The sequence below is a fragment of the Helicobacter valdiviensis genome (assembly GCF_003245365.1).
Lineage (GTDB): Bacteria > Campylobacterota > Campylobacteria > Campylobacterales > Helicobacteraceae > Helicobacter_D > Helicobacter_D valdiviensis.
Genome location: NZ_NBIU01000001.1, coordinates 115,343 through 173,013 on the forward strand (window position 1 = coordinate 115,343; position 57,671 = coordinate 173,013).

56 protein-coding genes (2 of these 56 running past the window's edge) are annotated in these 57,671 nt (G+C 31.1%); 35 read left to right on the forward strand and 21 right to left on the reverse strand.

Annotated features, from left to right (window positions below; genetic code table 11):
• The 11 genes from ppsA to B6S12_RS00565 all read left to right on the forward strand — a co-directional run.
• Nucleotides 1-2,090, forward strand: partial view of a pyruvate, water dikinase gene (gene ppsA, locus B6S12_RS00515; RefSeq protein ID WP_111228860.1) — the 3' portion only. Its footprint begins 334 nt before the window's first position; only the last 2,090 of its 2,424 coding nucleotides appear in the window; its start codon lies off the left edge, out of view; its stop codon occupies nucleotides 2,088-2,090.
• Nucleotides 2,091-2,207: 117 nt separating this feature from the next.
• Entirely contained in the window at nucleotides 2,208-2,828 is a 621-nt protein-coding gene (serB, locus tag B6S12_RS00520; protein WP_111228861.1) for a phosphoserine phosphatase SerB, read from the forward strand.
• A 19-nt stretch (nucleotides 2,829-2,847) separates the two neighbouring features.
• A complete protein-coding gene (locus tag B6S12_RS00525; protein WP_111228862.1) occupies nucleotides 2,848-3,849 on the forward strand; it encodes a transaldolase in 1,002 nt (333 codons plus the stop codon).
• 68 nt (nucleotides 3,850-3,917) lie between these two features.
• Nucleotides 3,918-4,454 (forward strand): 50S ribosomal protein L25/general stress protein Ctc, encoded by a 537-nt coding sequence (locus tag B6S12_RS00530; protein WP_111228863.1) that lies wholly within the window; start codon nucleotides 3,918-3,920, stop codon nucleotides 4,452-4,454.
• 9 nt (nucleotides 4,455-4,463) lie between these two features.
• Nucleotides 4,464-5,039 carry an aminoacyl-tRNA hydrolase gene (pth, locus tag B6S12_RS00535; RefSeq protein WP_111228864.1) on the forward strand — a complete coding sequence of 192 codons (576 nt, stop codon included), beginning with the start codon at nucleotides 4,464-4,466 and terminating at the stop codon, nucleotides 5,037-5,039.
• Nucleotides 5,039-6,112: an LptF/LptG family permease gene (locus B6S12_RS00540; RefSeq protein WP_111228865.1), complete on the forward strand. Its 1,074-nt coding sequence runs from the start codon at nucleotides 5,039-5,041 to the stop codon at nucleotides 6,110-6,112. The genes pth and B6S12_RS00540 overlap by 1 nt, the downstream gene beginning before the upstream one ends.
• 42 nt (nucleotides 6,113-6,154) lie before the next feature.
• Nucleotides 6,155-7,687, forward strand: coding sequence for a bifunctional phosphoribosylaminoimidazolecarboxamide formyltransferase/IMP cyclohydrolase (purH, locus tag B6S12_RS00545; protein ID WP_111228866.1), 1,533 nt, complete (start codon nucleotides 6,155-6,157; stop codon nucleotides 7,685-7,687).
• Between the two features lie 16 nt (nucleotides 7,688-7,703).
• On the forward strand, nucleotides 7,704-8,357 hold the full coding sequence (locus B6S12_RS00550; protein ID WP_111228867.1) for an amino acid ABC transporter permease: 654 nt from the start codon (nucleotides 7,704-7,706) through the stop codon (nucleotides 8,355-8,357).
• A complete protein-coding gene (locus tag B6S12_RS00555; protein ID WP_111228868.1) occupies nucleotides 8,358-9,011 on the forward strand; it encodes an amino acid ABC transporter permease in 654 nt (217 codons plus the stop codon).
• Between the two features lie 9 nt (nucleotides 9,012-9,020).
• A complete protein-coding gene (locus tag B6S12_RS00560; protein ID WP_111228869.1) occupies nucleotides 9,021-9,776 on the forward strand; it encodes an amino acid ABC transporter ATP-binding protein in 756 nt (251 codons plus the stop codon).
• A gap of 65 nt (nucleotides 9,777-9,841) precedes the next feature.
• Complete coding sequence (locus B6S12_RS00565) at nucleotides 9,842-10,663, forward strand: cysteine ABC transporter substrate-binding protein (RefSeq protein ID WP_111228870.1); 822 nt, start codon at nucleotides 9,842-9,844, stop codon at nucleotides 10,661-10,663.
• 16 nt (nucleotides 10,664-10,679) lie between these two features.
• Here B6S12_RS00565 and B6S12_RS00570 read toward each other — a convergent pair whose 3' ends face one another.
• Complete coding sequence (locus B6S12_RS00570; protein ID WP_111228871.1) at nucleotides 10,680-11,744, reverse strand: tyrosine-type recombinase/integrase; 1,065 nt, start codon at nucleotides 11,742-11,744, stop codon at nucleotides 10,680-10,682.
• A 204-nt stretch (nucleotides 11,745-11,948) separates the two neighbouring features.
• Between B6S12_RS00570 and B6S12_RS00575 the strand changes: the two genes are divergently transcribed.
• Entirely contained in the window at nucleotides 11,949-12,155 is a 207-nt protein-coding gene (locus tag B6S12_RS00575) for a hypothetical protein (RefSeq protein WP_111228872.1), read from the forward strand.
• On the opposite strand, the gene B6S12_RS11790 is transcribed toward B6S12_RS00575, so the two are convergent.
• The 7 genes from B6S12_RS11790 to lolA form a co-directional block, all read right to left on the reverse strand.
• Nucleotides 12,124-12,303 carry a plasmid mobilization protein gene (locus B6S12_RS11790; protein ID WP_111228925.1) on the reverse strand — a complete coding sequence of 60 codons (180 nt, stop codon included), beginning with the start codon at nucleotides 12,301-12,303 and terminating at the stop codon, nucleotides 12,124-12,126. The genes B6S12_RS00575 and B6S12_RS11790 overlap by 32 nt on opposite strands.
• 55 nt (nucleotides 12,304-12,358) lie before the next feature.
• Nucleotides 12,359-12,544, reverse strand: coding sequence for a hypothetical protein (locus tag B6S12_RS00585; RefSeq protein ID WP_111228873.1), 186 nt, complete (start codon nucleotides 12,542-12,544; stop codon nucleotides 12,359-12,361).
• 64 nt (nucleotides 12,545-12,608) lie between these two features.
• Nucleotides 12,609-13,796, reverse strand: a complete 1,188-nt coding sequence (locus B6S12_RS00590) for a sensor histidine kinase (protein ID WP_245892442.1) — start codon at nucleotides 13,794-13,796, stop codon at nucleotides 12,609-12,611.
• Between the two features lie 77 nt (nucleotides 13,797-13,873).
• Nucleotides 13,874-14,545 (reverse strand): homeostatic response regulator transcription factor HsrA, encoded by a 672-nt coding sequence (gene hsrA, locus B6S12_RS00595; RefSeq protein ID WP_111228874.1) that lies wholly within the window; start codon nucleotides 14,543-14,545, stop codon nucleotides 13,874-13,876.
• A 155-nt stretch (nucleotides 14,546-14,700) separates the two neighbouring features.
• Nucleotides 14,701-16,062: a class II 3-deoxy-7-phosphoheptulonate synthase gene (locus B6S12_RS00600; RefSeq protein WP_111228875.1), complete on the reverse strand. Its 1,362-nt coding sequence runs from the start codon at nucleotides 16,060-16,062 to the stop codon at nucleotides 14,701-14,703.
• A 92-nt stretch (nucleotides 16,063-16,154) separates the two neighbouring features.
• Entirely contained in the window at nucleotides 16,155-17,438 is a 1,284-nt protein-coding gene (locus B6S12_RS00605; protein WP_111228876.1) for a citrate synthase, read from the reverse strand.
• 163 nt (nucleotides 17,439-17,601) lie between these two features.
• On the reverse strand, nucleotides 17,602-18,144 hold the full coding sequence (gene lolA / locus B6S12_RS00610) for a LolA-like outer membrane lipoprotein chaperone (protein WP_111228877.1): 543 nt from the start codon (nucleotides 18,142-18,144) through the stop codon (nucleotides 17,602-17,604).
• Between the two features lie 104 nt (nucleotides 18,145-18,248).
• Here lolA and secA point away from each other — a divergent pair, with 104 nt between their 5' ends.
• The 3 genes from secA to B6S12_RS00625 are packed head-to-tail and all read left to right on the forward strand — an operon-like array spanning nucleotide 18,249 to nucleotide 22,845.
• The gene (gene secA, locus B6S12_RS00615) at nucleotides 18,249-20,789 is read left to right on the forward strand and encodes a preprotein translocase subunit SecA (protein WP_181450908.1); all 2,541 of its coding nucleotides are present in this window, start codon (nucleotides 18,249-18,251) and stop codon (nucleotides 20,787-20,789) included.
• Nucleotides 20,786-21,994: an ABC transporter permease gene (locus B6S12_RS00620; protein ID WP_111228878.1), complete on the forward strand. Its 1,209-nt coding sequence runs from the start codon at nucleotides 20,786-20,788 to the stop codon at nucleotides 21,992-21,994. Before secA ends, B6S12_RS00620 begins: the two co-directional genes overlap by 4 nt.
• The gene (locus B6S12_RS00625; RefSeq protein WP_245892444.1) at nucleotides 21,994-22,845 is read left to right on the forward strand and encodes a radical SAM/SPASM domain-containing protein; all 852 of its coding nucleotides are present in this window, start codon (nucleotides 21,994-21,996) and stop codon (nucleotides 22,843-22,845) included. The genes B6S12_RS00620 and B6S12_RS00625 overlap by 1 nt, the downstream gene beginning before the upstream one ends.
• Nucleotides 22,846-22,869: 24 nt before the next feature.
• Here the strand turns inward: B6S12_RS00625 and B6S12_RS00630 are convergent, their stop codons facing one another.
• Nucleotides 22,870-23,076, reverse strand: coding sequence for a hypothetical protein (locus tag B6S12_RS00630; RefSeq protein WP_111228880.1), 207 nt, complete (start codon nucleotides 23,074-23,076; stop codon nucleotides 22,870-22,872).
• Nucleotides 23,077-23,222: 146 nt separating this feature from the next.
• Here B6S12_RS00630 and B6S12_RS00635 point away from each other — a divergent pair, with 146 nt between their 5' ends.
• From B6S12_RS00635 to ybeY, 3 genes are read left to right on the forward strand one after another with little or no spacing between them, the layout of a single operon-like run.
• Complete coding sequence (locus tag B6S12_RS00635) at nucleotides 23,223-25,754, forward strand: translocation/assembly module TamB domain-containing protein (protein WP_111228881.1); 2,532 nt, start codon at nucleotides 23,223-23,225, stop codon at nucleotides 25,752-25,754.
• A 9-nt stretch (nucleotides 25,755-25,763) separates the two neighbouring features.
• Nucleotides 25,764-26,522 carry an exodeoxyribonuclease III gene (locus tag B6S12_RS00640; protein WP_111228882.1) on the forward strand — a complete coding sequence of 253 codons (759 nt, stop codon included), beginning with the start codon at nucleotides 25,764-25,766 and terminating at the stop codon, nucleotides 26,520-26,522.
• On the forward strand, nucleotides 26,512-26,964 hold the full coding sequence (gene ybeY, locus B6S12_RS00645; RefSeq protein WP_111228883.1) for an rRNA maturation RNase YbeY: 453 nt from the start codon (nucleotides 26,512-26,514) through the stop codon (nucleotides 26,962-26,964). The genes B6S12_RS00640 and ybeY overlap by 11 nt, the downstream gene beginning before the upstream one ends.
• On the opposite strand, the gene B6S12_RS00650 is transcribed toward ybeY, so the two are convergent.
• From B6S12_RS00650 to B6S12_RS00680, 7 genes are all read right to left on the reverse strand, one after another.
• Entirely contained in the window at nucleotides 26,944-28,017 is a 1,074-nt protein-coding gene (locus B6S12_RS00650) for a UDP-N-acetylglucosamine--N-acetylmuramyl-(pentapeptide) pyrophosphoryl-undecaprenol N-acetylglucosamine transferase (protein WP_111228884.1), read from the reverse strand. The two genes, ybeY and B6S12_RS00650, sit on opposite strands and share 21 nt — an antisense overlap.
• A 115-nt stretch (nucleotides 28,018-28,132) precedes the next feature.
• Complete coding sequence (locus B6S12_RS00655; protein WP_111228885.1) at nucleotides 28,133-29,464, reverse strand: Cj0814 family flagellar-dependent secreted protein; 1,332 nt, start codon at nucleotides 29,462-29,464, stop codon at nucleotides 28,133-28,135.
• Nucleotides 29,465-29,552: 88 nt separating this feature from the next.
• A complete protein-coding gene (gene rpoD, locus B6S12_RS00660; protein WP_111228886.1) occupies nucleotides 29,553-31,394 on the reverse strand; it encodes an RNA polymerase sigma factor RpoD in 1,842 nt (613 codons plus the stop codon).
• 92 nt (nucleotides 31,395-31,486) lie between these two features.
• Nucleotides 31,487-32,263, reverse strand: a complete 777-nt coding sequence (locus B6S12_RS00665) for a carbon-nitrogen hydrolase family protein (RefSeq protein WP_111228887.1) — start codon at nucleotides 32,261-32,263, stop codon at nucleotides 31,487-31,489.
• A complete protein-coding gene (gene xseB, locus B6S12_RS00670) occupies nucleotides 32,264-32,473 on the reverse strand; it encodes an exodeoxyribonuclease VII small subunit (RefSeq protein WP_111228888.1) in 210 nt (69 codons plus the stop codon). It lies immediately after the preceding gene.
• Between the two features lie 15 nt (nucleotides 32,474-32,488).
• Entirely contained in the window at nucleotides 32,489-34,843 is a 2,355-nt protein-coding gene (locus tag B6S12_RS00675) for a tetratricopeptide repeat protein (RefSeq protein WP_111228889.1), read from the reverse strand.
• A gap of 63 nt (nucleotides 34,844-34,906) precedes the next feature.
• Nucleotides 34,907-36,034: a metallophosphoesterase gene (locus tag B6S12_RS00680; protein ID WP_111228890.1), complete on the reverse strand. Its 1,128-nt coding sequence runs from the start codon at nucleotides 36,032-36,034 to the stop codon at nucleotides 34,907-34,909.
• A 100-nt stretch (nucleotides 36,035-36,134) separates the two neighbouring features.
• On the opposite strand from B6S12_RS00680, the gene B6S12_RS00685 reads away from it, so the two are divergent.
• The 5 genes from B6S12_RS00685 to B6S12_RS00705 all read left to right on the forward strand — a co-directional run bounded on the left by B6S12_RS00685 (nucleotide 36,135) and on the right by B6S12_RS00705 (nucleotide 40,363).
• Complete coding sequence (locus B6S12_RS00685) at nucleotides 36,135-36,818, forward strand: AzlC family ABC transporter permease (protein ID WP_111228891.1); 684 nt, start codon at nucleotides 36,135-36,137, stop codon at nucleotides 36,816-36,818.
• A complete protein-coding gene (locus B6S12_RS00690) occupies nucleotides 36,811-37,134 on the forward strand; it encodes a branched-chain amino acid transporter permease (protein ID WP_111228892.1) in 324 nt (107 codons plus the stop codon). Before B6S12_RS00685 ends, B6S12_RS00690 begins: the two co-directional genes overlap by 8 nt.
• A gap of 9 nt (nucleotides 37,135-37,143) precedes the next feature.
• Nucleotides 37,144-37,485 (forward strand): arsenate reductase family protein, encoded by a 342-nt coding sequence (locus tag B6S12_RS00695; RefSeq protein WP_111228893.1) that lies wholly within the window; start codon nucleotides 37,144-37,146, stop codon nucleotides 37,483-37,485.
• Nucleotides 37,482-38,837 carry an SH3 domain-containing C40 family peptidase gene (locus B6S12_RS00700; RefSeq protein WP_111228894.1) on the forward strand — a complete coding sequence of 452 codons (1,356 nt, stop codon included), beginning with the start codon at nucleotides 37,482-37,484 and terminating at the stop codon, nucleotides 38,835-38,837. The genes B6S12_RS00695 and B6S12_RS00700 overlap by 4 nt, the downstream gene beginning before the upstream one ends.
• A 173-nt stretch (nucleotides 38,838-39,010) precedes the next feature.
• A complete protein-coding gene (locus tag B6S12_RS00705; RefSeq protein ID WP_111228895.1) occupies nucleotides 39,011-40,363 on the forward strand; it encodes an FAD-dependent oxidoreductase in 1,353 nt (450 codons plus the stop codon).
• A gap of 248 nt (nucleotides 40,364-40,611) precedes the next feature.
• On the opposite strand, the gene B6S12_RS00710 is transcribed toward B6S12_RS00705, so the two are convergent.
• The gene (locus tag B6S12_RS00710) at nucleotides 40,612-41,154 is read right to left on the reverse strand and encodes a helix-turn-helix domain-containing protein (RefSeq protein WP_245892451.1); all 543 of its coding nucleotides are present in this window, start codon (nucleotides 41,152-41,154) and stop codon (nucleotides 40,612-40,614) included.
• Nucleotides 41,155-41,547: 393 nt separating this feature from the next.
• On the opposite strand from B6S12_RS00710, the gene B6S12_RS00715 reads away from it, so the two are divergent.
• From B6S12_RS00715 to B6S12_RS00730, 4 genes are all read left to right on the forward strand, one after another.
• The gene (locus B6S12_RS00715) at nucleotides 41,548-42,126 is read left to right on the forward strand and encodes a LysE family transporter (RefSeq protein WP_111228897.1); all 579 of its coding nucleotides are present in this window, start codon (nucleotides 41,548-41,550) and stop codon (nucleotides 42,124-42,126) included.
• A 255-nt stretch (nucleotides 42,127-42,381) separates the two neighbouring features.
• On the forward strand, nucleotides 42,382-42,870 hold the full coding sequence (locus tag B6S12_RS00720; RefSeq protein ID WP_111228928.1) for an acyl-CoA thioesterase: 489 nt from the start codon (nucleotides 42,382-42,384) through the stop codon (nucleotides 42,868-42,870).
• A gap of 31 nt (nucleotides 42,871-42,901) precedes the next feature.
• A complete protein-coding gene (locus tag B6S12_RS00725) occupies nucleotides 42,902-43,213 on the forward strand; it encodes a hypothetical protein (RefSeq protein WP_111228898.1) in 312 nt (103 codons plus the stop codon).
• Nucleotides 43,214-43,272: 59 nt separating this feature from the next.
• The gene (locus B6S12_RS00730) at nucleotides 43,273-43,746 is read left to right on the forward strand and encodes a tRNA (cytidine(34)-2'-O)-methyltransferase (RefSeq protein ID WP_111228899.1); all 474 of its coding nucleotides are present in this window, start codon (nucleotides 43,273-43,275) and stop codon (nucleotides 43,744-43,746) included.
• On the opposite strand, the gene hypA is transcribed toward B6S12_RS00730, so the two are convergent.
• Complete coding sequence (gene hypA, locus B6S12_RS00735) at nucleotides 43,724-44,068, reverse strand: hydrogenase/urease nickel incorporation protein HypA (RefSeq protein WP_111228900.1); 345 nt, start codon at nucleotides 44,066-44,068, stop codon at nucleotides 43,724-43,726. The genes B6S12_RS00730 and hypA overlap by 23 nt on opposite strands.
• 108 nt (nucleotides 44,069-44,176) lie before the next feature.
• Here hypA and argF point away from each other — a divergent pair, with 108 nt between their 5' ends.
• From argF to B6S12_RS10980, 7 genes are all read left to right on the forward strand, one after another.
• On the forward strand, nucleotides 44,177-45,097 hold the full coding sequence (gene argF, locus B6S12_RS00740) for an ornithine carbamoyltransferase (RefSeq protein ID WP_111228901.1): 921 nt from the start codon (nucleotides 44,177-44,179) through the stop codon (nucleotides 45,095-45,097).
• Nucleotides 45,076-45,510 (forward strand): DUF2603 domain-containing protein, encoded by a 435-nt coding sequence (locus B6S12_RS00745; protein WP_111228902.1) that lies wholly within the window; start codon nucleotides 45,076-45,078, stop codon nucleotides 45,508-45,510. The genes argF and B6S12_RS00745 overlap by 22 nt, the downstream gene beginning before the upstream one ends.
• A gap of 11 nt (nucleotides 45,511-45,521) precedes the next feature.
• A complete protein-coding gene (gene hemN, locus B6S12_RS00750) occupies nucleotides 45,522-46,892 on the forward strand; it encodes an oxygen-independent coproporphyrinogen III oxidase (protein WP_111228903.1) in 1,371 nt (456 codons plus the stop codon).
• Between the two features lie 8 nt (nucleotides 46,893-46,900).
• Nucleotides 46,901-48,187 (forward strand): (Fe-S)-binding protein, encoded by a 1,287-nt coding sequence (locus B6S12_RS00755; protein ID WP_111228904.1) that lies wholly within the window; start codon nucleotides 46,901-46,903, stop codon nucleotides 48,185-48,187.
• Between the two features lie 125 nt (nucleotides 48,188-48,312).
• Complete coding sequence (gene oadA / locus B6S12_RS00760) at nucleotides 48,313-50,097, forward strand: sodium-extruding oxaloacetate decarboxylase subunit alpha (RefSeq protein ID WP_111228905.1); 1,785 nt, start codon at nucleotides 48,313-48,315, stop codon at nucleotides 50,095-50,097.
• Nucleotides 50,098-50,102: 5 nt separating this feature from the next.
• On the forward strand, nucleotides 50,103-51,347 hold the full coding sequence (gene xseA / locus B6S12_RS00765) for an exodeoxyribonuclease VII large subunit (protein WP_111228906.1): 1,245 nt from the start codon (nucleotides 50,103-50,105) through the stop codon (nucleotides 51,345-51,347).
• Between the two features lie 116 nt (nucleotides 51,348-51,463).
• Complete coding sequence (locus B6S12_RS10980) at nucleotides 51,464-51,610, forward strand: hypothetical protein (protein WP_181450909.1); 147 nt, start codon at nucleotides 51,464-51,466, stop codon at nucleotides 51,608-51,610.
• On the opposite strand, the gene B6S12_RS00770 is transcribed toward B6S12_RS10980, so the two are convergent.
• The 3 genes from B6S12_RS00770 to B6S12_RS00785 all read right to left on the reverse strand — a co-directional run bounded on the left by B6S12_RS00770 (nucleotide 51,602) and on the right by B6S12_RS00785 (nucleotide 55,798).
• Nucleotides 51,602-52,570 (reverse strand): hypothetical protein, encoded by a 969-nt coding sequence (locus B6S12_RS00770; protein ID WP_111228907.1) that lies wholly within the window; start codon nucleotides 52,568-52,570, stop codon nucleotides 51,602-51,604. The genes B6S12_RS10980 and B6S12_RS00770 overlap by 9 nt on opposite strands.
• Entirely contained in the window at nucleotides 52,522-54,444 is a 1,923-nt protein-coding gene (locus B6S12_RS00775) for a two-partner secretion domain-containing protein (RefSeq protein WP_111228908.1), read from the reverse strand. Before B6S12_RS00775 ends, B6S12_RS00770 begins: the two co-directional genes overlap by 49 nt.
• Nucleotides 54,445-55,345: 901 nt before the next feature.
• Nucleotides 55,346-55,798, reverse strand: a complete 453-nt coding sequence (locus tag B6S12_RS00785; protein ID WP_111228910.1) for an ankyrin repeat domain-containing protein — start codon at nucleotides 55,796-55,798, stop codon at nucleotides 55,346-55,348.
• A 1,233-nt stretch (nucleotides 55,799-57,031) separates the two neighbouring features.
• Between B6S12_RS00785 and B6S12_RS00790 the strand changes: the two genes are divergently transcribed.
• Nucleotides 57,032-57,671: the 5' end (the start) of a filamentous hemagglutinin N-terminal domain-containing protein gene (locus tag B6S12_RS00790; protein ID WP_111228911.1), read on the forward strand. It continues 1,826 nt past the right edge of the window; 640 of the gene's 2,466 nt are visible here — the first part of the coding sequence; its start codon is at nucleotides 57,032-57,034; its stop codon lies beyond the right edge, outside the window.

The window sequence follows — 57,671 nt, forward strand, 5'->3', positions numbered from 1 at the left end:
AATATGGTATGGAAGAAGCTGATGTAGCTGTTAGAAGTTCGGCGACTGCAGAGGATTTACCTGATGCTTCTTTTGCAGGACAGCAAGATACATATTTAAGCGTTCAAGGACAAACAGAACTTATCCATTATATTAAGTCTTGCCTTGCTTCACTTTTTACTGATAGAGCAGTAAGCTATCGTGCATCACGCGGATTTGATCATTTTAAAGTAGCGCTTTCTGTAGGGGTGCAAAAAATGGTGCGTTCTGATAAAGGAAGCTCTGGAGTAATGTTTAGTATTGATACAGAAACTGGCTTTAAAGATGCGGTATTTATCACTTCATCTTGGGGACTTGGAGAAAATGTAGTAGGTGGAACAGTAAATCCTGATGAATTTTATGTATTCAAACCTGCACTAGAGCTTGGTAAGCGTCCTATTTTAAAAAGACAATTAGGCTATAAAAACATTAAAATGGTTTATGCAGCACCTGGAGCAAAACATCCTACAAAAAATATTCCTACTACTGAAGAAGAATTGAAAAGCTTTTCTTTAAATGATGATGAGATTTTAACGCTAGCAAGATATGCAATGCTTATTGAAAAACACTATTCTAAGGAAGCAGGAGAATATCGTCCTATGGATATGGAATGGGCAAAAGATGGAAATAGTGGAGAAATCTTTATTGTTCAAGCGCGTCCTGAAACTGTCCAAAGTCAAAAAATGAAAAAACAAAATAATACTTTAGAGAAATATTTCTTTAAAAACAAAGAAGAAAAAGAAGTTATTTTAAGCGGTAAAGCAGTAGGCGGAAAAATAGGGATAGGTAAAATTAGAGTAATTGACAATATTAACAATATGGGTGAGCTTAAAAAAGGCGAGATTTTGGTTACTGATAATACAGATCCAGATTGGGAGCCTGCTATGAAAAAAGCCTCTGCTGTAATTACAAACCGTGGTGGTAGAACTTGCCATGCTGCTATCGTAGCGAGGGAAATTGGTGTGCCTGCAATTGTTGGTGCAGTGGGTGCAACCGAAAAACTAGAAACAGGTATGGAAGTAACAGTCTCTTGTGCAGAAGGCGAAGATGGATTTGTTTATCAAGGAATTCACGAATATGAAATAGAGAAAGTAGATTTAGCTTCGCTAGAACAACCTAAAACTAAAATTTATATGAATATTGGAAATCCTGAAAAAGCTTTTGCATTCTCCATGATTCCTAATAATGGAGTAGGGCTTGCTAGAATGGAATTTATTATTAATAATTATATTAAAGCACACCCTTTAGCTTTAATTGAGTTACATAATGGAAATAAAGAATTTGATGGGGTAGAGGGTGTTAGAGAGATTATGGCAGGTTATGCTAATCCAAAAGATTTCTTTATTAAAAAGATTGCAGAAGGCGTTGGAATGATTGCAGCAGCATTTTACCCCAAACCTGTAATTGTCAGAACGAGCGATTTTAAATCTAATGAATATTGCAGAATGGTAGGTGGAAAAGATTATGAACCCCACGAAGAAAATCCTATGATTGGTTATAGGGGGGCTAGTCGCTATTATTCTAAAGAATATCTACAAGCTTTTGAATGGGAATGTCAAGCTTTAGCAATGGCTAGAAATGAAATGGGCTTTAGCAATATGAAAATTATGATTCCATTTTTAAGGACTCCAGAAGAAGGGAGACGCGTATTGGAGATTATGCGCAAAAATGGACTTGTGCAAGGCGAAAATGGACTTGAAGTTTATGTAATGTGTGAATTGCCTGTGAATGTGATTATGGCAGATGAATTCTTGCAACTCTTTGATGGCTTCTCTATTGGTTCTAATGACTTAACACAATTGACTTTAGGGGTAGATAGAGATGGAGAGCTTGTAAGTCATATTTTTGATGAAAGAAATCCAGCATTACTAAAAATGTTTAAACTAGCTATTGAGGCTTGCAAAAAGCAAAATAAATATTGCGGTATTTGCGGACAAGCACCTAGTGATTATCCAGAGATTGCAGAATTTTTAGTAGAGAATGGCATTTCTTCTATTTCTTTAAATCCAGATTCTGTGATTGAAACTTGGGATAGAATTGTTAAGCTTGAAAAAAGACTTAACATTTCTTAAAAAGCAAGAATCTCTCTTGCTTTATTGAAACTTAAATAAAAAATCTAATATTTTTTCTAAATTTCTTTGAATATTGTTAAATATTATAATGCAAATAAATAATTGAAAAGGATAAATTTGAAATTAGCTGTATTTGATTTTGATTCTACATTAATGGATGGAGAAACCATTGATCTCTTAGCACAAGCACATGGAAGTTTTGAAGAAGTAAGAAAGATTACAAAAGATGCTATGAATGGTGATTTAGATTTTTATCATAGTTTAAAAAGACGCGTAGCTACATTAGAGGGAATGCCTTTAAAACTTGTCCTAGAAGTGTGTGAAAACTTAACATATAATCCAGGTGCCAAAGAATTAATCCAAGCTTTAAAAGAAAAAGATTATAAGGTTGTAGTTTTTAGTGGAGGATTTGATGAGGGAGTTTGCGCGGGAAGAAAAGCATTGGGCTATGATATTCATTTTAGCAATACCTTGCACCATAATCATGGCTTCTTAACAGGTTCTGTAGGGGGAGAGATGATGTTTTCATATTCCAAAGGAAGAATGTTGAATAAGATTCAATCTTTATTGGGTATAAGCTATGAAGATACCATTGTAGTGGGAGATGGAGCAAATGATATTTCTATGTTCCAATACGCATACAAAAGAGTGGCTTTTTGTGCAAAGGATGTCTTAAAAAAGGCTGCAAATATTGTGGTTGATGAAAAAGACTTATCAATAATCAAACAATATATTTAATTTATTTTAAGGATTAAAAATGCAAAGTAATTTTTCATTTTCTTTATGGTGTGATTTTATTGAAAGAGAGTTTTTAGAAAAAGATTTTTCTAAAATGGTTGCAGGTGATGTGGTTAAAGGAGCTACAAGTAATCCTATTATTTTCCAGCAAGCCTTAAGTAAAGATAGCTATAAAAAACAAAAAGAAGAGCTTAAAGGAAAAAATAAAAAAGAAATCTATGAAACTTTAGCAAAAAGCGACATTCAAAGAGCTGCTGAAATTTTATTACCTCTTTTTAAAAATAATCCTAATGATGGTTATGTTAGTTTAGAGGTAGATCCTAATTTGTGTGATGATGCTAAAGCTACTATAGAAGAGGGTGAAAGATTGTTTCAAGAAATCAATTATCCCAATGTGATGATAAAAATACCTGCCACAAAAGCAGGCTATGAAGCTATGGAGGCTTTGATAGCTAAGGGGATTTCAGTAAATGCTACTTTGGTTTTTACTAAAGAGCAAACAATTTCTTGTATGGAAGCCTTTAAAAAAGGTTATGAGGTTTTAAAAACACAAAGCAATAGGGCAATTAAAGACTACCCAAGAGCAGTTGTAAGCGTATTTGTATCGCGTTTGGATAGAAAATGCGATACAGTTTTAAAACAAAATAATCTACCTACTGCTACTTTAGGTATCAAAAATGCTCAATACCTTTATCATATTATTAATAATTATGAATTGCCTTGTGTGAGAACACTTTTTGCAAGCACAGGAGTAAAAGGGAATGACTTAGAGCCTAGCTATTATATAAAAGAACTTTACCATACACACTCTATTAATACCGCACCTCTACATACTATTGAAGCCTTTATGCAAGTTAATGATTTGCAAGAGGCTTATTTGCCTAGCGTTGAAAAACTAGAAGAATATTACAAAAACATTCAAGAGGCAGGGATTGATTTAGAAATGGTTTGTAAAGAATTAATAGAGCAGGGCTTAGAAGATTTTAAAATTGCATTTGCAAAAATTTTAGAAAGTCTTTAAAATTAAAGTAGTTTTTAACAAAAAAGGCTATAATTAGCACTTTTATTTTAACTTAGTAAGGAAAAAGAATGTTAAGCGGAATAATTAGAGAGAGTATTTCAAAGGCTGAAGTAAAACAGTTGAGAAAAAATGGTTATCTAATTGCCAACATTTATGGTAAAGGCAAAGAAAATATCCATTGTGCTTTTAAGAGAAATGATTTTATTCGTGAAGTAAAGAATAAAACAGATTTAATTTTTAATGTAGAAGTAGCTTCTAAAGAATATCCAGTAGTTATTCAAGAATATCAAAAAGATCCTATCACAAGCGAAATTATCCATGTGGATTTAATGCTAGCCCAAAAAGGTATTGAAGCAAAATATTCTGTAAAAGTAAGAACAGTAGGTGTGCCTAAGGGTTTAAAAAATAAAGGTGCTTTGATTATTTCTAAAAAGAGAATTAAAGTAAAATCTGCTCCTGAAAATTTACCAAAAGATTACGAAATTAATGTAAGTGATTTGGATGTGGGCGATGTAGTATTGGTGCGCGATTTGCCACAAACTGCAGGTGTAAAAATTGTAGAGCGTGATGATGTTGCTATCGTAGGTGTTGTTAAATCACGCTAATTTTTTAAAATGTTTTTAGTTGTCGGTTTAGGAAATCCAGGTAATAAATACGAAAATAACCGCCACAATATAGGCTTTAAAATCATAGATTCTTTAATGGAAGATTTTAAAGCCATTCATATTTCTAACAAAGACTTTTTAGGTGAGCTTTATAAATCTCATAATCTTCTTTTTTTAAAACCTACTACCTTTATGAATTTGTCAGGAAAATCCGTTTTAGCGGTAAAAAATTTTTATAAAGTGCAAGATATTTTAGTATTGCATGATGAATTGGATTTGCCTTTTGGTAGCATTAAATTTAAATATGGTGGAAGCAGTGGAGGGCATAATGGATTAAAATCTATAGATGCACTGTGTGGAAATTTATATTACCGTTTGCGTTATGGAATTGGCAAACCATTAGAAAAGGAAAAGGTAATTTCTTGGGTGCTAGAAGATTTTACAAAAGAAGAAATAAAACTCCAAAAAGACTTAATTTTACATTGCATAAAAGCAATTAAAGAGATAATAAAGTTACAAAATCCACAAGAATTAGCAAGTAAGATAAGTGCCCATTTTACTTTAAATGCAAAAAAAGAGGGATAATGAAACTATTTACGCGTTATATTGTTTTTTTGTATTTAAAGTATTTTTTTATTTTTTTTGCATCTTTGGAATGCTTTTTTGTGGTAGTAGATTTAGCAAAATATCTTGATAGATTACCAAGTTCTGCTAATTTAATGGTATTGCTTATTTTTTATGATTTTTTGTATGCAAGCAATTTTATTTTACCCCTTGCTTTAATTTTGGCACAAATTGTTCTTTTTTTGGCTCTTGTTAAAAATTCTCAATTTACTGCTTTTTTGGCATTAGGCTATACCAAAATAAAACTTTTCTTGCCTGTTTTTATAAGTGCATTTTTACTAACTTGCGTTTATGTGCTTTTGAATTTTACCTCTTTTGCATACGCAAAAGAAAAGATTGATATGATTGTAGATCAAGGTTTTTTAGGAGATTTTAAAAAAGATCTTTTTGTAAAATACGATCATTCCTATGTATATTTTGGTCGTATTTTTCCTTTTTTAAAGAGTGCTGAAAACATTAAAGTATATGAATTTAATAGTGAAGGCACCCAGTTAGAGCGTATTTTAGAATCGCAAAAGGCAACTTTTAATAATAACGAGTGGATTTTAGAAAATGTTAGCATTAAACAAATAAAAAATATTCTTAAGTTAGGAGAGACACCTCTTAATATAGAAGAACAAGCAGAGTATAAAATCTTAAGCGGTTTTAAACCAAAAATTTTAGATAGCATTTATGAGCAAGAAAATGGTATGTCTATTTTAGATGCGTATGAGGCAATTTTCTTATTAAAAAACCAAGAAATTAACACACAAAAAATGCGTGGAGTTTTGTATTCTTTGGTATTTTTTCCATTTTTTGCACCTTTAATTATGGTAATTTTGGCCTATTTTGTGCCAAACTCTAATCGTTATTGTAATCTTGTGGCAAATGCTTTAGGAATGATTTTAATGGTCTTGGTGGTTTGGGGAATCTTTTTTGGATTTTCAAGACTCTCAATGAGTGGTTTTTTACAGCCTGAAATTAGCATTTTAGGACCTGTAATCTTACTAGGGTTAAGTAGCATTTGGATGTTTTTTAAACTAAGTAAAGTTTGATTTGTTATAATCCAAATTTATTTTAATTGATGAGGAAGTAGAATGACAGCACTTTTAAGTGTGAGCGATAAGAATGGAATAGTTGCTTTTGCTAAAGAATTAATAGAACTTGGATATGAGATTTTATCTACAGGTGGAACACTAAAAACTCTAAAAGAAAATGGCTTAGAAGTTTTAGATGTAAGTAGTTATACACAAAGTCCAGAAATGTTTGATGGCAGGGTAAAAACCTTACACCCAAAAATTCATGGAGGAATTTTACACAGAAGAGAATTGCAAGAAGATGTGAAAGTGGCTAAAGAATTTGGCATTAAAGATATTTCCTTAGTTTGTGTCAATCTTTATCCCTTTAAAGAAACTATAGAAAAAACGGATGATTTTGATGAAATTATTGAAAATATTGATATAGGTGGTCCTTCAATGGTTAGGGCTGCTGCTAAAAACTTCCAATCTGTTTTGATAGTTACAGATACAAATGATTATAAAGAAGTAATAGAGCGTTTAAAAAGAAATGAAAATACGCTAGAGTTCCGTCAAGCAATGATGATAAAAGCCTATGAGCATACTGCAAACTATGATTGTATGATTGCAAATTATATGAATGCAAGATTTAAAGGTGGTTTTGGAAATAAACACTTTATTTATGGAACTTTAGTAGCGCCTACACGCTATGGAGAAAATCCACACCAAAAAGGAGCTTATTATGAGTTTGATAAATTTTATTCTAACGATTTTAAAGCCCTAAAAGGTGAAATCAGTTTTAATAATCTAACCGATATTAACAATGCAGTTAAAATTGCTTCAAGCTTTGGAACTTCTCCTGCAGTTTGTATTGTAAAACATGCAAATCCTTGTGGTTTTGCCATTAAAGAAACGCTTTTGGATTCCTATAAAGAAGCCTTAAAATGCGATAGCGTTTCAGCTTATGGGGGTGTAGTAGCTATAAATGGAGAAGTAAATCAAGAATTAGCAGAAGAGATTAATAAAATTTTTATTGAAGTTTTAATAGCACCAAGCATTACAAAAGAAGCTTTAAGTGTATTTGAAAACAAAAAAAAGATTAAAATTTTTGTATGCGGTGGAGAATATTTAAAATTCCCTAAAGACAAATATGATTTTAAACATATTGAAGGTGGATTTGTATTGCAAGATAGCGATAGTGTAGGGGAGAATGAAGTAAGAGATGCTAAATGTGTTAGTAAGCTAGAAGCCACAAAAGAACAAAAAAGGGATTTAGAGATTGCTTATAAAGTGGCTTCTTTAGTCAAATCAAATTGTGTTGTTTATGTGAAAAATAATGCAATGGTAGCTGTGGGCATGGGGATGACAAGCCGTGTAGATGCTGCAAAGAGCGCGATTAGAAAAGCACAAGAAATGGGACTAGATTTAAAAGGTTGCGTTTTGGCAAGTGAAGCATTTTTTCCTTTTAAAGACAGCATAGAAGAAGCCCATAAAGCAGGTGTGAGTGCTATTATTGAGCCAGGTGGTAGCATTAGAGATGATGAAGTAATTGCATGTGCTAATGAACTTGGAATGTCCTTATATTTTAGCGGAGTAAGGCATTTCTTACACTAGGATTTAGGGGATAATTTTGTTTGATTGGGAATTTATCTTACAATCCATTCCAGCTTTTAGCAAAGCGTTATGGCTAACGCTCCATCTTTCATTTTTTGGAATAGCCTTGGCGATTATTTTTGGCTTTTTTGTGGCATTGGTGCAGTATTACAAGATTAAATATTTAAAAACATTTGTAAATATTTATGTAGAAATTTCAAGAAATACACCCATGCTGATACAACTTTTTTTTATTTATTATGGGCTTTCGCGACTTGGTTTAAAGCTTGAAGCTTATACTTGTGCTATTTGTGCAGTTGTATTTTTGGGAGGAAGCTATATGGCAGAATCTTTTCGTTCTGGATTTGAGGCTGTAAGCAAGATACAAATTGAATCTGCCAAAAGTTTAGGGCTAGAGAATTTGCAAATTTTATTTTTTATTACATTGCCTCAAGCTCTTGTTGTAAGTTTGCCTTATATTGGAGCAAATGTAATCTTTTTGCTTAAAGAAACTTCTGTAGTAACTGCTATTGCATTGCCTGATGTTTTATATGTCACTAAAGACATTATTGGAACTTATAGCAAAACAAATGAAGCTTTTTTATTGCTTATTGCTTGTTATTTAATTGTGCTTTTACCTATTTCTATTCTTTTTTCTGGCCTAGAAAAATATTATAAAAAAAGGCTATAGATGGAGATTTTATTAGATTTTCAAAATATTAGACGCCTTATGCAAGGACTTTTTATTACTTTTGAAATTTCTTTTGTTGCTATATTTTTTTCTTGTATTTTTGGGTTTATTTTAGGGTATTTAATGAATGCAAAAAATCTTTTTGTAAGATTTACTTGTAATTTTTATTTAGAAGCAATTAGAATTATCCCTGTTTTGGCTTGGCTTTTTATTGTGTATTTTGGCCTTTCATCAATTTTTAGTTTTAGTGCTGTTGGAGCTTGTATCTTTGTTTTCAGTCTTTGGGGAATTGCGGAAATGGGAGATTTAGTAAGAGGTGCAATAAGCAGCTTACCCAAACACCAAATTGAAAGTGCAAGAGCATTAGGGTTAGGCGAGGTTAAAATACAAATTTTCATTTTGCTCCCACAAGGCTTAAAAAGATTATTGCCTTCTTTAGTGAATCTTTTTACAAGAATGGTTAAAACTACATCATTGGCTGCTTTAATAGGTGTGAGTGATCTTTTGAAAATAGGGCAACAGATTATTGAAAATAATATCTTAGAAAATCCGTTTGCTAGTTTTTGGGTTTATGGAGGAATATTTTTGGCTTATTTTTTATTATGTTATCCTCTCTCACTGTTTTCAAAAAAATTGGAAGATAGATTGCAATAAGGAGTAAAATTGTCTCATCATATTAGTAATGAAGTTTTATTAGATATTAGACATTTAAAGAAAGACTTTGGAGAACATAAAATCCTAAAAGATGTTTCTTTAAAAGTTAAAAAAGGCGAAGTATGTGCAATTTTGGGACCTAGTGGATGTGGCAAAAGCACATTTTTGCGTTGCATTAATGGATTAGAAGAAATTAGCGGAGGAGAAATTTATTTTAAAGGTGAGTTAATTTGTGGCAATACTAAACCTAATTGGAGTAAATTAAGACAAAAAATTGGTATGGTATTTCAAAATTATGAACTTTTTCCACATTTAAGTGTTATGGAAAATATTTCTTTAGCACCTATAAAAGTGCAAAAAAGATCCAAAGAAGAAGTGTATCAGCAAGCACTAGAGTTGCTAGCAAGAGTGGGACTAGAAGATAAAAAAAACTTTTATCCTAAAAATCTAAGTGGTGGACAAAAACAAAGAGTGGCAATCATAAGGGCTTTATGTATGAATCCTGAAATGATTTTGTTTGATGAAGTTACCGCATCTTTAGATCCTGAAATGGTAAAAGAGGTTTTAGAGGTAATCAAGGAATTAGCAAGCGAAGGAATGACTATGATACTTGTTACCCATGAGATGAAATTTGCACAAAATGTAGCAGATACCATTGTGTTTTTTGATGGTGGAGAAATAGCGGAAATTGCGAAGCCAGAAGAGTTTTTTGCAAAACCAAAAAGCAAAAGAGCGCAAAAATTTTTGAGTGTTTTTGACTTCTAAAACCTAAAAATAAAAGTTTTTCTTGCTAAAATAGGCGGGTAAAATTTTTATTTAAGGTTGATTTAATGAGAAAGTTAATTTTAAGTTTTATCTTAGTGTTATTAGGAATTGTTTTTGTAGGTTGTGGCAATAATAACCAAGAAAACAAAAATAGCCTAGAAAACATTAAACAAAAAGGTGTTGTAACAATTGGAGTTTTTAGCGATAAACCTCCTTTTGGTTTTGTAAATAAAGAAGGTAAAAATGATGGCTTTGATGTGTATATTGCAAAAAGAATTGCCAAAGATTTGTTGGGCGATGAAAGCAAAGTTAAATTTGAGCTAGTAGAGGCCGCTAGTAGAGTAGAGTTTTTAAAAAGCTCTAAAGTAGATATTATTATGGCAAACTTTACTAAAACTAAAGAAAGAGAGCAGGTTGTAGATTTTGCCACTCCTTATATGAAGGTAGCTTTAGGCGTGGTTTCTAAAGATGGGAGCATTCAAGATGTGAAGGATTTAGCAGGCAAGAAATTAATTGTAAATAAAGGAACAACTGCAGATTTTTACTTCAGTAAAAACCACCCAGAAATTGAGCTTTTAAAATATGATCAAAATACAGAAGCATTTTTAGCACTTAAGGATGGCAGAGGTGTAGCTTTAGCACATGATAATCTTTTAGTATATGCTTGGGCAAAAGAAAATGAAGGTTATAGCGTTGGAATTTCCAAGCTTGGTGCAGAAGATGTAATTGCTCCTGCTGTCAAAAAAGGTGATAAAGAGCTACTAGATTGGCTTAACAAAGAGTTACAAACTCTTAATGAAAACGGCTTTATGCAAGAAGCTTATCAAAAAACTTTAGCTCCTATTTATGGGGAAGATAAAGCAAGTTCTGTGTTATTTACAAAATAACTTCATATATGCCCTTTTAGGGCATAATTTCTGTTGTAGCTTTTAATCTTTGTTTATCAAAATGGGTATAAATTCTTGAAGTATCTAAACTCGCATGTCCTAATGCTTCTTGCACTAAAACCAAATCTTGACTTTTTTGATAGAGTAGGGTAGCAAAGGTATGTCTTAGCATATGTGCTCCATTTTTTTCTTTTCTGATACCATTTGTAAGCAATACTTGTTCAACAACACGGCTTACATAAGCTTGTGTGAGTTTGCCTCCTTTATGATTACAAAAAAGAAAATCATTGTCTTTGGTATCTACTCTAGTGTTTAAATATCCGCTTAAATCTGTTTGGATATTTTGAGCCTTAATCATTACAACACGCGGTTTATTTCCTTTTCCACGCACTTGAAGCACATAAAATTCTTTATCCAACATCAAATCTTTTATTTTTAAATTTAGAGCTTCACTCACACGAATACCTGTATAGATGATGGTTTTCAATAAGAGTCGGTTGCGATAAGCCAAGTCTTGCTGCTTAAAAGGAAAGCTGTCAATACCTTCCAAAAATTTCTTTACTTCTTCTTCATTCATATAAGCAGGTAGCTTTTGCCCGCTTTTACCACGCAAACCTCCCCAATTTTTAAGTTCAATTCTAAAAATATGTGAAGTTCCATCATCTTCTTCGTTTTGTTTGTCAATAAAACCAAAAAAATTAATAAGTGCAATACGGTAATTTTTTTTACTAGCATCTTTAAGAGAACTTGTATGGATTGTTAAAAATTCTCTTAGCATTTCCTCATCTACTTCTTTTAAAGAAGCTAAGCCTAGATATGTAAGATATTCATAAAGCTTTAAGAGCGGATTAATATAGGTATTTATTCCTATAAGTCCTGCATTTCTGCATTGTTTGCATACTTCTTGGAGATGATTAATGCTTTCTGTGCCTTTACGCAAGGTTTCTAGGCTTTTAATAATTTCTTTTTTATCATCTACTTGATGGTTTGAGAGACTATTTAATTTATGATAAATAAAACGCTCCAGCCAAAAAAGCAAATTTTTAGGAAAGTCATCTTTAAAATCTATAGGATAACGCATAAAATACCTTTGGTGTTTAATTTATACTAATCTTAAATGAGATTAAGATAATTATTAAAGATTAGATTATATCCAAAAGAAACTTAATTTTAGTATTGAAAACTATAATTTTCAAACTATTAAGGATTTTCAAAGGAGACAGACTAAAGCTTTAAAAATGCCCTATTGATGAATAATTGTTAATAAGTTTCTAACTCTTTTGCAATGGAAACTTTACCCCATAAACAAAAGATCCATTCTTTTACTTATAAAGAGTTAGAAATTCTTACCAAAGAATTTAAAATAGATAACAATCACTTTTTAAAAGCTATGGCACTTAAAATCAAACAAAATGAAAAAGATTTTATAAAATCAAAAAATATTAAAAATAATTTGGCAATTAGTCCTCATTCTGAAAAATCTTTAAAGTAATGTATTGGCTTATAGGCAGTCTTGCTTTTTCTGCTTTCTCTTTAACTTTTTTAAAATCCTCATCGTTTAGATAGATACTAATTACATTATTTCTCTTCTTAGATTCTTCTAAAGACTTACGCCCTCTTGTTCCTTTTTTGTTATTGATAAAATCATTAACTTTTTAAGATTATTTTTAACTTCAAATTTATTCATTAAACACCTTATTTGCAATAGTTTTGTAATTCATTGACAAAGCTAAAATCTTTTTCTTGCTTAGAAGATAGGAAACTTCTAAATTTTTCCAATTTAGAAGCATTTGCAATTTCTGCTTTTAAGTCCTTAAGGCATTTTAGGGCTTTATTAGTATTTTGCTCCCCTGCTCTATAACGATAAATCTTTAATCGCATTAGAGCTTTTAAGAGCTCTTTAGAGAAATTTTATAGAATTTTATTGAAATATTATTGATAAGCTTTATGTAATTTTAAGCATAAAAGTAGCGACTGTGCCTTGAGTATCTTTGCGGTTTTGCAAAGAAATATTTCCGCCAAGAGCATTAGCTGCATTTTTAGCTAAAAACAGTCCAAGCCCTGCTCCACTCTTGTTTCCAGAGCGTCTAAAAGGAGCGTAAATATTATCCAACTCACAATCAAGCCCACATCCCTCATCCAAAACAATAATTTGCAAGAATCCATTTGTGGTTAGCTGACTTTTTAGCTCAATATGTTTGTTTTGCGGTGTAAATTTAAAGGCATTTTGTAAGAAGTTTTGCACAATTTGTGTAAGTAGCGTAGGCTTAATATTGGCAAATAGTTCTTGAGGCTCCAAAAGGATATTAAAAATCTTGTTTTCTTTTTGTGCAAGAATTTTGAAGTTTTCTGCAAGCTCTCTTAAAATCTTCATAATATCTACATCACTTGTTTTTTCAAATTGAGCACTCTCTTGCCTACCTAATTCTAAAATTGTTTTAATAATTGCATTCATTTCATCAATACTTTTAATATTTGTTTTTAAAGATTCTATATATTTTTCTTTATCTCTTTCTTTTAGGAGTGTAACTTCTGATTTTGTCTTCATTACAGCAAGCGGAGTTTTTAACTCATGAGCAATACCAATAAATAATTGTTTTTGGTATGAAAGGTGGTTTTTGATTTTATTTAAAAGCTCGTTGATAGAGGCAATAAGAGGTTGAAACTCTAAAGGGAGATTGTCCTCTTTAATATTTTCCAAATTGCTTTCTTTTAAGGTAGATAGTGATTTTGAAAGCTTTGATATGGGCTTATAAAGAATATTAGAAAAAGCAAGTGCAAAAAGTTTTATTAAAATAAGCCCAAAAAATCCAACTATAATAATACTATGTAGAATTTTATCTAAAAAGGCATTAATTTGTGTAATGTCTTGTGTGATTTTTAGAGCTTGATTATTTTTGTAAAAATAGATAATTTCATAAAACACTCTCTTATCTTTTTTATAAGTTTTTTCGCTGTTTGTAATTTTATTTTGTGTAGAAATAATCTCTATTTTAAGTTTTTCATCTTTTAAAATATCCGGTTTTTGAATATAAAATATTTGCCCTACTTTATAGGAAATACTACTTTGAAGGATGGTGTGAATATTATCATAAATATTATTTTTAATATCTGCATAAAAAGAATTACGCATATAAGCATAAAGTGAAAAAGAGAAAAGAAAAATTAATAAGCTAAAGGAGACGACAATTTGTCGCGTATAGTCTCCCCTTATGCTCCTTTTGGATAACAAAATCTATATCCCCTACGACGAACTGTTTCTATTGTAGCGATACTTAGAGGTTTATCCATTTTTTGACGGATTTGATTAATTGCTACTTCAATAACATTTGGGGTTACTAGTTCTGGCTCTTCCCAAATAGCATCTAATAATTGTTCTTTAGAAACAATCTGATCTCTATGTCTAGCTAAATGCGTTAAAACTTCAAAAGGCTTACCTTTAAGTTCAATTTCTTGACCTTTATAAGTAATTTTTTCTTCATCTGGATTGATGATTAAATCTTCAATCTCAATTAAATTGGTTCCACCAAAGCGGAGTCTAGCTTCAATTCTGGCTAAAAGCACATTAAAATCAAAAGGTTTAGCCATAAAATCATCTGCCCCACCCTTTAGTGCAGCTACTTCACTTTCCACATCATCTCTTGCAGAGATTACAATTACAGCAGTTCTTGGAGATTTATTTTTAATTTGTGTAATAATCTCTAAACCATTGCCATCTGGCAACATCCAATCTACAAGCACTAAATCATAATTTCTAATACTAATGTAGTATTCACCATCCTTAAGATTTTCGGCAATATCAGTTTGATAATTAAACTCATTCAAGCCTTCCGTAATGGTTTTATTTAAACTAATTTCATCTTCGATTATCAAAATTCTCATTGAAAACTTCCTCTTACAGCAAAAATTTATGAAATTGTAACATAATTTTTAGGAAATTTTAAACAAATTTTTATGAAATTTTAAATTTTTATCAAAATAAAGCATAATTAAGCAAAAAATTAGGTAAATTTGTGGCATTTTACCACAAATACACCTTAAATTTTTCTATGTTTTAAAATATCGGCTATCAAAAAGGAAAGTTCTACAGCTTGATTTGCATTTAACCTAGGGTCACATTGTGTATTATAGTTACAACCTAGATTTTCTTCAGTAATAGCCTGCATACCTCCTATACATTCTGTTACATTTTCTCCAGTCATTTCAAGATGCACACCACCCGCATAAGTTCCTTCGCTTCTGTGGATTTCAAAAAAGCTTTTTACTTCGCTTAAAATATTATCAAATGCTCGAGTCTTATAACCACTACTTGCTTTAGTTGTATTTCCATGCATAGGGTCGATACTCCATACAATCTCCCTGCCCTCCCCTTTCACACCTTTTAGCAGTCTAGGCAACTTTTCATTGATGGTATCTGCCCCCATTCTAATAATAAAATTCAAACGCCCTGCTTCATTTTTAGGATTTAGAATGTCGCAAATTTTTAAAACATCTTCTTTTGTGGCATTTGGGCCTATTTTTACCCCAAGAGGATTGTCTACTCCTTTTAAAAATTCCAAATGCGCCCCATCAAGATTTCTAGTTCTCTCACCAATCCATAGCATATGTGCTGAACAATCATACCATTGTCCTGTTAAATGATCTTGTCTAGTAAGTGCTTCTTCATAATTTAATAATAAAGCCTCATGGGATGTGTAAAATTCTGTTTCTCTTAAAATAGGAGTGTTTTTAGAACTAATTCCACAAGCCTCCATAAATTCTAATGCTTGATTAATCTTTTGTGCCATTTCTTGATAACGCACACTAGAACTTCCACTTGCAAAATCAAGATTCCATCTTTGAACTTGATTTAAATTGGCAAGTCCTCCTTGTGCAAAAGCACGGATTAGATTGAGGGTGGCTGCTGATTGATGATAAGCTTCTAAAATCCTTTGCGGATTAGGCTCTCTTGCACTTTCACTAAATTCAATGGAATTAATAATATCTCCACGATAACTTGGCAAACTTACCCCATTAATACTCTCATAATCGCTAGATCTTGGCTTTGCAAATTGTCCTGCAAGTCGCCCTACTTTTACAATAGGACAAGCTCCCGCATAAGTTAAAACCACAGCCATTTGCAAGATTACTTTAAATAAATCTCTAATTTTAATAGCATTAAAATCATTAAAGCTCTCTGCACAGTCCCCCCCTTGAAGTAAAAAAGCCTCCCCTTTGGCTACTTTAGCCAAATGGGTTTTAAGCGATCTTGCTTCACCTGCAAACACAAGAGGCGGAAGCTTACGGAGCTTTGCTTCTACTTGTTCTAATTCTTGTAAGTTTTTGTAAATAGGTTGTTGGAGGGCTGTTTTGTGCCTCCAACTTTTTAATTCCCAATCAATAGATGAAGTGGTCTGCATAGAATATTCCCTTGTATTTAAAGTTTTGGGCTTTATTCTAGCCTAGAATAGATAAAAGGAGACTTACCTATTCCTTATTTTTTACTTATTTTCTATTTTCCTAAATAAACTTGACGCGGACGCGTAATTCTTGCATGTGGATTTTTAATATGTTCCATAACTTGTGCACACCATCCAGGCATTCTACCAATTACAAACATTGGAGTAAAAAGAGGTACTGGAATTTTAAGTGCTGTTAAAATAATACCGCTATAAAAATCTACATTTGGATAAAGATTTCTCTCTTTAAAATAGTCATCATTAAGTGCAACCTCTTCTAATTTCTCTGCAATCTCACTTAATCTTGCATTCATTTTAATGCCTTTTGCATTAAGTTCATCTTTTAAGGCTTTGATAGCTTTTGCCCTTGGATCATAACTTTTATACACGCGATGTCCAAATCCCATTAATCTAAATGGATCATTTTTGTCTTTAGCTTTTGCTACAAACTTATCTACATTTTTAACATCGCCAATTTCATTAAGTTGCACCAAAACCTTTTCATTAGCTCCACCATGAGCTGGCCCCCAAAGTGCATTGATACCTGCTGAAATTGCAGCATAAGGATGCACCCCAGTTGATGCCACATTTCTTACTGTTGTTGTGGAAGCATTTTGTCCATGATCTGCATGGAGAATAAAGATTTTATCTAATGCTTCTACTTCCAAAGGGGTAATTTCTTCTTCTCCTTGTAATGTGTGTTTTAATTTACCTCCTGGATAAGCTCTAAGCATATAAAGAAAATTTTCTACATAAGAGCGACTAATATCAGGATAAATAAAAGGAGCACCAATAGAATTGCGGTAAGAAAAAGCTACTAGAGTGGTAATCTTTGCAATAATTCTTCTTGCCATGGTTTGATAATCATCTTCATCATCCATTTCTTTATGATCAAAGTGGAAAGTAGAAAGTGCAGCAACTGCCGAACTTAGATTTGCCATAGGATGTGCTCCATCTGGGAAGGCACTAAAAATATTAATAAGCCCTTCATGTAAAAATGATCGGTGTCTAAGCTCTAAATCAAATTCATCAGATTCTTGTTTGTTTTTAGGTGCTTCTCCTGTAATGAGTAGTTTTGCTACATCACTAAATTTATATTTGCTTACAATTTCTTCAATAGGTTGCCCTTTATAGAGCAATTTTCCATTTTTCCCATCCACATAACTAATTGTAGATTCGCAACCTGCTGTGGAGCCATATCCAGGATCATAGGAGAAAATATTTGTGCGTTCAAATAATTTACTAAAATCTACTGCTTTTGGACCTCTTGTGCAGTCAATTAAATCAAAATCAAATTTTTCACCTGTTTCATTGTTGATAAGCGTAATAGTTCCCATTGCTTAACTCCTTAAAAATATTCAAGATGTATTGTCTATTTTAGCCTAGTATTTTTAAAGAAGTCAAAAAAAATTTAAATTTTTGAGTAAAATTTAAAATGCTTTGTGGGCTTTTTACTCAATTTGCAGGAGTTTTTTAAAGCGATACTGTTCTAGATTGTTTTTATTGATAAATAATATCAATATTACTAGGAGGGGTAAAATCAAAAATGTTATCATTTTTTAATGCATTAATTTTTATATTTTTTAGCTGTATTTCTACCTTATTGTTTAGCTCATCTTTGTAGCGGATAATATAAGGTAAATCACTTTTTAATTCTATGGAGTAAATTTGATTAGACAAAATTGCTTCATAATGATTTTTATCCACCTGCTTTGCTTCTTTTAATAGAGTGAGCAAATTTAACTCTTCTTTTAGAGTGCTAAAAGTAGCTTGCTCTAGTTTTGGTTCATAGATTATTAAGGTATTGCCTTCAATATATACTTCCTTTATGATGGGATTGTTATATTTCCATAAGGCACTTTTTGGACTTTTTAAAAAAATTTCTCCCTCATAAATGATTTTATGGTTATCTTCTGAAGTTAGAGTTTGGGTAAAATTTGCTTCCAAACTTTGAATTTTATTAGGTTCAAACGCTTTTAAATTGGTTAATAAAAAGCTTGAAAAACAAAAAATTTTAAACATTAAAAACAAAAATTTAAACACAATAACTCCTTACTTTTAGATAAATTACTAAAACTTCTTATTATTTTACCTAAAAATTATGATAAAATGATAAGTTAAAATCCAAAATTTAAGGTTGCATTTCAATGATAGCATCACTAGCAAAAAAAATATTTAGCAACAAAAATGATCGTCTTGTTGCACATTATAAGAAAGAAATTAAAAAAATTAATGCTTTAGAGGAAACTTATAGCAAATTAAGTGATGAGGAGCTAAAAGAAGCTTTTTTAAAACTCAAAGAACAAGTAGCAAATGCTAAAAATATCAGCGAGGAGTTAAACAAGGTTCTTTTTGCTTCTTTTGCAATCACTAGGGAAGCAAGCAAGCGCGTTTTAAATATGCGTCATTTTGATGTTCAGCTTATTGGTGGTATGGTGCTACATGAGGGCAAAATTGCTGAAATGAAAACAGGCGAAGGAAAAACCCTAGTAGCTACACTTCCAGTATGTTTAAATGCTATGAGTCAAAAAAGTGTGCATATTGTAACAGTGAATGATTATCTAGCTAGACGCGATGCAGAAGCCATGCGTCCTTTGTATGAGTTTTTAGGTTATTCTGTAGGTATTATTACAGGGGATAATTATGATGACAATGATAGAATAGAGCAATATTCTAAAGATATTGTTTATGGAACCAATAATGAATTTGGTTTTGATTATCTGCGCGATAATATGAAATATGATTTAAATCAAAAAGTGCAAAAACACCATTATTTTGCAATTGTAGATGAAGTGGATTCTATCTTGATTGATGAGGCTAGAACTCCACTTATTATTTCAGGTCCTGCAAATAAAACGCTAGATAATTATAAAATTGCCAATGAAGTAGCCTTGAAGCTGAAAAAAGAAGAACATTTTAGCATTGATGAAAAAAATCGCAATATCTTAATCAATGAAGCAGGAATTGCTAAAGCCGAGGAACTCTTTAAAATTGATAATCTCTATAGTGTGGAAAATGCTGTTTTAGCACATCATTTAGATCAAGCACTTAAGGCAAATTATTTATTTTTTATAGATAAAGATTATGTTTTAAGAGAAGGTGAAGTTGTTATTGTAGATGAATTTACAGGGAGATTAAGCGAGGGACGACGCTTTAGTGAAGGATTGCACCAAGCACTAGAAGCTAAAGAAGGAGTAAAGATTAAAGAAGAATCTCAAACTCTAGCAGATATTACCTATCAAAATTATTTCCGTCTCTATGAAAAATTAGCTGGAATGACTGGGACAGCGCAAACTGAAGCAAGCGAATTTTTGCAAATTTATAATTTAGAGGTTGTTTCTATCCCTACAAATCTGCCTATTGCAAGAAAAGATTTGAATGATTTAATCTATAAGACAGAAAAGGAAAAATTTAAGGCCTTAGTGGATAAGATTAATGAACTTTATAAAAAAGGACAACCTGTTTTAGTGGGAACTGCTTCTATTGAGAAAAGTGAAAAAATCCATGAGCTTTTAAAAAGCTTTAGAATCCCACATTCTGTTTTAAATGCTAAACAGCATGCACAAGAAGCAGAAATCATTAAAGATGCGGGGAAAAAAGGTGCTGTAACCATTGCTACAAATATGGCAGGACGCGGGGTTGATATTAAAATTGATGATGAAATTAGAGCACTTGGGGGACTTTATATTATAGGAACAGAACGCCATGAATCTCGCAGGATTGATAATCAATTAAGAGGAAGGAGCGGAAGACAAGGTGATCCAGGAGTTAGTCAATTTTATTTAAGTTTAGAAGATCCACTTTTGAGAATTTTTGGAAGCGATAAGATTAAAAATATTATGGACAAGCTTGGATTAGATGAGGGAGAACATATTGAATCAAAGCTTGTTACAAGATCTGTAGAAAATGCACAAAAGAAAGTAGAAAGTATGCATTTTGAAGCAAGAAAGCATCTTTTAGAATATGATGATGTGGCAAATGAACAAAGAAAGGCTATTTATCGCTTAAGAGATGAGCTTTTAGATAGCAATACAGATCTTAGTCACAGAATTAATGAAAACAGAAAAGAATGTATTATGATGTTTTTACAAAAAAGCAATGTATTTTCCATAGAAGATGATTTAGAAGCCTTATGCACTTTAGCAAAAGAAGACTTTAATTTAGAGCTCAACAAAGAAGAGATGAAAAATTCTTACGAAATCAATGGAAATTTTGAAAACTATATAGAAGAAGAGTTAAAAAAATCCTACGAACTTAAAATGTCTAAAATAGATGCGAGTATGAAAAATGAAATTGAGCGTCTTGTATATTTGCAAACTCTAGATAATTTATGGAGAGAGCATTTATATGTGATGGATAATCTAAAAACAGGAATAGGACTTAGGGGTTATAATCAAAAAGATCCATTGGTAGAATATAAGAAAGAAAGTTATAATTTGTTTTTGGAACTAGCAAGTCAGATTAAATATACAGCTATTAAAATGCTCTATAAATTGCAATTAAGAGAAAATGAAGCAGAGCTTGAAGAGGAAACCAAAAACGCTAGAGAAAAACTAGAACAAAATTCCAACAATTCTCTTGCTGTTAAAAAGCCTGCAAGAAATGCACCATGCCCTTGTGGAAGTGGTAAAAAATACAAAGATTGCTGTGGAAAAAGTGGCCCTAAAAAAGGCATACTTGCAAAATGAAAAGCAAGTTAATTCCTTTTTTAGTTAAGCGTTATTTGCGTTTTAATAAATCTCAGCCTTTCATTTCTATTACTGCTATTTTAGCATTTTTGGGGGTTTGTATAGGGGTGATGGTTTTGATTGTTGCTATGGCAATTATGAATGGGTTTGATAAAGAATTTGAACGAAAATTATCAGCTATGAATTATCCTATAACACTTATTCCACGCATTTATGGTGGTGTAAATCAAAGCACACTACAGACCTTAGAAGAAAAATTTCCAAGTTTTTCTTATAGTCCTTTTATCCAAACACAAGCTATTTCAAAATCAGGTAGAGCATTAGAAGGAGCCCTAGTATTTGGGGTGGATTTTAATAGAGAAGCCAAAGTAAATCCTATTTTCAAAGAAGCACTTAAAAATACAACTTTAAGTGATACGAATTTTAAGGTAATTGTAGGCAAAGGATTGCAAGAGGCTTATTTTTTAGACTATGATTCTCCTTTAATGCTTATTTTTACAGAGCTTTCGCCTAATGCACTTGGAGTTTCCCCAATTCTTAAAAGATTTAAAGTGGAAGGTTTTTTTCAATCAGGGCTTATCAATTATGACAAAGGCTATATTTATACCACTCTTGAAGCCTTGAGTGCTATTAAAAATCTACCTAATGGTGCGTATGATGGCATACATATCTATACACCCAATCCTCAAAAAGATATACTCTCTTTAAAAGAAAAATTTGGAGATGCTTATAGAATAATAGGATGGTGGGAACAAAATGGCAACTTTTTTTCTGCATTAGAATTAGAAAAAAGAGCATTATTTATTGTGCTTATGTTAATTATTCTTGTAGCCTCATTAAATATTATTAGTTCGCTTTTAATGAGTGTAATGAATAGACGCAAGGAAATTGCTCTACTTTTAACAATGGGTGCTAGCTCTAAAGAGATACAAAAAACTTTTCTTTATTTGGGAAATTTTATAGGCATTAGTGGAATAATTTGTGGAAGTATTTTGGCTGCAATTATCTTAGTTCTTTTAGCTAATTTTCCTATCATTTCGCTTCCAGCTGATGTATATGGAAGTGACAAATTGCCTTTAGAACTTTCTTTAGCAGATTTGTTTTCAATTTTATTTGGTTCTTTTTTGATTGTTTTTGCCTCTTCGTATTATCCAGCATATAAGGCTACCAAAATCAATCCTTTAGAAGTTTTGCGTAATGAATAATGCAGTTTAAAAAAGTTTTTATAGAGATTACAAATTTTTGTGGGCTAGATTGCACATTTTGCACTCCTTTGAAATCCACTCACACAATGCCTCTATCTCTATTTGAAAAAATCTCAAAAGAAGTCAAAGACTTTACACATTTAATAGCATTACATATCTTGGGCGATCCTTTAAGTATCCCAAATTTAGAAGATTATTTAGAGATTGCAAGGGATAATAAGTTGGCAGTAGATATCACTACAAGTGGTTATTTTTTACATTTGCACAAGGAATTACTTTTACACCATTCTAGCATCCATCAAATCAACTTTTCACTTATGAGTATGCTCTATCAAAGAAAAACTATTGTGTTAGAGGATTATTTTAAAGAATTATTTGATTTTTTAAAAGCACATCAAGAACTTAAAAAAGAATTCTTTGTTAATCTTAGACTTTGGAATTTAAATACTTCTATGATGCCTCCTAAAAAAAATGAAATTTTCTATTGCAAAATAAAAGATTTTTTTCAATTAGATACTATTTATCCAATAAACACAAGATTAGCATATAAAATACATCTTATCCAAAAACCTTTTTTTAGCTGGAGTCCTAGCCAAAATAAAATAGATAAAGGGCATTGCTATGGTGGCTTAAAGCAAATTGGAATTTTAAGCGATGGCAGGGTTGTTCCTTGCTGTTTTGATACACAAGGAAATATTACTCTAGGGGACTTAAAAATTCAAAACCTAAAAGATATTTTTCAAACAACTAAATTTCTAAATCTTATAAAAGGTTTTAAACAAAACAAACGCATAGAAGAATATTGTAAAAGTTGCACTTATCCAGAATATTTAGAAAAATTTGGAATATAACAGCCAAAAAGGCATAAAGCCTTTTTAAGCCATTATATCAAGCCCTCCATTGCTTGGAGCTGGAGTGCTAGGGGCTTTGGGTGCTTGTTGGGGGCTTTGTAGATTGCTACTTGCTCCCTGCATATTAGAAATTAAAGAACTCATAAGTTGCTCATTTGTATCCAATGCTTTTTTTAAAACACTCAAATTCCCACTAACTGCTACACTTGAAGTATTGATTCCTGAAACCATAACAGACTCCTTTCTGTTTTTGTGAGCCAAGGCTCCAATTATTCCCAAAAAGTTTTTCTTTAGGAACATTATATATTATCCAAAAACAAATTTGTTTTTTATAAAGCTTTGTGTAAAATTGAAAGAAAATTAAAAGGAGCTAGAAAGTGAAAAAATTTTTAAAAATTTTACTTGCTATCATTGTTGGTCTTATTGTTATTATTGCATTAATTTTAAGTTGGTTATTTTCAGAAAGTGGTAATGAATTCCTAAAAAACAAAATCACGCAAATTGCCAACGAAAAAGCTCCTATTGGCTTGGAATTTACACATTTTAAATTAAGGTTTAGTACTTATGAGTTTGCCATCACTGATAAACAAAAATCACAAATCGCCTTGCAAGGTAAATATTCACTTTTTACATTAAATACAGATGCCACTCTTAATGCTTTTGTTAAAAATCTAGCGCCTTATGAGCCACTTTTAGGTATTAAACTAAATGGTTCTTTAGCGCTTAATGGAGAAATTAGTAAAAAAGGGAATGTTATAGACACCAAATTGAATATTGGTGCATTTGATAGCGAAATTGATGCTAACATTAGTTTAGAAAATTATGCTCCAAAGCGTTTATTTATCCAAACCAAAGAAGATATCTCTATAGCTTCTTTATTAAAGTTTTTAAGCCAACCTACTTATGCCAATGGAAAGTTAATGGTTTCTGCAAATATGGATATTACAGATATTGCTAAACCTCAAGGAAAATTTCAAGTCGCTTCTAAAGCAATTTCTCCTAATCTTGCCCAGTTAAAAAAAGATTTTAATTTAATTTTACCTAAAGATCCTATTGCATTTTCTCTTAGTGGAGATGCAAAAGAAGGCAAAATTATAAGCACCATTTTGGCTTATTCAAGCTATTTAAATATAAACTCTAAAGATCTTTCTTTTTTATTGCAAGATTTTAGTTCCAATGGTAAAGTTTTTGCAACTTTGCAAAAATTTAGCATAAGTGATTTTACCCCTAAAACTCCCATTAACCTAGCACTTAGTCTAAAATCTTCTTCTTTAAAAGATCAAAAAATTGCTTTGCTTTTAAATATAGTTAAACAGCCTATTAGTGCTTTATTGGAAGCTCCTAATTATACTCCTAAAACTCTTACTTTAAATGCTAAACAATTAAGCCTAAAAGAGCTTTTGGAGTTTGCTACACTTGAATATGACGCACAAGGCGAGATTGATTTAAATACCAAAATAGATAATATTGATCTTAAAGACTTAAGCTATAAAATCAAAGGAAATCTAGAGAGTAAAATCCAAACCCTAGCACTTAATGGACTAAATTTAGCACAAAACAATATCTTTAAAGCAAGTTTCAATGGAGATTCTAAAAAGATTAATTTTGAAGCAAATAGCGATCTTTTTAATTCTGTCACAAAAATTCAAACGGTTTTATATAATTATGCTCCTAAAAATATTGAAATAGATATCAAGAAATTAAATTTGCAAAAATTAGCTGGACTTTTTGAAATGAGTGCAAATGGAGAGTTAGAAGCACAGGCTAACTTGAAAGATTTTGATAAAGGTATAAGTGGAGATTTTAAAATCTATTCTCCCAATATTTTACTTAGCAAAAATACTTTAAACAAGCTTAGTGGAATGGATTTTAAAAAAGACTTGCAGGTAGCACTTAATGGAAATGGAGAAATCAAAAAAGGTCTTGGAGAAATCAAAGCCACATTAGATAGTCAAGATTTTAAACTAAATCTTCCTAATATTAAATTGGATTTATTAAAGCAAAATTATAGTAGTGATTTTGCTTTAAATATTAATGAAGTTGCAAATATTAATCCCCTTTCTTTAAAGTTAAAAGGTGCATTAAATCTTGAGGGTTCATTTGCTTTAAATTCTGGTATCCCATCTTTTAAAATACACAATAAAGACTTTGGGGATAATTTAGAAGCAGAATTAAAAAATGAAAAATTTAATTTAGAAGCAAAAAATATTAGTATGCAAAAAGTAGCTAAATTTAGCGGAATGGATAAACTCATTAAAGATGGTTTAGTAAATGCAAATGCTTCTTTAAGCATTAAAGGTAAAGATATGCAAAGTATTCTTAGCAACTTAAACGGAAATGCAAGACTTAGTGGAAGTAACTTTGAAATTTATAGTATTGATATAGATGGACTTGTAAGTAATTATGAAAATACTAATCAGGTCAATCTTTTAGATATTGGCGCTTTTGTTTTAGCAGGCCCTTTTGGTATTGCAGCCACTAAAGGAAGTGATGTAGGAATGCTAGGATTTAATGCTGTAGTTAGCTCAAAAAGTCTTATTAAGCAAATAGAAGCAAATTTTGATCTTAAAAATGGAGTAGCATTTGCCAAAGATGTTGCGTTTGCTACTGGCAAAACAAGAATAGCAGCAAAGGGAGCAATTAATTTAAAAAATGATAATTTTGATAATTTTGAAATTGGAATTTTAGATGAGAAAAATTGTGCTAAGCTTTCACAAAAAATAAAAGGAACTTTGCAAAATCCTAAAATTGAATTGTCTAAAGCAACAGTGCAAACAGCTATCAATCTTGCTACATCATTATTTGGTAAAATCAAAAAAGGTGCGCAAAAAGTTACCGATCCAATTTTAGGCACACAAAATGCAAAATGTGAGCCTTTTTATAATGGTATTGTAAAACACCCAAGATAAGGAGTAAAATTGAAATTAATCTCATGGAATGTAAATGGACTTAGAGCTTGTATGAATAAAGGTTTTATGAGCTTTTTTAAAGAGGTGGATGCAGATATTTTTTGTATCCAAGAATCCAAAATGCAAAAAGATCAGGCAGATTTTTACTTTGAAGGTTATCATGAATTTTGGAATTCTGCAGAAAAAAAGGGATATTCAGGAGTAGTAATTTTTTCTAAAAATCAACCTTTAAGCGTCACTTATGATATGGGAATAGAACACCATGATAAAGAAGGCAGGATTATTTGTGCAGAATTTAAAGAATTTTATTTAGTAAATGTTTATACACCTAATTCTAAAAGAGAGCTAGAAAGGCTAGAATACAGAATGGAGTGGGAAGATGATTTTAGAAGCTATCTAAAAAATCTTGAAAAAACAAAACCTGTAATTGTATGTGGCGATTTAAATGTGGCACATAAAGAAATTGATTTAAAAAACCCAAAAACAAATAGACGCAATGCAGGTTTTACAGATGAAGAGCGTGAGAAAATGAGTATTTTGCTTGAAAGTGGTTTTGTAGATACTTTTAGACATTTTTATCCTACGCTTGAAGGGGCTTATAGCTGGTGGAGCTATATGGGAAAAGCTAGAGCAAATAACATAGGGTGGCGGATTGATTATTTTTTGTGTTCTGAAATTTTACGCTCAAAATTAATAGATGCCAAAATTTATCCTGAAATCTTAGGAAGCGATCATTGTCCAGTAGGCTTAGAAATCCATGCAGAATAATATTTTATTAGACAATCAAAGCGATTATGAGTTTTTACCAAATTTTAGTCAAAATTTAGAAAATTTCCTAAAAGAAATGGCACAAAATTTAAATATTTCTCTAAAAAAATGTGAATTGATTATTTTAGATAATAAAGCCATGCAAGAGATTAATAAGACCTATCGCAATATAGACAAGCCTACAGATGTGCTTTCTTTTCCACTAGAATGCGAATTTTCTTTACTCTTTGGAAGTATAATTATTAGCATAGATTATGCTAAAGAAGTATCTAACATGCTCCATCATTCTTTAGAAGAAGAAATTTATTTACTTTTTATCCATGGATTTTTACATCTTGTGGGTTATGACCATGAAAAAGATCAAGGAGAGCAAAGAGCAAAAGAAGAAGAATTTATCAAGCTTTTTAATCTCCCCTCTAGCTTAATTACTCGTAATTCTTAAAATTTCTTCTACCATTTTTGCACTTGCTTTTTTATTGCAATGTGCCATCAAAGCAGTGCTTAAACTTTCTAGTTTTTTAGAATCTAAAATTTCTAAAATCCCCCACAACACATCACAAAATAAATCTTTTTCTTCGCATAAAAAGCCAAGCTCTTTATCTTGAATAAATTTTGCATTAAAATACTGGTGATTCTGCGCTGCATAAGGATATGGCACAAATAGAGCTGGCAATCCATTAGCACAAAGCTCCCAAAGTGAGCTAGCCCCTGCCCTAGAAATAGCAAAATCACATTTTTGCATAATTTTTGGCATAAAGAAGCAAAAATCAAACAATCCTACTTCAAAATCCTCTTGTAAGTCTTGCTCTTTTTGGATAATTTTTATTTTTAGATTTAGCTTTTTGTATTCTTCTAAAGTATTTTCAAAATCTCTTTTGCCACATTGATGAAAAATTTTAATCCCCTTTTTATTGATTTCACAAGCAAGAGTAATAGCAAATTGATTAATAGCTCTTGCACCCTGTGATCCACCTATAAATAGTATGTTTTTGAGTTCTTTTCTTGCTCTTTGTGTAACAAAAAATTCATTTTGGGTGGGATATTCCCAAAATGGCTCTAAATAAGAAGAGAAAAACAAAGCTGCCCTATTTTTCAAAAATCCATTTAAACGCCCTATTTTTGCATTTTGCTCATGAATAAAAAGGGGAATTTTGCAAAAGATTGCCCCAAAAGAAGCAGGTGCGGCTGAATACCCTCCCACAGAAATCACGCATTTTATTTTCTCTTCTTTTAAAACTTTAATAGCTTCTTTTAAGGCTAAGGCTTGAAAAAATAAGGATTTTATTTTAGATAAGCCTTTTTTATTAACTACTCCGCTAGTTTGTAAAAAGAATTTTTTAGAAAATCTTGCTTCATTTTCAAAATAAGATAAATCCTGCCCAAAACTAGAACCAATAAAAATACACTCTATATCACGCGAAACTAGCTCCTCCAAAAAAGCTTTTGCAACACTTAAATGTCCTCCAGTTCCTCCTCCAGTAATTACAACTTTCATCACTATCCTTAAAATAATTTGCAAAATTTTATCATATTGTTTTAAGTCTTGAATGGAAACTTATTGATTAATCTTGCAAAATAACAAATAAAGATTTAAAATGACAAATTAGTTCTTAAGTCTTAATATCTATGCTTTTACTTTCAGAACTATTTAACCCTATTTGAGAAAGAATTTTATTAAATTCTCCTATATCTCCCTTAAACTTCATACCAAAAAGAATTTCCAATTCATCGCTTTTGCCAAATTTAGTTTCTAGTAGTTTTCTTAAAAGCTCATTTCTTGTATTATCATCTTTGTAGGTTTCGCTTTTACTTTCTGCTTGTATAGGCTTAAATGGCTTTTCTTTGTCTTCTTCTAAAGTTTCTTTATTATTTGTGCTTTTTGCAGGATTATTATAATCTATCCCTTTTGCTTTTTCTGCCTCTTTTAATTTTTCTACAAACTCATCGTGCCTTTGCTTAAAATCAAGATATTTGGTTTTAAATTTTTCTAGGCTCATATTAGAGTTAATCATTTCTTGATATTCTTTGTCTAAATCCATTGCAAGTCTTGAAAGTTCAGCATTTCCTATATTATCACTTCTTCTAATAAAAAGTTTCATAGATAATCGCTCTTCAAATGGGTTCCACTCATTAGGATTGCTTGAAGATAAAAAAGCACTTTGAACTTTATTGGTATTCATAAAATTTTGAAAAGCTTCACGCTCATCATTGCTAATATTTTTATCGGTTGTAATTTTTCCAAATAATCTCGTATCGCCCTCTAAAAGTAATAAAGTTGCTCCATAAAGCCCTGAATTTAAAAGAGCCATTAAAACTCCACCTTTATCTACGCTACCATCTTTATTGATGTAAGCATTTTTATTTAATCTTACATCACCATTACTATGACTAAAAATATTGTCAATACCGATTTTATCAAAGCCAACATTTGAAAAAGTATTAAAAGTTAAATTAATTCTATCTTGAGTTAAATCTATTTTTTCATACTCATCTTTTGTGAAAGTTTTAGCAACATTAAGATTTTTATCTAAAACAAAAGCATAAGGTATATTTGTTAATTCTTCTTCAGAAAGACTAGCATTTGAAGTTGTCGGCATAATTTGAGAAAGCACTTTATAAGCATTTCCTATTGTTTTTGCAATATCTATTGAAGTGTGAGTTGCATAAAAATATCTATCTCCTGTCTCCCATTCTACAAAGCTTTGCATATCCTTAGCATAAATCTTATAATCTTTTGGAATACCTGCTTTCTCATTAAAATCACTTGTGAAAAATCCATCTTTATCTACTCCATAGCCTAAGACTTTATTTACTGCTTGTGATTTATCGCTTACAAGGTTTGAAGTTTCATTGATAGCATTAGATGATTTTGTATTTGGAGTATTATTGCTAAAAGTATTTGTATAATTGTAGCTCGAATAAGAATTTATAGCATTAATCATCTTTACCACCTTATAAATAAAACTTTATTTATAAGGTAAATCGGCAAAAATGATTTTTATTGAATAAAAATTTATATTATTTTTATTATCAATCTTCAATATAGTTTTTAAGCTTTCTACCTACCTTTGGATGTTTTAGTTTTTTAATAGCACTAGATTCAATTTGTCTTACACGCTCTCTTGTTACATTAAGCTCTTTTCCAATCTCTTCTAAAGTTCTATCTGATTCATCTTCCAAGAGCCCAAAACGCATTCTAATAACTGCTTTTTCCCTTTCATTAAGCTGATCTAACACATCATCAATTTGACTTTTTAAATCCTCTTTTAAAATGTGCTCCATAGGGCCTACAGAAGCCTTATCTTCTACAAAATCTCCAAATTTTCCATCTTCTCCACTTCCAATAGGAGCTTCAAGACTGATAGGCTCTTTTGTGATTTTAATTACATTTTTTACTTTATCTACGGGCAATCCTACTTCTTCAGCAATCTTTTCAATATCAGGCTCTTTACCTTCTTCTTGTAAAAATTTACGCATAATTTTATTAATACGATTAATGGTTTCAATCATATGGATAGGGATTCTAATTGTTCTTGCTTGATCAGCAATTGCCCTTGAGATAGCTTGTCTAATCCACCAAGTTGCATAAGTTGAAAATTTATAACCTTTTTTGTATTCAAACTTATCCACTGCTTTCATAAGTCCTATATTTCCCTCTTGGATTAAATCTAAAAAAGGTAATCCACGGTTCGTATAACGCTTGGCAATACTTACAACAAGTCTTAAATTGGATTTTGCCATTTTGGTTTTTGCTTTATCAGCAATATCTTTACCGCGCTTAATTTGCTCTAAAATCTGCTTGAGCTTTTCAGGCTCTAAATCAAAGCTTTCTTCACTTGCAATTTTAGTTTGGAATAACTTTTTAATCTCCATATAAGTAGAAACCATAGTGGCTTCAGGAACGGCTGCTGTAATATCTGCCTTACTCATTTCTGTAATATTCGCTAAAATCTTTTTATGATTTTCTAATAAAATATCATTAAATAAAGGCAGGCGGTATTCTAAACGCTTAAGCTCTTTATCAAAACCTTCATCGCTTTTTATTGTGTTTTCCATAGCTTTTACAAGTTCATTAATAAGCTTGCTTGTAGGACCTAAATCTAAAAGCTTTTCTTTTAAAAATTGCTTTTTATGTGCTAAAGTTAAAAGATAAAGCATATCTTCACTTTCTTCACCTTTTTCTTGCTCCCAAGTCTTTAACCAATCTTTTTTAGCTTTTTCCAATGCTTTAAAACTTACTAAAACCTTATCTACACGCTTTTGATCTTTTTTGCTAATTGTTTTTTTACTTTCTTCATCCCCCTCTTCTTCATCTAGCTCTTCTTCAACTTCTTCATCTCCCTCTTCTTCATCATCAAAGCTTTTAAAGAGTTCTTTAACGCGTCTTTCACGATTAATAAGAGCTTCTTTATAATCTAGGATAAAATCTATCAAGTAAGGCACAGAGCAAATTGCATCCAAAATGATATTTTCTCCAAGTTCAATATTCTTGCTAAGCTCCACTTCATCTTCACGCGTAAGTAGAGGAATTTGTCCCATTTCACGCAAATACATTCTAACAGGGCTATCACTTCTACTCCATTCTAATAGCTCACGCTCTTTCATAAAATCAAATTCATCTTCTAATTCTTCATCTAAAAGGCGTTTTTTTTCTTCTTTGATTTTTTTTGCTTCTGCTTGATTTAAAAGCTTTGCTACTTGTGAAGCTGACATTAATTGCTTGTTGTATTTTTTTGCAAGTTCGCTAACTTTTTTAGCTTGTGCTGCTGTGGGTAATTTAACTAAAATTTGCGCAATCTTCTCATAAGAAACATAACTTTGTGATTCTAAAAACAATTCTTCAAGCTGTTGGTTTATATTTTTTGCAGACATTAAATAACTCCAAGAGGTTTTTTGCGGTTTTAATAAAGTTCAATAAAACCGCTAATTATACTAAAAATAGATTAATTTAAACTAAATAAAATCTATCTAAATTTCCAACATTCTTTTAATAAATCCAATTGCTTTTTATCAATTTCTGCGATTAATAATTCTTCTCTATCCCCAAGGCAATCCATAACTTCCCCAGCAGGATTTACCAATAAAGAATCTCCATAGAAATTCCAAGTTGTTTTGTTCTCCACATCTTCATATTGCCCTATGCGGTTAGCTCTTAAAATATAACAACTATTTAAAAAAGCGCGCATTTTAATAATACTTCTCCAACGCAAAGAGGAATCAAAAGTAGAAGCACTAGGAAGCAATACACAATCTATTTGATTTTGTTTAAATTTTAGCCAAAATTCATCAAAATGCAATTCATAGCCAAAAAGAACACTAAACTTAAGATTTCCCACTTTAAAAACAGGAGGCATTTTAATATTTTTAGGCAAAGTGTTGTCAAAAAAACCTGCTTCATTCCAATGCTCATAAGGCATTAATCTCTGTGAGCGATAAAAAAGTGCTTTGCCTTTATTGATAATTGCCATACTTTTATAAATTTTATTTCCTACCCCTTCAATCATAGGTGCTACAAGTGTCATAGGAAATTTACAAGAAAGTTCTAAAAGCATAGTATGTTGTGATTTTATCTCATTTAAAAACTTTTTTTTATCTTTGTTTTCAATATTTTTAAAAAAGTCCCCCAAAAGATACTCTCCCAATACTACAACCTTTACCTTTTGATCATAAGCTGCTTTTAAATAAGCATTAAGTTCGCTTTGTGTTTTGTTTTCTCCTAGCTGTAATGCTCCTACTTTCACCTATTCCTCCTCTAGTTGCTTTGTGATTTCTACACATTCTAATTTAGCATTTTCAAGCATTATTTGATTTTCTTTTAATAGCATTTTGCTTTTTTTATAAATCTCTAGGCTTTTTTCTAAAGTTATATTTTCATCCTCTAAATTCTCCAAAAAGCCTTTTAGCTTTTCTATATTGCTTTCAAAGTTCTTAATATCGGCTTTATTTTCCAAAACTTTATCCTTATTTTAATTTGTTTCTCCTAAAAGCTTTAAGGCATCTACACATAGATTTTTCCAAGGAGTTTGTGTTTGTATTTTAGCACATTCTTTATAAGATTTTATTGCTTCATCTTTTTGGTTAAGTTTGTGGGACAAATACCCTTCTAAATATAAAACTTGTGCTTTTTCTCCATCGTTATTGATGTGACTTTGAGCCTCTTTGGCTATCTTTAAGGCTTCATTAAATTTTGCCTCTTTGATATAACTTTCAATAAGGCTAAATTCAGCCCAAGGGGAATATTCATATTTTTGATGCTGTTTTTGTGCTTCAAGAAGCTTGTTAGCATAAATTTGCACTGCAATATCATCTTTTTTGTTATTCATTATTTTTAAAACCCTATAATAGATTTCTATCATCTGCTCTTTGCCTTCTAGCTCCTTTTCTATGCGAGGTAAAAGCTCCATCGCTTCTTCATTTCTATTAAGATTATTAAGAGAATTAAAAAGCACAAAAGCTGCTAAAGGATTAACACCGCTAAAGGCCAAAGCATCACGCGAAGCAAGGGCGGCTTTTTGATAGTTTTGCATAGCATATTCAGCACTACCTAATCTATAAAGCCATTGAGCTTTTTGCTGTGGAATTTTAGTTTTTTGGGATTGGATAAATGCTAGATTTTGCGCACTTTTATATTGCAAAGCTTCCATAAGACAATCAAAAAGCCCTAAATTTTCTTCATGATTTAAAGGAGAGCTTTCATAAATGGTATTGCCATAATAAGCTACCTTTTTACACTCTTTTTCTTTAAGGGAACTTTTTATGAGCTCTGCACTAGAATTAATTAAAGCTGTATTATTCCCTTCTAAAGAATTTTTTAATCCAAATACTTTATCATATTCTTTTAACTCATAGAGAGTTTGTGCTTTTTTCTCTAAAGCAAGCTTAGCTTCGTTTTGGTTTTTATAATGTTCTAAGATATATTCATAATGCTCCAACTTTTTTGTTGTATTGCCCTCATCATAAGCCAAAAGCAATCTATCGTCTAGGGTTTTAATTTCTTTTGCTTCTTCATCTTTTTGAAATTCTTCTAAAAAACGCGTATAGTATTCGTGAGCTTTTTTAAGATTTCCTATTTTGTCATACCACAACCCTACATCTCTTAAAAGATCTTTGTAAAATGGAATTTGATCATTAGCATTCAACAAAAGCAATTCTGCAATTTTAGCTGGAACTTCATAAATGCCACTTTCTTCCCATTGTTTTAAAAGATTGTAAGTTTTTTGCATATTTCTTAAAAAGAATGTAGGATTAGCTTCTAAGATTGTATTTAAATTGCTTTGTGCTTCTTTTGCATTTTTTTCTTTTCTGTAAAATTCAGCCAAAAGCAACGCTGCCTTACTTGCCGTTTCCAAATCATTAGCCTTATTTAAAACCTCATTATAAAGCACAGGAACATTATGCCTCTCCCCTCTTTTATAAAGATTTTCAGCATAGTCTAATTTTGCTAAAAGTGCAAATTTGTCATTTCCATATTCATTAAAAAGGCGATTATAATAGTATTTTGCTTCTTCAAAAAAATTCATTTTAGCATAAGTTTTTGCCATAATTTGCAAAATTTCTGCCACATGAATATCGGTAGGATATGCAGCAAGCCAAGCCTTGGCTAACTCAATAATGTCTTCATAATCTTCCTCATTTTCTCTTCCATCTAAACTATGTATTTTATAATAAATCACATCGCGTTTAAAAATTGTATCTGGATAAAGCCCTAACATTTCATCAATACTTGAGAGTGCTTCATTATAAGCATGTCTTTGAACAAAGGACTGGATACGCAAAAAATGATCTTTATCCAATCCTACATCATTACTCATAGGGTGTAAGCGATAGTCTAAAATTCCTATATTAGGTTTTGAAGTGATTCTAAAATTAAGCGGAAAATTAATCCCTTCATTGTGAGGATTGGTTTTGATAAAAGGTAAAGAATCTGCATAGCCTAAAACTTGCCATTTTCTTGATTTTTCATTTCTTTCTTTTGGTATAAAACCGTCTTTGGCTAAGTTAAATTCTTGATTAAAAAGCTTTATCTTTTTTTTAGGTTTAATGTGTAAATTTAGTTTTTTATCTACTATTTGAGGTTTGATAGTAAAAAAAAGTGTTTCACTCTCTTCAAATCGTGAAAGCAATCCCGTATCAAATTCACAAATAATCTCCTCTACTTCGCTGTAGCGATTTAAAACTTCTTTACATAAAAATGGTTTTTCATCTTTTAGATTTAAAACAGCAAAATTATTGCCTTCTTCTCTACCGCTATTAATATAAAATTCTAAAGCATTAGTAAAACTAGCAAGTCCAAAACAAAGGAGCAATATTTTCTTTTTCATTCCCATCCATACAATAAATTTATTAATAATTATACTTAGTTTGCTTTAAAAATTATATCAATTTTATCCATCTTTTGGCAAAAAATTAAAATGCGTAATTTCAGCTCTTGCTAAAATTCTCATAGGAGGCCCCCAATAACCTGTCCCCCTATTTACATAAATTTGCGTATTTTTAGAATGCTGGTATAATCCTTGCAAATAAGGCTGATCAAGTGTTACTAAAAACCTAAAAGGGAAAATTTGTCCCCCATGTGTATGTCCACTAAGCACCATGCTAATTCCATCTTCTTCTTTGATTTCTTTAATAAATTTTGGTTGGTGTGCTAAAAGAAAAGTGGGTAAATTTTTATCTTGTGTGCTTAAAGCTTCTTTTAAATTAGGCTCCAATGCACCAATCTTTCTTCCAAAGAGATCATAAACACCTACCAAATTAAAAAGTTTTTCTCCATTTTTGTAGATTATTATATTTTCATTCTCTAACACTCTTATTCCAAGGCTTTTTAAAGCTTTAAGTAATTCCCCTATTCCATGGAAATATTCATGGTTACCTGTAATATAATATACCCCAAGGGGTGCTTTAAGTTTTGAGAGCTCCTTTAAAGCTTCGCTAACTTCAGAAATTTTAGTATCAATAATATCTCCTGTTAGGAAAATGATATCTGCTTTTAATGCATTACTTTGCTCTACAATACCTCTTACCACATTTTGTTCTATCAAACCTCCAATGTGTAAATCACTAATCTGCACCGCACTAAAAGGCATTTTAAGCTTCTCAATCTTAGGAGATATTTTTGTAATTTCTGGTTTTAATTTTCCTTCTATAATTCCCCACCCCAAATATCCACTTGCAAAAATACCACTAAAAACATTTAAAACTTGCTTTAAAAAATGTCTTTTTTGATGGCTAAAAACCAACATTAAATTTAAAACTTGATAAACAACACTTACAACAAAAAGAACAAAAGCTACCCCTATAGATAAAGACATAAAAAAGTATAAAACAGGTGACATACTTAAATAATAACGCCCTAAAAAATATCCCAAAATTCCACAATAATTAATAATTAAAAAATACTTTAAGATTTTTAGAGGAATTTTAGGTTTTACCATAGGCTTAAAAAACAAAAAATAAATCCAAAGATGTGCTAATAAAAATACAAATATCGCAATAAAAGGAAATAAATTTTTCATTTTTGTCTTCCACTCTTTTGGTATATAATAAAAAAGTTTGCTCATTTTAGCATATTTTCTGTTATAATTCCTGCTTTTATTGGAATTTCTAAGGATTTAAATGTTCTTTAAAAGCTTTTTGCAAACATTACCAGTGTGTATGGGTTATTTATCTTTAGGGGCTACCTTTGGGATATTATTCGCCACAGATCTTAACTTATCTTGGTTTTATGCACTTTTAATGGCATTGTTTGTTTATGCAGGTGCTGGGCAGTTATTGCTTGTTTCACTCATTGCTTTAAAGGCAGGTTTTATCCAAATTGCTATTGCATCTTTTTTCTTAAATATCCGACATATTTTTTACTCACTTTCCATTTTAGAGACCATAAAATCCTTTGGTTTAAGCAAATATTATATTCTATTTGGATTAACCGATGAAACTTTTGCCATTTTAAAAACTCACAAAGATGCACATAATTTAAACCAAAAAGAATTAGAAAAATCTTACTTCTATATTACAATTTTTAACCATTTTTATTGGGTTATAGGTTGTATGCTGGGAGTATTTATAGGTAAAAATCTTAGTTTTAAACCACAAGGTATAGAATTTACACTTACAGCCCTTTTTAGTGTTTTAACTCTTTCATTGCTCTACCAGCAAAAAAGCAAAATTCCTTTCTATGCAGGAATTTTTATAGGCATTTTTGGGCTTTTATTTTTCCCTAGCAAATATTTTTTAATTCTTTCTCTTTTAGCAGGAATTATCTTTTTACTTTTGGCTAAAAGGTGGATTAAATATGAATAATGAAACTTTTTATGTAATTGCAGCAATTATTGCTGCTTCTTTAGGGACAGCACTTACAAGGTTTTTACCTTTTTTAGTGTTTAAAAAACACTCCTCAAGCTCTTACTTAAAATATCTACAAAATACCATGCCACTTTTAATAATGACGCTCTTAGTCTTTTATTCACTAAGCGAAGTAAAATGGCAAGAAACTTATGGCATTTATGAAATTTTAGGAATTTTATGTGCAAGCTTATGTTTTTTATGGTTTAAAAATGCTGTTTTAAGTATATTTGCAGGAATTATTTTTTATATGATAATCATTAGATTTTTTTAAGGAGTAAAAATGATAAAAATATATGGCATTAAAAATTGTGGTAGCGTAAAAAAGGCATTAGATTTTTTAAATTCCCATGCATTAAAATATGAATTCATTGATTTTAAAAAGACTCCACCTAGTTATGAACTTTTAAACACTTGGCTACAAAACACAAGCATAGAATTGCTTTTTAACAAAAAGGGCACAACTTATAAAAAATTAAATCTAAAAGAACTTTCTTTAGATGATGAAGCTATTAAAGAATATTTAATCAAAGAACCTATGCTTATTAAACGCCCTGTGATTAAGTATCCAAATGGAGTTTTAGTAGGTTTTGATGAAGAAATATACAAAAAGAAACTTTTATGAAAAAAATTTTAAATAAAATTATTTATAGCGGTATTTTAGCTATAGCTTTAGGAGGTTGTGCTTCAAATAATCTAAGCAATCAAGCTCTTATATTACCTCCTCAAGATTTAAAACCTTTTGCTTTAGAGGACTTTACCCTCTCTAAAAAATATTCTAAAGACCTTAAAGAAAATTATTTACAGCATTTCTTTTCTCCATGGAATAAACCTGCTCATCTAAAAAAAGGAGATGTAGATTTTGGCTTAAAACTTGCCTATAAAAATTTAGGTTTTGGGGAAAATCTTTTACCAAACTCTAAAGAATGGATTGATACTTTAAGCAAAGAAGCAAATTTTGAAGCTTTTCCTAGCACAAATAAACCAGCCATCATCACACGCACAACAAATCTAAGAGTATTACCCACCAACAAACCTAAATTTTATAATCCAAAAGTAGCAGGGGAAGGTTTCCCTTTTGATTATTGGCAAAATTCTTCCATTTACAGCGGAACTCCTATAGCAATTTTACACTATTCTAAAAATAAATCATGGGCTTTTGTGCAAAGTGGATTTGTAAGTGGTTGGGTAAATGTATTGGATATTGCAATTTTAGACAACAATCAAGTAAAAACATTGCAAAGTTATAAAGATTTTTTAGTCTTTACAAAAGATTACACACCTCTTTATACTAAACAAGGAGAATTTTTAGATTTTGGACGCATTGGAATGCTTTTACCTCTTATTGGTAGCACAAAAAACTTTTATGAAGCACTTTTTATCACGCGCACCAAAAGAGGTTATGCAAGCTTTAATAAAATCTTACTCTCTACCAATACAGTTTCAAAGTTTCCAATTTTACTTAGCAAAAACTCTTTAAGCAGTTTGGCAAATCCACTTTTAGGGGAAAAATATGGTTGGGGTGGTAGCTTTTTTAATCGTGACTGTTCTATGCTTTTACGCGATATTTTTGGAAATTTTGGCTTTTATCTTTTACGAAATTCACAAAGCCAAATTAAACAAAAAGATTTCAGAGGCGATTCTAATTATTTTGATTTATCCAATCTAAATGAGAAAGAAAAGACAAGTTTTATTATTAATAATGCTATTCCTTTTGCAACTTTTTTAGGAATGAAAGGGCATATTATGCTTTATATAGGACATCAAGAAAATCAAATTTTTGTTCTACACGATATTTGGGGCTTAAAAACGCTACAAAATGAAACAGAAGAAGGAAGACATATTTTAGGAAGAGTGCTTATTACTCCTTTAGATATCGGCAAAGAAATGCATAATATACCCTCTAAAAACCTCCTAATACAAAGGGTTTATGGTATGAAACTTCTTTTTAATAAAAAAGAATTGGAAGCTTTTTAAGAAGAGTTTTGCCATTTAGGTAATGCTATAAAACATAAAATTTTATTTAACCTTAGCAAAGTTAAAGTAACTAATGATGTATAATTTATGCAAATACATTAAAAATTAAGAAAATTATAAAGCTTTTGCTAAGTAAAGTTAGGTAAAAGCTTAAGTTTTAGAGGAGATAAATAATGAAAAATCATTATGATGTTGCAATCATTGGTGCAGGAATTTCTGGGAGTGCTTTATTTTATGCACTCACACACTATACAGATATTAAAAAAGTAGTGTTACTAGAAAAATACCATGCTCCTGCCACTTTAAGCTCTAGCGGCAATAACAATTCACAAACTATCCATTCAGGCGATATTGAAACAAACTATACTTTTGAAAAAGCCAAAAAAGTAGCGCGTGCTGCAAAACTTGTAAGTTCTTATGCCTTTTTTCACAAATTGCAAAATAAAAGTATTTTTGAATACCAAAAAATGGCAATTGGTGTGGGAGATAAAGAAGTAGAATTTATGAAGCAACGCCATGAACAGTTTAAAGAAATTTATCCTGATTTAGAGTTCTTTGATAAAGAAACTTTAAAAGAAATTGAGCCTAATGTCATTAAGCTAGCAGATGGTAGTGATAGACCAGAAAATGTTGTAGGTTCTGGTATGAGAAAGAGTTTTTGTGCGATGAATTTCAATTCAGTTGCAAATCATATGATTGAGCAAAGTAATTTTGGTGAGCACAAGGTAATTTTCAACTATAAAGTCAAAGATATTATAGAACAAGGCGATGGAGCTTATACTATAAGAGCCAATGGTAATTCTCCAATTACAGCTTCTTTTGTGCTTGTGGATGCAGGAGCACATTCGCTTTATTTGGCACAAAGTATGGGCTATGGATTAGAATTGGGCTGTCTTCCAGTGTCAGGAAGCTTTTATTTTATTCCTGGTAGCAAGTTACAAGGCAAGGTTTATACTGTGCAAAATCCTAAGCTTCCATTTGCTGCTATCCATGGAGATCCCGATGTTGTCGCACAAGGCAAAACAAGACTAGGACCTACTGCACTTGCACTTCCTAAGCTAGAACGCTTTAAAAGTGGAACTACGATGGATTTCTTAAAAGTATTTGGATTTGGTTCTGCAACAACAAAAATTATGTGGGATTTATTAAGCGATAGTGAGATTAGAAATTATATTTTTAGAAATTTCCTTTATGAGATACCAAGTATTGGCAAAAAATACTTTTGGGAAGAAGCTAAGAAAATCATTCCTTCTATCCGTTTAGATGAACTCACCTATGCAGAAGGATTTGGTGGGATTAGACCTCAAGTTCTAGATAAAAATAAGAAAAAATTAGAACTTGGAGAAAAGAAAATTAAAAGCAATAAAGGAATTACTTTTAATATGACGCCAAGCCCTGGTGCTACAAGCTGTATGAAAAATGCACTTTTAGATATGCTAGAAATTGTAGATTATTTAAAAGCAAACATTAAATACGAAAAAATCAAAGAAGAGCTTAATGAAGAAAGCCTTGATTGGCTAGAATAAGATAAACTAGACTTTTTTGTCTAGTTACTAATTGCTAAATAAGAAATTCTTATTGAATTTTCTTGAAGTTTATACCATTAATCTATCTTTTATATTTGTTGTTAGGATTTTACAATTTTATCCTATCTAAAACTTAACTTTCTTTATTTTATCTAGCCATTTTTCTTTTAACAATAAAGCTTAAAAATGCTAAAATAAAATAACATTCTTATTTAATACAGCCAAATAATGCCACATATCAAAGTATTTTATGGATTATACAAAATCATATGCAATATAGCACTTTTATCACATATATTCCTATAAGAGTGAAATGTATCTCCCCTAAATCTAATGCTTTCTCCTTTGGCAACACTAAAACATTGCTTATCTGTCATTATTTCAATCATACCTTCAAAAACAGTAATAAACTCTACAGTTCCCCTAAGATGCGGTTCTGACTGCCAATAACTTTTAGGTTCTAATTCTAAGTAATAGATAGCAAATTTACGATTTTCATCATCTGGAAAAATAGAATAATTCTTTACCTTGCCATTATCTTCTAATAATGGTTGCATTGTAGATGTCTTTACAATTTCGCAAGAAACTTTTGGACGCATAGTTAAGGCATCAAAAGGTATTTTCATACCATTTGATAATTTCCACAAGGTTGAAAGTGTTGGATTTCCATCACCACGCTCAACTTGTGCTAACATACTTTTGCTAACTCCACTTAATTTAGCAAGTTCCTCCAAGCTTAAATTTCTCTCTTCTCTAAGTCGCCTGATGTTTTTTGCAACAATTAAATTCATAGTTTCCAAAAATATTCCCTTTTTCATTGACATTATAATGATATATTTGTATTATTTTAATATACAAAATCTATTTTAATACACCAAATATATTATTATATAGTTTTAATTCCACATTGTAAAGAAGAAGAATAAAAGTGACTAAACACCTCATCATAATGCAAATTTTATACTATAAAGATTGGATAAAGATTTTTATTCTTTACATTAAAACACTACTTAAAAGAAGTTTTACATTTTTTAATACACAAAATCACAACAGAATAGTTTTTATAAAACAACCACCCTGATAAAACTTTTTCAAAAATTATCAATCAATATATAACTTGCTACTTGATTTTTATAGTCTAATTAGCAAGCTGTCTTAAATAATATACAATGAGGAGTAATAAAATGTTTCCCATAACCGATTTTTTAATCTACTGCTTTGTTACAGCCTATACACCAGGTGTTAATAATTTATTATCCATGAGTAATGCAATGCGTTTAGGTTTTAAGAAAAGCTTTAAGTTTAATTTAGGAATTACATTAGGTTTTTTAATTGTTATGAGCATATGTGCTTTGTTTAGTTCCATACTATTTACAATGCTTCCTAAAATTAAGTTTTATATGCAAATTTTAGGTGCTATATATATGTTACATCTTGCCCAAAAGATGTGGAAATCAAATTCTGATTTTCAAGTTGAGGAAGAAGCAGCTAGTTTTCTTGCGGGCATGGTTTTGCAGTTTATAAATCCAAAGATTTATATCTATGCAATTACTGCTATGAGTTTATATATTCTTCCTGTATTTCATTCTAATGCATCACTTATTGGCTTTACGCTTCTGCTTACCATAATAGGTGCTTCTGGATCTTTTATGTGGGCATTATTTGGCACTATCTTTTGTAAAATTTTTATTAAGCACACAAAAATAGTTAATTTAATTATGGCTTTATTGTTGGTGTATTGTGCAATTGCTTTATTTTTATAGGAATATTTTTAAATGATAATTTATAACAGTTATGTTTTTAATTTAATTTCACCCTAACACAAAAAGCTCTTTTATGCATTAAGTAATTACTAAATTAAATACAAAAAACATTAATATTTTACATAGTTATAAAATAAATAGATGTGTATTTTTAAACTATATTTTTCAAAAAGGTTAGATTTTTTTGAAACTTTTGCAAAAAATTATAAAAAAGTGGTAATATTAATTAAAATTATATTGATTTTGGAGAAAAAAATGGAAAACTTTGAAACTAAAGAAGATGTTTTTGATATTAAGTCCCTTACAATGTCTATTCTAATGACACCATCCGTTGCCAATTTTAAAGGCAGGGTGCATGGGGGAGATCTCTTAAAACTATTAGATCAAGTAGCATATGCTTGTGCTTCTAGATATTGCGGCAAATATGTAGTAACTCTTTCTGTAGATAGTGTAACCTTTAAATATCCTATTGAAGTTGGCACACTTGTAACCTTTTTGGCTTCTGTAAATTATACAGGAAGTAGCTCTCTTGAGGTAGGCATTAAAGTCATCTCTGAAGATATTCACAAAAGAATTGTAACGCACACTAACAGTGCTTATTTTACAATGGTATGCGTGGATGAAAACGGAAAGTCTGTGAAAGCTCCTCCATTAGAGCCAAAAACAGAAGTAGAAAAAAGAAGATATAATAATGCTCTAAAAAGAAAACAAGCTAGAATTGAACTTTCTAAAAAAAATATTTAATATGCTATAATTTCTCTTTTTGGGAGATTTTATGCAAGAAGTTTTAGATACACAAGCTAGCATTATGAAGTTTCGCCTCTGCAACCTTTGCAAAGAGCAATCCTTGGCGATTGCACTTTTATTAAAAGCATTGCTAAGAGGCGAAAAAGCCTATCCAGATCTTAAAGTTTCACTATCGCCCATTAATATTCCTCAAAATAAAAATACTAAAAAGCTCAAAACAAGCTCTAGCACAAAAGCGACTATTTCGCAAGCTAACACAGATAAACAAGAAGAACAAACAGCTCAAAATGAAACACAATCCATTCCCCAAATTTTTCCAACTTTACAAATAGATTCTTAAAAAATTGATACATTTTTAGCTTGTGTTATGTATAATTCTTTTAAAAAAGAGATAACCCAATGGAATTTCATATTGTATTACACGAGCCAAGAATCCCACAAAATACAGGTAATATAGGTAGGCTTTGTTTTGCTTCTAATAGCACTTTGCATCTTATCCACCCCTTGGGTTTTAATATTACCCAAAAAGAGCTAAAGCGTGCTGGAATGGACTATTGGCAATTTTTAAAAGTATTAGAATGGGATAATTATGAAGCTTTTTTAGATTCCAAACTAGAAGACTTACCCCACTTTTTTCTTACCACAAAAACAGATAAACCCTATTATCAAGCCCCCATGCAAAAAGGAGCCTATTTACATTTTGGACGCGAAGATGCAGGACTAAAAGAAGCAATCTTAAAACAAAATAAAAAAAATTGCTTTACTATTCCTATGTGGAACAATGCTAGAAGTTTAAATCTAGCAACTAGCGTGGGAATTGTCCTTTATGAAGGTATAAGACAAAGAGACTTTATTCCATCTCAAGATGTGTGAGTAACATTTCATTACCCTTGATGATTTGCACTCTTTCTTGATGGCACTTAGGACAATGTGTATAATCCACCTCCTTAGCCTCTAACTCCTCCTTGCAATCTTGACAAAAAAGCGTAACTTTTATTTCTTTTATCTTTAAATGTGCTTCTTTAGCTATACTTCCTATTTTAAATTCTTCAAAAGCTCTACTAAAAAGTTCTTGATTTACACCGCTACGCTCCCCTATTTCCACCTCTATTTCCAATATTTTTGTTGCTTTATGTTCTCTTGCTAAATCCTCAATCTTTTCAAATAAAGAAGCTACAATAGAAAATTCATGCACTTTTATTCCTTATTTATGTAATTTTTTAATGATTACAAGCAATTAAAAAAGTTTTTTGGCTATAATACTAACTTATTTTTGCATTCAAAATTATAAAAAGGGTTCCATATGAGACATCTTTTAAGTTTGGCAGACTTTAGCAAAAAAGAAATTTTAGAAATTTTAGAAATTGCCAAAAATCTAAAGACAGAGTTTAAAAAAGGCTTTTACTCAAAGCCTTTAGAAAATAAAATATTAGGAATGATTTTTGAAAAAAACTCCACAAGAACACGAGTAAGTTTTGAATCTGGAATTTATCAACTAGGAGGCTGTGGAATCTTCCTCTCAAGCAATGATACACAATTAAGTCGCGGAGAACCCATTAAAGACACAGCGCGCGTGCTTTCTTCCATGGTGGATTTAATAATGATGCGAACAAGCGATCATGCAAGATTAGAAGAATTTGCACACTATTCTAAAGTTCCCCTTATCAATGGATTAAGCGATGATTTTCATCCCACACAACTTTTAGCAGATTATCTAACTATGCAAGAATGTGGCAAAGATAAAGATCCTGTTGTGGCTTATATTGGAGATGGTAATAATATGGCACATTCTTGGCTAATGCTTGCTTCTAAAATGGGATTTACTCTAAAAATTGCTTCTCCTAAAGGCTATGAAGTTAAAAATGAAATCTATCAAAAAGCTCTAGAATTTGCTAAAATTTCTGGAGCTAAAATCTCTTTAATGCAAGATCCAAAAGAAGCTATAAAAGATGCAGATGTAGTAACAACAGACACTTGGGCTTCCATGGGGCAAGAAGATGAAAAAAAAGAAAGAATAAAAGCATTTAGTGGATATTGCGTAGATAGCGAACTTCTAGCTCTTAGCAAAAAAGATTCTATTTTCTTGCATTGTTTGCCAGCATATAGAGGGCAAGAAGTTAGCGAAGAAGTCTTAGAAGGCACACAAAGCAAAATTTTCCTTGAAGCTGAAAACCGCCTTCATGCACAAAAAGGAGCTATGGTTTGGCTACATCAAAATCGTTAAAAAACACAAATAAAAACCCTTATGAAAATTTAACTAAGCAATTAAAAATTGCCCAAAAAAACCCAAAAGATGCAAAAGCAGTGCTTAAAAAAACTCTTATAAATCATTTAGAAGATAAGATTTACTGTCTAAACCATGAGGGTGAAGAGTATTATCTACTCCCCAAAAATCTTTTAAACTCTTTTGCAGAAGCAACTAAAGAGCTAGAAAGACAAAAAATGCTTTTTAGCTTAGAGCAAGAAATTTATAAAAATATGCCTATTGATTTTGATGATGTTTGGTGCATTGCACTAAAAGAATTGCAAAATAATTTTAAAAAAAATCCCAAAGAACTCATCAAACGCATCAAAAAACATCATCCCTATTTATTTTTTGACTACCGTTTAAAAAATTTCGCAAACTCCAATTCATAAAAGGCAATCTTATGCAACAACAAATTGATTTTAAAAAATTTGCAACCTATTCTAAAGCAGGCCCCCGCTATACAAGCTATCCTACTGCTATTGAATTTAATACAGATTATGATTATAAAAGCTATCTTCTAGATTTACAAAAAGACACAAATCCTCTTTCTCTTTATTTACATTTGCCTTTTTGCAGAAGTGCTTGCTATTTTTGTGGTTGTAATGTGATTTATACCAGTAAAGCTGAAAATAAAACACGCTATCTTAGTTATCTCAAAAAAGAACTTTCCATTTTAAAAGAACAAATGGATACTAGTAAAGATGTCTATCAACTCCATTTTGGAGGTGGGACACCTACATTTTTTGATGCGGATGAATTAAAAATTATTATTGAACTTTTAAGACAAACTTTCCCAAATTTTTCTGATGAGGCAGAAATTTCTTGTGAAATTGATCCTAGATTTTTTACAAAAGAGCAAATGGAAGCTTTAAAGAGTGGCGGTTTTAACCGATTAAGTTTTGGGATACAGGATTTTAATCCACAAACACAAAAAGCTATCCACCGTTTTCAAGATTTTACTTTAGTGCAAAAAGCTATAGAAATTGCTAGAAATTACGGTATTCATTCTATTAATTTTGATCTTATTTATGGGCTTCCCTACCAAAATTTACAAACTTTTAAGGAAACTTTGCATTTATGTTTAAAATTAAATCCTGATCGCTTTGCAATCTTTAATTATGCACATGTGCCATGGATTAAAAAAACCATGCGTAAAATTGATGAAACAACTCTCCCCCACCCTGAAGAAAAATTAAAAATCTTAGAATACAATATTGAGTTTCTCTCTCAAAATGGCTATAAAATGATAGGTATGGATCATTTTGCAAAGCCTGATGATGAATTATTTAAATCTATTGCCAAAAATGAGCTTAGACGCAATTTTCAAGGCTATAGCACCAAAGGTGGCACACAAACTATAGGAATAGGTATTACCTCCATAGGAGAAGGAAGTAACTATTATGCACAAAATCATAAAGATTTAGCCTCCTATGAAGAAAGCATAGACAAAGGACAGCTACCCTTCTGCAAAGGCATACAATTAAGTTTGGATGATAAAATAAGAAAAACTGTTATTATGAAGCTTATGAGTAATTTTAAGCTTGATTTTAAACAAATTGAAGAAGAGTTTAAAATTGACTTCACAACCTATTTTAAAGAAGCATTAGAAGAATTAGAGCCTTTAAGAGAAGTAGGGCTTTTAGAAAAAACAAATGATGGCTTAGAAGTTAGCCAAACGGGTATGCTCCTTATCCGCAATATCGCTATGCCTTTTGATGCGTATCTTAAAAAATTTAGCAATGATAAAAAAGTTTTTAGCAAAACTATATAGGATGAAAAATGGCACATTATGAAAATTATAGCTACTTAAAAACAAGTGATGCTTGCGTAAAATGCGGAAAATGTCTTCCAGATTGCACAATTTTTGCAATCCATGGAGATGAAGCAACATCTCCTCGTGGCTTTATTGATCTTCTAGGAGCATATGAACGCAAAGAAATTCCACTAGATAAAAATGCAAAAAAAATTTTTGAAACTTGCTTTTTATGCACAACTTGCGTAAGTGTATGCCCTAATTCCTTACCTACTGATACCTTGATTGAAAATATTCGTTTTGAAATTGCACAAAAATATGGCATTGCTTGGTTTAAAAGGCTTTTTTTTATGCTTCTTAAACATCGCTTTTTGATGGATTTTAGCTTAAAGCTTGGTGCATTTTTCTCTCCGCTACTTTTTAAAAAATTACCTGATAAGTCCTCCATTATTCCTAGATTTTCTCTCCCTTTCATTAAAAAAAGAGTTTTTGGTGCAATGAGCTCTAAAAGCTTCCTAAACTCTCATAAAGAAGAGCAAATTTTTAACCCCAATGCCACTCAAAGAGTAGCGATTTTTATTGGTTGCCTTGGAAATTATAACTACACACAAATTGGGACTTCTTTACTTTATATTTTAGAAGCTTTAGGTATCAATGCTTTTATCCCCAAAAAACAAAAATGCTGTGCCGCACCTGCTTATTTTACCGGAGATTTTAAAAGTGTAGATAAACTCATTAAAGAAAATGTAGATTATTTTTTGAGCTTTATAGATAGTGTAGATGCAATTTTAATCCCTGAAGCCACTTGTGCTGCAATGGTTTTAGAAGATTGGGAAAAATTTATGCAAAAAGATGAAATATACCACAAAAAAATACAAAAAATCCTCCCTAAAGTATTTATGGCAACACAATGGCTTCACCACCATACAAATCTAAAAGAAAAATTAGACACTTTAGAAAAAAGCGAACTTAAAGTAACCTATCATGATCCTTGCCATGCTAGAAAAGTTTTAGGTGTTTGGAAAGAACCAAGAGAACTTTTAAAAAACTTTCAATTAGTAGAAATGGAAAATCCAAATGCTTGTTGCGGTTTTGGCGGGGTAACTATGCAAACAGAAAACTTTCATCTAGCCTCCAAAGTAGGAGATAAAAAAGCCAAAATGATTGAAGACACAAAAGCCACATATGTGGCAGCCGAATGCAGTGCTTGCAGAATGCAACTTACCAATTCTTTAGAACAAAATAATGTGCAAACTCTTTTTGCCCATCCACTAGAACTTATTGCTAAGGCTCTAAGGGGTGAGAAAAAATAATTTTTTCTCCTCTTTGATACCAAAAAACCCATAAAAATAAAATTTTATACAAGAAACGCATACTTAAGAGTAAAATTTTAAATAGGGCTGTTATAATAAATCAATAATTATGCAAAGGATAAGGAATGATAAAGATTACTGAAAACAGCTTAAGAGATGGACACCAATCTTTACTTGCTACTAGAATGCGAACTGAAGATATGATAGAAGCAGCAAAAATATTTGAACAAATTGGCTTTCATAGTGTAGAAGTATGGGGAGGTGCTACTTATGATACTTGCCTAAGATACTTAAAAGAAGATCCCTTTGTGCGTCTTGCAACTTTTAAAGAAATTTTTAAAACCACACCCATTCAGATGCTTTTACGCGGACAAAATCTAATAGGGTATAGACATTATGCAGATGATGTTGTAAGAGAATTTATAAGACTTTGCGCACAAAATGGGGTAGATATTTTTAGAATTTTTGATGCACTAAATGATACAAGAAATCTCATAACTTCTATTGAAGAAGTTAAGAAACAAGGCAAACACGCACAAGGTGCTATTTGTTACACCACTTCTCCTGTGCATAGCACAAAAACTTTTGTAGAACTTGCAAAAACACTTGCAAAAATGGGTTGTGATTCTTTAGCAATCAAAGATATGGCAGGACTTATCACGCCTAATGCTACCTATGAGCTTGTAAAAGCTATTAAAGAAGAAGTAAATCTTCCCTTGGCTCTCCACACACACTCTACTGCTGGTTTTGCATTTGGCTCACACTTAAAAGCTATTGAAGCTGGGGTTGATATTTTAGATCTTGCTAATTCTGCATTAGCCGAAGGGACTAGCCACCCTTGCACGCAATCTATGGTAGCTACTCTAAAAGATACAAAATGGGACAGCAAGCTTTCTTTAGAACTTATGGAAAAGGCAGCAGAAATTCTAAAGAAAAATAGAAGAAAATATAAAAAATTTGAATCTGAATACAATAATATTGATACAAGAGTGCTTGTGAGCCAAATACCAGGCGGTATGATTTCTAATATGGCAAACCAACTCAAAGAGCAAAATGCACTTGATAAAATGGATGAGGTGTTAAAAGAAATCCCTAATGTTAGAAAAGATTTTGGCTATCCTCCTTTGGTTACGCCCTCTAGCCAAATTGTAGGAACACAAGCGGTTTTAAACATTCTCTCACAAACCCGCTATAAAACCCTAACAACCGAATCAAAAAATCTCATCAAAGGCTATTATGGTAAAACCCCTGCTCCTATCGCACAAGATTTAATCAAACGCTTAAAAGATGAAGGAGAAGAAATTATTAGTGTGCGTCCTGCCGATAAACTAGAAGATGAACTGCAAATTGCGCAACAAGAAAGCAAAGGTTTTGCAAAAAGTCAAACCGATATTATCTCTTATGCTATGTTTGGGCAAATTGCAAAAACATTCCTAGAAGAACGCAACGAAAATCGCCTCTCCCCAGAACCACTTACAACTTTTGAATCCAATATTAAAATGCCAAAAGAATTTAGCATTAATTTACATGGTGAAAGCTTTAGGATTAAAGTAGAAGGAAGTGGTGCAAAAGATGAGGCGGTAAGACCATTTTTTGTGCGTGTAGATGGTGATTTAAAAGAAGTCTTAGTAGAAAGCTTAGATGAAAACAATACAAGCACTCTTAAAAAATCTGATTCCTTGCCCCAAGCAAGCCTACCAGGACATATCATCTCTCCAATGCCAGGAAATCTCACAAAGCTTTTGGTGCAAGTGGGAGAGAAAATTAAAGAAGGACAAGTTTTAGCCATTGTAGAAGCTATGAAAATGGAAAATCAAGTTTTAGCAACTATAGGAGGCGAGATTAAAGAAATCTATGCCAAAGAAGGACAACAAATTAGTGCAAATTTAGCTATTATGTTTGTGGAGTAAAAGTTTTGCAAATTTTAAGCGTTAGTGAAGTCAATCATCAAATCAAAAGTCTTTTAGAGGCAACTTTCATACAAGTCAATGTAAGTGGGGAGGTAAGCAACTGCACCCACCATTCAAGCGGGCATATTTATTTTACACTAAAAGACAAGGATTCTAGCCTAAAATGTGTGATGTTTAGAGGAAATGCTAGAAATTTAAGATTTAGAATTGAAGAGGGAATGAGCCTTCAAGTAAATGGCACAATTAGCGTTTATGTGCCACGCGGAGAATATCAGTTAAATTGTCTTAGTGCTACTCCTAGTGGAATAGGAGAACTTACTTTAGCTTATGAGCAACTAAAAAAAGAATTTGCAGAACTTGGTTATTTTGACAAAAAACTCCCTATTCCTAAATTTCCCAAAAAAATAGCACTCATCACTTCAGGCACAGGAGCCGTTTTACAAGATATGCTTAAAATTGCTTCAAGGCGTTGGAGACTTACACAATTTGTGCTTTTTGACACTCTAGTTCAAGGAGAAGGCGCCAAAGAAATGATTGTGAAAAATATCCAATATGCAGATACTTTAGGTTTTGATTGCATTATCTTAGCACGCGGTGGAGGAAGCTTAGAGGATTTATGGGCTTTTAATGAAAAAATAGTAGTAGAAGCCATCTTCCAAGCAAAAACCCCCATTGTTTCTGCTATAGGACATGAACCTGATGTAGTTTTAAGTGATTTTGCCTCCTCACTTCGTGCCCCTACCCCTAGTGCTGCTATGGAACTACTTCTTCCTGATGCTAATGAATGGCTTTTAACATTAGATGCTTTAAATTCAAATCTTGAAGCAACTTTCAAAAAGATTTTACACAAAAAGCTAGATAATCTAGCTCAAATAGATCTCCTCTTACAAAAGCTCTCTCCTTTTAGCAAGCTTCAAAGACAAGAAGAAAAGCTTAAGGTTTATAATGAACTACTAAAAAGCAAATTTTCACACAAACTCTCCATCTTTGCAACAAAACTAGAGCCCTATTCTTTTAAATTTACACAAAAAATAGAACAAATTTTAAACAAAAAAAATAATGCACTTTTAGCACTCCTTACACAATTTGAAGCTAAAAATCCAAATTTACAAAAAAAAGGTTATTTAAAAGCTAGTATGCAAGGAAAAGTTTTACAAAATTTAAAAGATGTGGAAATTAATAGCAAACTTATCTTAGAAGATTGTAGTGCAAAAGCAGAAGTGCAAGTTTTAAGTAAAACTTGCTTTTAAGTTCTTTTTTAAAACCATCTTTTATGGCTATTAGTTATTAGCTTATAAAAACCCTCTCCCCTCTGCCATTACGAGCATAACAAAGCAATCTAAAAGCAATTAGGAGTCTCAATCTAATGTCATTGCAAGGCGATGTAATCGCCATGGCAATCCAAAAAGAGCAATCAAAACTTTTAAGGCAACCCTATAGACTAACCACGCAAGTCGTTCCACTGCTCGCAGTGAAGAAGTGGAAAACCAAGTTGGTTTTACTTTTAGTATGAAGTTACCATCTGGACAATACAAGGATTGTTTGTTTTTGGATTTTCAGAGACAAAACAAGCTTTTTCAGTATAGCGGTTTTTTTCCTCATCATACACATCCTTTTCTTCTTGATAAGGATTAATAAAAACAGGTTCTTTATTATTTCTATCCAACAATTCACTTTTTGGCACACCTGCAAATTTTAGGTTATCATCTCCTTCTTTTTCATCAAAACTTTCAAAATGTGTTACCAAACCTATATTAAATCTTATAGAAGCGTTTTCAAAGATTGTATAATTACTATCTATATCAAATGCATCTCCTATCGTTTTTTTGATTAGCTCTAATTGCAAAGTAATCTTATCAAATTGAGAGGATAATTTAGCATATTGTTCTTCAAGCTTTCTTTCAAGATTTTTCATATATGTATCTTGTATAGTTGCATCATAAAGCTTTAAGTTTTTCTTGTATTCTGCATACAATTTATTATAGTTATTAAGCATTGCCACATCAATTTTACCACTTTCTTTAAGGGTTTGAATTCTATCAAGTGCTTGAAAAATAGCTTTTAGATTATTTACATCTTTAAAAAATTCAAGATCATTATTTTCTGCTAATTCAAAACCCTCTAAAAGATCACTGCCACTTTCTATATAACCTAACACAAACCATATAGCTTGCATAATAGAATCTTTGTCCCCATTAAGAATATCAAATCCTAAACTTCCTAAAATATCAGAAATTATATTCTCATCATAGTCTTCTTTTTCTCCTACATCTCCTACCAAATAAGGATTATCTAACTCATCATCTATTGGAAGCAAAATTACTTGGGAATTATCTCTTAAAAAGAAATTATCACCCTCTTGATACACACCTGCTTCTTCCATATTTTTATTGATTAATGCAAACAAGTCTTCTTTTGAATCCATTATAGTATATTTTCTAAATAAGGGTTTATCAGAGATTGCTTTATCCACTTCCCCTCCTCTTTTATAGGCAAGATAGATATTCTCAAAATTAGCTGTAAGCTTTTTTTATAATCACCCACAACCTTTCCAGCTCTATAACTACTCTTTAAGATCACATTATCATTAAAATATAGATAAATATTTTCCAAATTCAAAATAGAATCTTCTGCAACAAGGCCTGCAAATCCACCCGCACTTGCATCTTTTTTATCGCCTTTTGCTTCAATGCTTTGGATATTGTTTAAAACAATATTTTCAATTTTATTGGCATCTGTCCAGCTAGCAAATTCTCCGAAAAATCCACCTGCACTTACTTCGTTTTTATCGCCTTTTGCTAGAATAGGTCCAATATTATTTAAAATAATATTTTGCATTATCAAATTTTCCACATTTAATAAATATCCAACAAAGCCTCCAGTTGCTATATGACTATTTCCAATAGTTTGTATACTCTTTATATTATGCAAAACAATCTTTCTAAATTCTCCATCGCTTATGTAACCAGCAAATCCACCTGAATATACATAATCGTCAGCTTGATTATTAATAGTAATATCTTCTAAAAATAAATTTGTATATTTTCCACCATTAATATTTCCTGCTAAACCTCCTGCATTAGTTTCCCAACTATTCACATTATTATTTTGATTATCCACATTAATATTTTTAAGATTGATAGAGCTAGCCTGTGATTCTTCTATTTGCCCTGCTAAGCCTCCCACATTTACAATATCAGCAACCGCATTATTTGTATTAGCAATATAAATATTACTTAGAGCAATATTGTGAAATTCACTTTCTTTTGCATATCCCACTAATGCACCAACATTAATTCCTTTTATATCCTTAAACACAATATTTTCTAAATTTAGATTTTTAAAAATAGAATTTGTAGCACTTGCAAAAATACCAAAATTCTCTGCTTCTACCCCACTTATTGTGATATTTTGCAAGGCATAGCCTCTACCATCAAAGGTTTTATCAAAATCTTTTGAGATTGCAACAAACCCACCTTGTGCAAAATCAAGATTATTTAGCAATGCAAATTCATTAAAGATATCTAGTGTTGTAGTTGTATTATAAGTATTTGCAAATTTTCCCCATTCTCCCACATTTCCTATGGTTGCAATCTTATAAAAATTCCCGATAAAATCAACCTTGGTATTTAAATAAGCATTGAGGCTTGTTTCAAACTTCCCACTTGTTTTAGCCTCTGCTTCTAAATTTTGTGTATGGATATTAGTAGCAAAAATATCTAATTTTTCGCCTCTAAAGGTTACTTTTTTAGCCTTCCCACTAAGGCTTAAAATTTCACCTTTATTAATTACGCTACTTCCCACCATTAGCACTTCATTTGCATTAATTTTCCCCATATTAATGACATTGCCTTTATTTGCTTGAAAGACGGGCGAAAAACTTGCACCCTCAGTTTTAAATTTTTTCATTAGGCTTTCGGTAATGGAATTACTTGAAGCTACAAATCTGTTTGCATTCACGCTTCCATTTTCAGTTATTAAGACCCCGCTAGGATTTACGATAAAAATATTATTGTTCCCACCTTCTAATTTCCCCGCTAGAATAGATGGGTTTTTAGAATAATCTAGGTTTAAGTAATTATAAGAATTCCCTTTAAAATGCACCTGTGCATCTCTACCTATATTAAATCCGCCACTCCATGCGATTACGCTATTTTTGCCATTACCAGAAATACTCATACAAGCTCCACCCGCTTTGCAAGTTGAGATATTTCCTGTGCTTCCAGATACAAATTTCCCACCATTTGGAAGCGTATTTCCTGCTATAGTAGCCATCACTTGATTTGACATCAAAAAACTCAACACCACACTCACACACAATTTGTGCTTATAGCTATTTTTTGACAATAGTTCCCCTTTTAAAGTTTTAAAAATATTTAAAATTTCAATAAAACACTTAAATTTTATACAACACAATCCCACATTGTATTGAGCACTTTTAAAAACTTTAAAGAAAACTTTTACAATACTTCAAGCATTACAAAACTCTTAAAGCTAAATAGTGCTTAAAATAAAAGTATTACGACGCCAATTAATTCTTAAAAAAATAAAATAAAACTAACTATTTTGTCTGCAAGCCTCCCCATTTAAAAAAATTCATACAATAAGAAAGAGAAATAAGAAGAAGAAAAAAATCAAATAAAAAACAAAAGAAGGAATCTGAAAGTATATTGCATCTGAAGAAATCTACTAAAAGAATTAAAGAGAGGGCTACTAGATAATATTCCCCCCCCCCCCCCGCACAGTTACAAGAGTTTCTTTTGTTAGAAGACTTGCGTAGGGGGAAGGATAAACTTAAACATATCATTAGTCCCCTCCCTTTTTTTATTTTAAATTTAACACTTTTTAGTTCTAAAAATGACTATGCCTCATTGCATATGTATTTAATTGTTACTTAATTGATACCAATTAAATACATAAAAATAGTAACTTTTATTTATTTAAACCAAGTTAAAGCCATAAATATTTTTTAGTTTTAAGGTAAAATAACTTTATAATACATACTTAATAAAAATTTTATTATTCTTACAAATACATAATACAGGACTTCATAAAAATATTTTCTTATAAATAAAATATAAAATTTTATTTTATTATGTTACTTTTCGTGCAAAATATGTGCATTTTACTATAAAAATAATGGTTGATTTAGTAGTTTTTCCCTAGTTTTATTGTAATTTTCTTGTAAAATAATAGGTATTTTTAATAAAATTGAAGTAATTTTGCCTTAAATTATATTTTTAGAGCTTTACCAAAAAAGCCATATTTTTTTAAAAAATCCCAATTTTTTCTTAGAATAATGTTCTATAAGCTTCACAATCTCTTTTCTTCTAAAAAGAACTGCAAAATCATAAGGGCTTAGCCCAGCAGTATTAACCTTATCAGGATTTGCACCTGCTTTTAAGAGCGTTTCTGCAACCTCCACATACCCTTTAAAGCAAACTCCAGCAAGCGGAGTTAGATTTTTATCATTAACTTTATCTACATCTGCTTTATAGGATATTAATAGCTTTACTGCCTCCAAAGAATTATAATAACTTGCTAGCATTATTAAGGTATCACCCTTATGGTTTGCTAGGTTTGGATTCATTCCGTTTTTAAGTAAAATCTCTAATGATTCCACATCATTTTGCCTAGCAAAATCAAAGCTCATCGCACATAATTCTTCTAGTTTTTCTTTATCTTGTGGGCTTAAATCCATAATTATTCCTTATTTTTTTAGCAACTATGCAATGTTTATTTCTATTTTGCACCATTATATCAGATTTCTCTGCAATACATTCTAAGATTAATTTTTTATAAATAACTTCTAAATAGATACATAATTTGTTTATTATAGTTTTTGATACAAAAATAATCTATTACATCTATCTTTCTTACTACTGTGATTTTTCAAATCCTAGTGACAATAAAAAGAGACTGCCACGCAAGTCGTTCCACTGCTTGCAGTGACGCTTTGAAATTCCTATTGTATTATTGTAAGAGATTTCCTCCTCTCCTCTGTCATTGCGAGGAGTGAAACGATGAAGCAATCTAAAAAGAATCACCAAAACCCCTAAGCATTCTCATAGATTGCATAACTCTACTTAATTTTATTATTCTACTTCATAGATAAAAAACTATTAATACCATTTATATTTTTACTAAACAAGAAGAATTTATTTAAACAAGATTAAAGAAAGAAAAGATTTTAAACTTTGCAACCCTTTTATTTTAAAGGGTTTAAAGTCTTAAAATTCCTTTTTAAAAGATAAGAAGTAAAAGCTAAAAAATAATCTTTTAGCCTCCTTACCCGCTTTATCTTCCAAAGACTAATTTTAATAGTTTTAAGCATAAGTTAAGCGGGTTTTCCTTAGAATATTCTTATATGTTTTTCAATGCTTTAGTTATAGTTGTTTTAAGACTATAACTAGAGTAATTAATAGTATCATAAAAATATTTATTTCTACCATTAAGCCTCCTTAAAGCCTTTAAAAGACAATAAAAACTGCTTAAAACATAGTGAAATTTTATCATTTAACTTTTAAGATTACTTTAAAAATAAAATATGATTTATTTTTTATATTTTTGTTTAATTTTATCTTGTTTGTTGTCATTGTAAGGAGCAAGACAACAAAGCAAGCTATTATCATTGCAAGTCTCTCACTGTCATTGCAAGCGTAGCGAAGAATCTATAAAGCAAATCCCTAAAAGAAGCTTTTTAAAGAAGAGATATTTCGCTTCGCTCAATATGACTTTAGACTGCCACGACTTACTTACATAAGTCTTACAGTGACAAAGTGGAAATGCCAATATGACAAGTCAAGGAGTAAAGCCCTAAAGCAAACTAGACAAAAGAATCTAAGGGAGGCTTCCCTTTCCCCATTTTGAAGCCTCCCCTAGATTCTTAAAAACAAGAATCAAAGGCAAAATCTACAAACAAAAAGGAGAAAGAATGAGACAAAATATCAAAAGAACCCTTAGTATCAGTATAGTAGCCTCTATGCTTTTATCTAACCAAGCTTTATTGGCTGCTTCTTTGCCTAGTGGAGGTAAATTTGTAAATGATAAAGGTGGAAGCTTTGGCTCTTGCGGAAACAAATGCTTAAATATTAGTGGAAATGATAAAAACAATGTAATCGCTTGGGGTGGCGGGTTTAATATAGGAGAAGGTCATACAGTTAATTTCAAAGGAGATAGATTAGGTTATTTAAACCTAGACTTTAGCGGAAAGGCTTCACAATTACTAGGAACACTAAATGGTGGGACAAACAATATCTTTTTAGTAAATCCTAGTGGTGTTTTAGTAGGAGCTAATGGTGTGATTAATGCTAATAAATTTGTAGCCTCTACAAATCCTATGAATGATACACAAGTTAAAGAATTTGCAGAAAAAGGAAAATTTAGCTCTAGCATTTCTTCTAAAGGTGATATTGTAAATTTAGGAAATATTAACGCAAATGAAGTAGTTCTAGCAGGAAATAAAGTAGAAAACCTAAGTGGAAAAATCAATGGCACAAAAGGACAAAATGGACTACCTAATAAAGCTTATAGCGATAGCATTATCATCAAAGGAAACAATGTCTATTTAGATG

What these genes read in the sequence shown, in the direction of transcription:
- B6S12_RS00525 (WP_111228862.1), top strand. Translation starts at nt 2,848, where the DNA reads ATGCAAAGTAATTTTTCATTTTCTTTATGGTGTGATTTTATTGAAAGA.
- B6S12_RS00530 (WP_111228863.1), top strand. Translation starts at nt 3,918, where the DNA reads ATGTTAAGCGGAATAATTAGAGAGAGTATTTCAAAGGCTGAAGTAAAA.
- pth (WP_111228864.1), top strand. Translation starts at nt 4,464, where the DNA reads ATGTTTTTAGTTGTCGGTTTAGGAAATCCAGGTAATAAATACGAAAAT.
- B6S12_RS00540 (WP_111228865.1), top strand. Translation starts at nt 5,039, where the DNA reads ATGAAACTATTTACGCGTTATATTGTTTTTTTGTATTTAAAGTATTTT.
- purH (WP_111228866.1), top strand. Translation starts at nt 6,155, where the DNA reads ATGACAGCACTTTTAAGTGTGAGCGATAAGAATGGAATAGTTGCTTTT.
- B6S12_RS00555 (WP_111228868.1), top strand. Translation starts at nt 8,358, where the DNA reads ATGGAGATTTTATTAGATTTTCAAAATATTAGACGCCTTATGCAAGGA.
- B6S12_RS00565 (WP_111228870.1), top strand. Translation starts at nt 9,842, where the DNA reads ATGAGAAAGTTAATTTTAAGTTTTATCTTAGTGTTATTAGGAATTGTT.
- B6S12_RS00570 (WP_111228871.1), bottom strand. Translation starts at nt 11,744, where the DNA reads ATGCGTTATCCTATAGATTTTAAAGATGACTTTCCTAAAAATTTGCTT.
- B6S12_RS00575 (WP_111228872.1), top strand. Translation starts at nt 11,949, where the DNA reads ATGGAAACTTTACCCCATAAACAAAAGATCCATTCTTTTACTTATAAA.
- B6S12_RS00585 (WP_111228873.1), bottom strand. Translation starts at nt 12,544, where the DNA reads ATGCGATTAAAGATTTATCGTTATAGAGCAGGGGAGCAAAATACTAAT.
- B6S12_RS00590 (WP_245892442.1), bottom strand. Translation starts at nt 13,796, where the DNA reads ATGCGTAATTCTTTTTATGCAGATATTAAAAATAATATTTATGATAAT.
- hsrA (WP_111228874.1), bottom strand. Translation starts at nt 14,545, where the DNA reads ATGAGAATTTTGATAATCGAAGATGAAATTAGTTTAAATAAAACCATT.
- B6S12_RS00600 (WP_111228875.1), bottom strand. Translation starts at nt 16,062, where the DNA reads ATGCAGACCACTTCATCTATTGATTGGGAATTAAAAAGTTGGAGGCAC.
- B6S12_RS00605 (WP_111228876.1), bottom strand. Translation starts at nt 17,438, where the DNA reads ATGGGAACTATTACGCTTATCAACAATGAAACAGGTGAAAAATTTGAT.
- secA (WP_181450908.1), top strand. Translation starts at nt 18,249, where the DNA reads ATGATAGCATCACTAGCAAAAAAAATATTTAGCAACAAAAATGATCGT.
- B6S12_RS00620 (WP_111228878.1), top strand. Translation starts at nt 20,786, where the DNA reads ATGAAAAGCAAGTTAATTCCTTTTTTAGTTAAGCGTTATTTGCGTTTT.
- B6S12_RS00625 (WP_245892444.1), top strand. Translation starts at nt 21,994, where the DNA reads ATGCAGTTTAAAAAAGTTTTTATAGAGATTACAAATTTTTGTGGGCTA.
- B6S12_RS00630 (WP_111228880.1), bottom strand. Translation starts at nt 23,076, where the DNA reads ATGGTTTCAGGAATCAATACTTCAAGTGTAGCAGTTAGTGGGAATTTG.
- ybeY (WP_111228883.1), top strand. Translation starts at nt 26,512, where the DNA reads ATGCAGAATAATATTTTATTAGACAATCAAAGCGATTATGAGTTTTTA.
- B6S12_RS00650 (WP_111228884.1), bottom strand. Translation starts at nt 28,017, where the DNA reads ATGAAAGTTGTAATTACTGGAGGAGGAACTGGAGGACATTTAAGTGTT.
- B6S12_RS00655 (WP_111228885.1), bottom strand. Translation starts at nt 29,464, where the DNA reads ATGATTAATGCTATAAATTCTTATTCGAGCTACAATTATACAAATACT.
- rpoD (WP_111228886.1), bottom strand. Translation starts at nt 31,394, where the DNA reads ATGTCTGCAAAAAATATAAACCAACAGCTTGAAGAATTGTTTTTAGAA.
- B6S12_RS00675 (WP_111228889.1), bottom strand. Translation starts at nt 34,843, where the DNA reads ATGAAAAAGAAAATATTGCTCCTTTGTTTTGGACTTGCTAGTTTTACT.
- B6S12_RS00680 (WP_111228890.1), bottom strand. Translation starts at nt 36,034, where the DNA reads ATGAAAAATTTATTTCCTTTTATTGCGATATTTGTATTTTTATTAGCA.
- B6S12_RS00685 (WP_111228891.1), top strand. Translation starts at nt 36,135, where the DNA reads ATGTTCTTTAAAAGCTTTTTGCAAACATTACCAGTGTGTATGGGTTAT.
- B6S12_RS00690 (WP_111228892.1), top strand. Translation starts at nt 36,811, where the DNA reads ATGAATAATGAAACTTTTTATGTAATTGCAGCAATTATTGCTGCTTCT.
- B6S12_RS00695 (WP_111228893.1), top strand. Translation starts at nt 37,144, where the DNA reads ATGATAAAAATATATGGCATTAAAAATTGTGGTAGCGTAAAAAAGGCA.
- B6S12_RS00700 (WP_111228894.1), top strand. Translation starts at nt 37,482, where the DNA reads ATGAAAAAAATTTTAAATAAAATTATTTATAGCGGTATTTTAGCTATA.
- B6S12_RS00705 (WP_111228895.1), top strand. Translation starts at nt 39,011, where the DNA reads ATGAAAAATCATTATGATGTTGCAATCATTGGTGCAGGAATTTCTGGG.
- B6S12_RS00710 (WP_245892451.1), bottom strand. Translation starts at nt 41,154, where the DNA reads ATGAATTTAATTGTTGCAAAAAACATCAGGCGACTTAGAGAAGAGAGA.
- B6S12_RS00715 (WP_111228897.1), top strand. Translation starts at nt 41,548, where the DNA reads ATGTTTCCCATAACCGATTTTTTAATCTACTGCTTTGTTACAGCCTAT.
- B6S12_RS00720 (WP_111228928.1), top strand. Translation starts at nt 42,382, where the DNA reads ATGGAAAACTTTGAAACTAAAGAAGATGTTTTTGATATTAAGTCCCTT.
- B6S12_RS00725 (WP_111228898.1), top strand. Translation starts at nt 42,902, where the DNA reads ATGCAAGAAGTTTTAGATACACAAGCTAGCATTATGAAGTTTCGCCTC.
- B6S12_RS00730 (WP_111228899.1), top strand. Translation starts at nt 43,273, where the DNA reads ATGGAATTTCATATTGTATTACACGAGCCAAGAATCCCACAAAATACA.
- argF (WP_111228901.1), top strand. Translation starts at nt 44,177, where the DNA reads ATGAGACATCTTTTAAGTTTGGCAGACTTTAGCAAAAAAGAAATTTTA.
- hemN (WP_111228903.1), top strand. Translation starts at nt 45,522, where the DNA reads ATGCAACAACAAATTGATTTTAAAAAATTTGCAACCTATTCTAAAGCA.
- B6S12_RS00755 (WP_111228904.1), top strand. Translation starts at nt 46,901, where the DNA reads ATGGCACATTATGAAAATTATAGCTACTTAAAAACAAGTGATGCTTGC.
- oadA (WP_111228905.1), top strand. Translation starts at nt 48,313, where the DNA reads ATGATAAAGATTACTGAAAACAGCTTAAGAGATGGACACCAATCTTTA.
- B6S12_RS10980 (WP_181450909.1), top strand. Translation starts at nt 51,464, where the DNA reads ATGTCATTGCAAGGCGATGTAATCGCCATGGCAATCCAAAAAGAGCAA.
- B6S12_RS00785 (WP_111228910.1), bottom strand. Translation starts at nt 55,798, where the DNA reads ATGGATTTAAGCCCACAAGATAAAGAAAAACTAGAAGAATTATGTGCG.